This is a genomic window from Nocardioides szechwanensis, from assembly GCF_900103935.1.
GTDB lineage: Bacteria > Actinomycetota > Actinomycetes > Propionibacteriales > Nocardioidaceae > Nocardioides > Nocardioides szechwanensis.
This window is the reverse complement of record NZ_FNIC01000010.1, coordinates 55,762-104,010: the sequence shown is the minus strand read 5'-3', so window position 1 is coordinate 104,010 and position 48,249 is coordinate 55,762. Positions and strand designations below refer to the sequence as shown.

Sequence of the window (48,249 nt, the reverse complement as noted above, 5' to 3'; positions counted from 1 at the left end):
ATCGTGGAGTCGACCGAGACGTTCCACTCCACGGCGCCAGCAGCGTCGGCTTCAGCGACCAGACGAGCGTGGATCTTGTCCCAGGTTCCGTCCGTGCTGAACCGCTTGTGACGCTTCCAGATCGTCTGCCACGGCCCGAAGGACTCCGGCAGGTCCCGCCACGCCACCCCGGTCCGGAGCCGGTAGACGATGCCTTCGATCACCTGCCGGTGATCGCGGAACGGCCGTCCCCGCTGCCCGTCAGAGGAGGGCATCAGAGGCTCGACCCGAGCCCATTGAGCGTCAGTCAGCACAGCAGAACGCGACATGAGTCAACAATCCCGGACCGACCCCGCTGTCTTTAGGAGACACGCCCTAGGGGTCTGCCCCGCCTGCTCGCTCAGTCGGACAACGTCACGATCGACAGCGGCACGCCCGCCACGGGGTGAGCCGCATCCGCCCGCGCGTCGGCGTCCGGCAGCAGGTCGCCGCACACGTGGCGGCCATCGTTGCTGGACAGGATCCGCCCGTCGTCGTTGACGACGGCGAGGCGCCGGTCAGCCGCGCACAGAGCCGGGAGCAGTCGCTGCTCGGCGCTCTTGACCGCGATGTCGGCGCCGGCGACCCCCAGGAATCGGTCACCGACCATGACGGGCGAGCTGAACGTCAGCGTGTACTCCTCGGTGCACACGTAGTCGACGTAGGGGCCGGTGACGTGGGGACGGCCGGTCGTGCTCGGCACGAGGTACCACGGCAGGGACTCGTAGTCGTAGAACCCCATGGCCTGCGGCTCGGAGTGCGTGACCAGGCGCTGGACGCGGCCGTCTGGGTCGCGGGCGAACCACTCGAGCCACCACCGTGCGTCCTCGAGCAGACCCACGGCCGCGACGAACCCGGCGCCCTGGACCGGCTGGTCCAGGTCGGCCAGCACGGGCGCGACGACCGGCTCCACCACGGCGAGGTCCGACCGGCGGGGGGCCGGTTGTGCGGCCAGGACCGGCTGGACGGCCGCGACGATGCGGTCGACGAGGTCCAGCGCGTGGCTGACGACGTCCTCGACCGCGTACCGGACCCGCTCGACGTCGGGAGGGGTCTGCGGGCTCATGTCAGGTCCTCGTTGAGTCGGTAGTCGATCAGGCGCGCGGTGGAGTCGGCCACCCGCTGCTCGGCAGCCTCGCGAGCGGCCCGGGGGTCGCGCTCGGCGATGGCGGCCACCACCGCGCGGCAGCTGCGGACCATCTGGGCATGGCTGGAGTCGTCACCGAACGCGATCCACAGCAGGGTGCCGAACTCGGCCTGGAGCCGCACCTCCTCGTGGTAGAGCTGGGGCGACTGGGCGGCTGCCGCGACCTCGATATGGAAGTGCCCGTCTGCGCGGCGCCGGGCGTCGGCGGTGTCCGCGGCGGCCAGCGCGTCGGCGACTCGGCCCAGCCGGACGAGGTCGTCCGGGCTGGAGCGCCGGGCGGCCAGCGCCGAGCTGGCCCCGCTGATGGCGGCGTACACGTCACCGAGGTCCCGCAGCTCGCTGAGGGCGAGCCCGTCGAGCCGCCGCCGGGCCAGCCGGTTGACGCCGTCCTCGGGGGCGCGCACAAAGCTGCCGCCGCCGCGCCCGCGCCGGGTCTCGATCAGGCCCTCCGCGCGCAGCACGGAAAGCGCCTCGCGCACGGTGACGGTCGAGACGCCGAAGATGCTGGCCAGGTCCATCTCGCCCGGCAGCTGCTCGGCGTCGGGGAGCAATCCGAGCGCGATCGCGTCCATGAGGCGGCACACGACCAGCTCGGAGCGGCTCATCGACTCCAGCGGCGAGAACACCGCCGCCGAGGCCCGCCCGTAGAACGGCACGGCCACGTGGGACTCCTGTCGCGTTACGTGTGGATGACGATTGCCGACCATCCTTGCGCAAGCCCTTGCGTCTTGAACTCTGAACTCATATGTTAACGCGTCATTCACATGGACTGGAAGAAGGGCCCTGCCAGATGTCACTCCCGACCGGCGCGGACGCGTCGACCGTGGCCACCTCCGGCGACGCCGCCGCGACCGCAGCGATCTCCTTGCGCGGCCTGCGCAAGCAGTTCGGGGACGTGGCCGCGGTGGACGGCGTCGACCTGGACATCGCGGACGGCGAGTTCTTCTCGATGCTCGGCCCCTCCGGCTCGGGCAAGACCACGGTGCTGCGGCTGATCGCCGGCTTCGAGACCGCCACCGCCGGCACCGTGTGGCTCGGCGGCACCGACGTCACCCGGGCCGCGCCGTTCGAGCGCGACGTCCACACCGTCTTCCAGGACTACGCGCTCTTCCCCCACATGAGCGTCCTGGACAACGTGGCCTACGGCCTGCGGGTGCGCGGCATCGGCAGAAAGGATCGCCGCGGCCGGGCCGAGCAGGCTCTCGACACGGTGCGCCTCGGCCAGCTCGGCGGCCGGCGCCCCCACCAGCTCTCCGGTGGGCAGCGCCAGCGGGTCGCCCTGGCCCGCGCCATCGTGCTGGAGCCCCGGGTGCTGCTGCTCGACGAGCCACTCGGCGCGCTCGACCTCAAGCTGCGCGAGCAGATGCAGGTCGAGCTCAAGCAGCTGCAGCGCGACCTCGGCATCACCTTCGTCTTCGTCACCCACGACCAGGAGGAGGCGCTAACGCTGAGCGACCGGATCGCGGTCTTCGACGCCGGCCGCATCCAGCAGCTCGGCACGCCACGGGAGATCTACGAGACCCCCGGCTCGGCCTACGTCGCCGGGTTCGTCGGCACCACCAACCTCTTCGACGCTGCGACCTCGCAGCGCCTCCTCGGGGTCCGCGCCGAGCACGCGGTGCGCCCCGAGCGGCTCCGGATCACACCTACCTCCGCCGAGCCGACCACCGCCGACGAGATCCGGCTGGACGCGGTCGTGGTGGAGACGATCTACCTCGGGACCGGAAACCGGGTGCACCTGCGCACCGACGACGGGCTCGAGCTGGTGGCCCTCGAGCAGTACACGGGGTCCCTCGACTCCGCCGCGCACCGTGGCGACGCCGTCACCGTGCGGTTCGCGCGCGCCGACGTCGTCCCTCTGGCCGCCGCCCCCTGAGCAACCACCCACGCACCACACACCCAACGAGGAATCGGAGATCACGATGAAACCCACCCATTGGCGCGGCCGCGTCACCATGGCCTGCCTGTCCGTGCTCGCGGTCTCCGTGCTGGCCGGCTGCGGCAGCGACGAGGACAAGGAGACCGACGCCGTCGAGGAGCTCGGCGAGATGGAGGGTCAGGTCTCCATCCTGGCGTGGCCGGGCTACGTCGAGGACGGCAGCAACGACCCGAAGGTCGACTGGGTCACCGCGTTCGAGAAGGACACCGGCTGCGAGGTGACCAGCAAGGTCTACGGCACCTCGGACGAGGCGCTCAACCTCGCCAAGACCGGCGACTACGACGTCATCGCCGCCTCCGGCGACCTGTCGCTGCGGCTGATCGCGTCCGACGAGGCGCAGGAGGTCAACACCGACCTGGTCCCCAACTACGAGAACGTCTTCGACTTCCTCAAGGACAGCGAGTGGAACACCGTCGACGGGGTCAACTACGGCGTCCCGCACGGCTACGGCGCCAACCTGCTGATGTACAACGAGAAGAACTTCGACTCCGCACCCACGTCCTGGGGTGCCGTCTTCGACACCGAGGAGCTCGAGCGCAACAAAGGCAAGGTGACGGCGTACGACTCGCCCATCTACATCGCAGACGCGGCGCTCTACCTCATGAAGACCCAGCCCGACCTGGGCATCGAGAACCCCTACGCCCTCGACGAGGAGCAGCTCGACGCCGCCGTGGCCCTGCTCAAGGAGCAGCGGAAGTACGTCGGCGAGTACTGGTCGGACTACCTCAAGGAGATTCAGGCGTTCGAGACCGGCGACTCGGTGGTGGGCACCACCTGGCAGGTCATCAAGAACAACATCAAGAACGCCGACGTCCAGGTCACGCTGCCGACCGAGGGAGCGACCGCGTGGAACGACACGTGGATGCTGTCGTCGCAGTCGGAGAACCCCAACTGCGCCTACGCATGGATGGACTACATCCTGACCCCGAAGGCCAACGCCCAGGCCACCGAGTACTTCGGCGAGGCGCCCAACAGCCCCGCAGCCTGCGAGGAGACCGCGGACCCGAACCACTGCGAGACCTTCCACGCCGGTGACGAGGAGTACGCCGAGCAGCTGTGGTTCTGGCGCACCCCGATCAAGGAGTGCCTGGACGGCCGCACCGACGTCGAGTGCACCGACTACGCGCAGTGGACCCAGGCATGGACGGAGATCAAGGGCTGACCATGGCCACCTCCACCCCCGCCGCCGACGGCCGGACCGGCCGTACCACCGACCCCGCTCTGCGGGCGCCGGTGGCCCGGCCGGGCTCCCGGCTGCTGCACCGCCTGGTGTGGCTGCGTCTCGGCCTCCTGCTCTCGGCCCCGCTCGCGTGGATGCTGCTCATCTACGTCGTCGCGCTGGCTGCGCTGCTGATCACGTCGCTGTGGTCGGTGGACAGCCTGAGCAGCGAGATCGACCGCACGTGGACCCTCGACAACTTCCGGACCCTGGTGGAGAACCAGGTGTACCGGGACGTCACGGTCCGCACCATCGGCGTCGCGCTGGCGGTGACGGTGATCGACGTGGCGATCGCACTGCCGATCGCCTTCTACATGGCCAAGGTGGCCTCCCCCCGGCTGCGGCGGATGCTGGTGGTCGCCGTACTCACCCCGCTGTGGGCCAGCTACCTGGTCAAGGTGTTCGCCTGGCGCGTGGTGCTCTCCGAGGGCGGCCCGGCCGAGTGGTCGGGTCTCGGGTCGCCGGGCTACGGACTGACCGCGGTCGTGATCACCCAGGCCTACATCTGGCTGCCCTACGTGATCCTGCCGGTCTTCGCCGCGCTGGAGCGGGTCCCGGACTCGCTGCTCGAGGCGGCCGGCGACCTCGGCGCCAACAGCGGAATGGTGCTGCGCTCCGTCGTCCTGCCGCTGCTCGTCCCGGGCATCCTGGCGGGGGGCATCTTCGCGTTCTCGCTGACCATGGGCGACTACATCACCGTCAACATCGTCGGCGGGGCCAACCAGATGCTCGGCAACCTCGTCTTCGTCAACGCCGGTGCCGCCAACAACCTGCCGCTCGCCGCGGCGATCGCCATGATCCCGATCGTGGTGATGGTCGTGCTGCTCGCCGCGATCCGTCGTACCGGCGCCCTGGAGAACCTCTGATGAACCTCAGCCGCACCGCGCGCCGCATGCTGGCGGGACTCACCTTCGGCGTGCTGGCACTGATCTATGTGCCACTCCTGGTGGTCGTCGCCAACTCGGTCAACCCCAGCCAGTCGATGACCTGGCCCCTGGACGGCGTCACCTTCGAGTGGTGGCGTCGGGCCGCGGACAGCGTCGGTGCGCGCGATGCCCTCGTCACCAGCCTCCAGGTCGCGGCCGCGGCCACCGCGATCGCCCTCCTCCTTGGGACCCTGCTCGCGCTGGCCCTCCAGAGGTACTCCTTCTTCGGCAAGCACTCCGTGAACCTGCTGGTGATCCTCCCGATCGCGTTGCCCGGAGTCGTCACGGGCATCGCGCTGAGCAACGGCTTCCGCACGATCCTCGGCGTCGACCTGTCGATCTGGACCATCATCATCGCCCACGCGACCTTCTGCATCGTCACCGTCTCCAACAACGTGCAGGCCAGGCTGCGGCGCATGGGCACCAGCCTCGAGGAGGCCTCCGCGGACCTCGGCGCCGGCGTGCTGACGACGTTCCGCCTGGTGACCCTGCCGCAGATGCGCTCGGCACTTCTGGCCGGTGGCATGCTGGCCTTCGCCCTGAGCTTCGACGAGATCATCGTGACCACGTTCACCGCCGGCAACGGCGCCAACACGCTGCCGATCTGGATCCTCAACAACATGTTCCGCCCCAACCAGGCCCCGGTGGTCAACGTCGTGGCCGTCGTGCTGATCATCTTTTCCACCATTCCCGTCTGGCTCGCCCAGCGTCTGTCCTCCGACGTCGAGGCCGTGCGCTGAACCCGACCGCCTCCCCCTGCTGACAGGAGCACCCCATGACCGAGTACGCCGTGCTGAACCCCGCAACCGGAGACCTCGTGGCGACCTTCCCGAGCGCCGACGACGCCGCGGTCTCCGCCGCCGTCGACGCCGCCGCCTCGGCATACACGACCTGGGGGCGGACGTCGTCGGTGGCGGATCGCGCCGCGCTGCTGCACGAGGTCGCCAGGCTCCACCGCGAGCGGACCCCCGAGCTCGCGGCGGCCATGGTCGAGGAGATGGGCAAGCCGCTCGAGGACGCCGAGGGCGAGGTGGACTTCGCGGCCGACATCTTCGACTACTACGCGGACAACGCCTCCGCGTTCCTCGCCGACGAGCCGATCGAGCTCGTGGGCGGAGAGGGCACCGCCCTGGTCCGGCGCAGCCCCCTCGGCGTGCTGCTCGGGATCATGCCGTGGAACTTCCCCGCCTACCAGGTCGCGCGGTTCGCCGCGCCCAACCTGGCCACGGGCAACACCATCGTGCTGAAGCACGCGCCGCAGTGCCCGCGCTCCGCCGCCCTGCTGGAGCGGCTCTTCCTGGACGCGGGGTTCCCTCGTGGCGCCTACGTGAACGTCTACGCGAGCCACGAGCAGGTCGAGCGCATCATCGCCGACCCCCGCGTGCAGGGCGTCTCGCTTACCGGCTCCGAACGTGCCGGCGCAGCCGTCGCGGAGATCGCGGGCCGCCACCTCAAGAAGGTCGTGCTCGAGCTCGGGGGGTCCGACCCCTTCGTCGTTCTGGGCTCCTCCGACATGGACGCGACCGTGGAGGCCGCGGTCGCAGCCCGGATGGAGAACACCGGCCAGGCCTGCAACGCCGGCAAGCGCTTCATCGTCCTCGACGAGCTCTACGACGAGTTCACCGCCCGGTTCACCCAGGCCCTGCTGACGGCGTCACCCGGCTCCCCGCTCGTCTCCGAGAGCGCCGCCGCACACCTCGCCGAGCAGGTCGACTCTGCGGTGGCCAGCGGCGCGTCCCTGGCGTGCGCCGGCGAGCGCAACGGCGCCTTCCACCCGAGCGGCGTGCTGACCGGGGTCGCGGCCGACAACCCGGCGTACCGCCAAGAGCTCTTCGGCCCGGTCGCGATGGTCTTCCGCGCCGCCGACGAGGACGACGCCGTGCGCCTCGCCAACGACACGCCTTACGGCCTCGGCTCCTACGTCTTCACCGACGACGCCGAGCAGGCCCAGCGGGTGGCTGACCAGATCGACGCGGGCATGGTCTACGTCAACGGCGTCGGGCTCGACGCGGCCGAGACGCCGTTCGGCGGCGTCAAGCGGTCCGGGTTCGGCCGTGAGCTCGGGCGCTACGGCATCGAGGAGTTCGTCAACAAGAAGCTCATCCGCACTGCCGGCTGACCCGCCTCGCGCTAGGACCGAGACAGAGACCCTGCCCTGCGCATCGGCAGGGCAGGGTCTCGAAGTCTTGCGCGCCTGTAGGGATTCGAACCCCAAACCTTCTGATCCGTAGTCAGATGCTCTATCCGTTGAGCTACAGGCGCATGTCCGCACCGAGGCGAGGACTCGAAGAGACTATCCGACACCTAGGAGCGGCACGAAATCAGGATCAGGATGAGTCGCGCAGCTCGGCGAGGAGTCCCTCGGTGTCGGTCCAGACGGAGGTGAGGATCTGCCGGCCGGCGGCGAGGAGTTCGGTGACGTGAGGGGTGTTGAGGCTGTAGACCACGGCGGTGCCGCTGCGCGAGGAGGTCACCAGGCCGGAGCGCCGTAGGACCCCCAGCTGCTGGGACAGGCTGGAGGGCTCGATCCCGAGGTCGGAGAGCAACTCGCGCACCAGCTTGGGGCGTTCGGCGAGGAGCTCGAGGACCCGGACGCGGACCGGGTGGCCGAGCGTGCGGAAGAGATCGGCCTTGGCCTGGTAGAGAGGCACCGGACTCATATGGGACCCTCCTTCCCAATGCGTCTCATGGAGTGTGCAGACTACATGAGTTGCAGAACTCTTCAAGTAGCATGACCGCGAGTCCCCCGGCGGACGGGCGAGAAGCCCGGCGTCACAAACGGCAGTTCCACGAGAGGGAGCCACGCAGAATGGCAGATGTTGAGGCGGCCCTGGAGGCTGCCGGACTGAAGAACCCCCATGTCCTCGAGTACGTCCGCTTCTACGCGGACCTCACCGGCGCCGAGCGCGTCGAGGTGGTCAGCGCAGAGGACGACGCACGGCTGATCCAGGAGGCGCTGGACGCCGGCGAGCTCGAGCCTGCCGGCGAGGGCCGCTACTACTCCCGGAGCTACCACAAGGACACCGCGCGCTCCGAGGAGCGCACGATCGTGGCGACCAACGACCCCAAGGACAAGGGCGTCTACAACAACTGGCGCCCCGCCTCGGAGATGAAGCCGCTCCTGCACGACCGGATGCGTGGCGCCTTCGAGGGCAAGACGATGTACGTCATCCCCTACCTGATGTCCCCTCCGGGCAACGAGCTGGCTCCCTGGGCCACCGGCGTCCAGGTCACCGACACCCGCACCGTCGTGCTGCACATGATCCGGATGTCGCGCGTGGGCCCGGAGTTCCTCGAGGACCTCGACGACCCGAGCCAGTTCGTGCGCGCGGTCCACGTCACCGGCGACCTGGAGCACCTCGGCCAGGGCACCCCCGAGGACCAGCGCTACTTCGTGACCGTGGCCGACGAGCGGACCATCCTCCACTTCGGCTCGTCGTACGGCGGCAACGCGCTGCTCGGCAAGATCGCGCACGGCCTGCGCCAGGGCGCCTACGACGGCTGGGCCTCCAAGAAGTTCCTCGCCGAGCAGTACATGCTCATCGGGATCCACGACAAGGAGACCGGCACCGACTACCACATCTGCGGCGGCTTCCCGAGTGCCTCGGGCAAGACCAACCTCGCGATGATGCTGGCCCCCGACGCGCTCGGTGAGCGCTACCACGTGTCGTTCTACGGCGACGACATCGCCTGGCTGTGGGTCGACGAGTCCACCGGCCGGCTGATGGGCATGAACCCCGAGTACGGCGTGTTCGGCGTCGCCAAGGACACCAACGAGGGCACCAACCCGACCGCCTTGGCCTCCATCGCCGAGGGGACGCAGGCGATCTTCACCAACATCGCCTACAACCCGCAGACGCGCGAGGTCTGGTGGGAGGGCCGCACCAAGCAGCCGCCCGCCAACACCGCCGGCTGGCTCGACTGGACGGGCTCTCCGATCGCCGACCGCGAGCGCGGCGAGGCCGAGCTGCCGTGGGCACACCCCAACAGCCGGTTCACGACGACGCTCGACAACGTCCCCAACATCGCCACCGACTACAACGCCGCCTCCGGCGTGCCGATCGACGCCATCATCTTCGGTGGCCGCACCCGCGACCGCGAGCCGCTGATCCGCGCCATCCACGACCTCGCCGAGGGCGTCTACGACGGCCTGACGCTGGGTGCCGAGGCGACCTTCGCCGCCGAGGGCAAGGAGGGCGTGCTCCGCTACGACCCGATGTCCAACCGCCCGTTCATGGCGTACGGCGAGGGCGACTACGCGCAGCACTACCTCGACATCGTGGGGGCGGCGACCGACCAGCCGATCTTCGCGCACGTCAACTGGTTCCAGCGCGACCCGGACGACGGTCACTTCCTGTGGCCCGGCTACCGCGACAACCTGCGCCCGCTGCTGTGGCTGCTCCAGCTGCGCAACGGCGAGGTCAAGGGTCGTCAGACCGCGGTCGGCATCATCCCGACCGAGGAGGAGCTCAACCTCGAGGGCGTCGACATCTCGGCCGAGGACCTGAAGACCATCCTGAGCATCAACAAGCCCCGCTGGCAGCAGGAGATGGCGCACCGCGAGGAGCACCTCGCGCTGTTCGACAACATGCCCGAGGCGATCTGGGAGGCCCACCGCCGGGTCGCCGAGGCGCTCGAGCAAGAGTCGGACTGACCTCAGGCAGAGCTCGACCGATCTGCTCCACGACGGCCCGGATCCCCCACCAGGGGGGTCCGGGCCGTCGCCGTTGTGCTTGGCACGTTCCAATATGCGGTCGCGACGAGCCGGGTTAGCCTCGCCCCACCCATCTCGTCGGGCAATGGCGCCGGACGACCTCCACCGCATTCCGCTTCGCCGCGAGAGGGACCAGGTATGACAGCCGACACTCAGGCTCGGACCGAGAACGACCAGGCGCAGACCCAGCCCACCACCCACCGGGGGATCCTGGACTTCGTCGCCGACGTGGCTGCGCTGACGCAGCCCGACCGCATCTACTGGTGCACCGGCTCCGACGAGGAGTGGACCGAGCTCACCGAGGCACTGGTCTCGACCGGCACGTTCACCCGGCTCAACCCGGCGATCAAGCCCAACTCCTTCTACGCCGCCTCCGACCCGATCGACGTCGCGCGCGTCGAGGACCGCACCTACATCTGCTCGGTCGACGAGAAGGACTGCGGACCCACCAACAATTGGATGGCGCCCGAGGAGATGAAGGGCATCATGCGCGGCCTCTACGAGGGGTGCATGAAGGGCCGCACGATGTACGTGATCCCCTTCGTGATGGGCCACCTCGAGGCCGAGCGGCCGATGTTCGGCATCGAGGTCACCGACTCGGCGTACGTCACCGCCTCGATGCGGGTCATGGCCCGCATGGGCAGCAACGTGCTGCGCCGCATGGAGGAGCTGGACGCCAGCTTCGTCAAGGCCGTGCACTCCGTGGGCCACCCGCTCGCCGAGGGCCAGGCCGACGTCAAGTGGCCCTGCAACGACACCAAGTACATCGTGCAGTTCCCCGAGGAGCGCACGATCTGGTCCTACGGCTCCGGCTACGGCGGCAACGCCCTGCTCGGCAAGAAGTGCTACGCGCTGCGCATCGCCTCGGTGATGGCCCGCGACGAGGGCTGGCTGGCCGAGCACATGCTGATCCTCAAGCTCAGCAGCCCCGAGGGTGTCGTCAAGTACGTCGCCGCGGCGTTCCCGAGCGCCTGCGGCAAGACCAACCTGGCGATGCTCGCCCCCACCGTGCCCGGCTGGAAGGTCGAGACCCTGGGCGACGACATCGCCTGGATGCGGATCGGCGAGGACGGCCGGCTGTGGGCGGTCAACCCGGAGTACGGCCTGTTCGGCGTCGCCCCGGGCACCAACGAGCACACCAACCCCAACGCGATGCGCACCATCAACAAGGGCAACTCGGTCTTCACCAACGTCGCCCTCACCGAGGACGGCGACATCTGGTGGGAGGGCCTGGAGAACACCCCCGCCAAGGCCACGTCGTGGAAGGGCGAGCCCTGGACCCCCGACAGCACGGAGCTGTCGAGCCACCCCAACAGCCGCTACTGCACGCCGATCAAGCAGTGCGACATCCTCGCTCCCGAGTACGACGACCCGCGCGGCGTCCCGATCGACGCGATCCTCTTCGGCGGTCGCCGCAAGACCACCGTGCCGCTCGTCTTCGAGGCCCGTGACTGGACCCACGGCACGTTCCTGGGTGCCACCCTGTCCAGCGAGACGACCGCGGCCGCGGTCGGCCAGGTCGGCGTCGTGCGCCGCGACCCGATGGCGATGCTGCCGTTCATCGGCTACAACGCCGGCGACTACTTCGGCCACTGGATCAACATCGGCAAGGACAACGACGCCGCCAAGCTGCCGCGGATCTTCTACGTCAACTGGTTCCGCAGGGCCAAGAACGATGATGGCAGCGACGGCGGCTTCCTGTGGCCCGGCTTCGGCGAGAACAGCCGCGTCCTCAAGTGGATCGTCGAGCGCATCGACGGCCAGGCCGCCGCGGTGGAGACCGCGATCGGCCACGTGCCGGCGCCGGGCTCCCTCGACGTCGACGGGCTGGACCTGTCCGCGGAGGCCCTCGAGGCCGCGCTGACGGTCGACCCGGAGGAGTGGAAGGCCGAGATCCCGCAGATCCAGGAGTGGTTCGAGAAGTTCGGCGATGACCTCCCGGCCGTCCTGTGGACCGAGCTCGACGCCCTGAAGGCGCGCCTCGGGGTCTGACCCGTCTCACCTCACGCACGAGGGCCCCGTCCACCTGGGCGGGGCCCTCGTGGTCTGTGGAATCATGCAAGGTCTCGGGTCTTGGTGGGAGACCGGAAGGGGAGGTTCGTGGACGGGTACGGTCCCGACGAGCGCGCGCTGTTCGAGTCCGGCTCGGCAGTGCTGTTCGAGTCGATCGTCAGTCAGGGCGGCATCACCGCCGACGACGCCCGGATCGCGCCCGAAGCCCCCGAACGGCCGGCCTTCGACCTGCTCGTCGACCTCGGCCTGGTCCAGCTCGACAAGGAGTCGGGCACCTGGGTCCCGGAGGACCCCAGCAGCGTGCAGTCACGCGTCGTCTCGCCGCTGAGCCAGGAGGGCGCCAAGCTCCTCGAGGAGTCCTCCCACTGGGCCCGCGTCTTCGGCGGCCTGTCCCAGTCGTGGAGGCGCTCCCCGATGGCGTCGGCGCGCGGCCCGTTTACGCACATCCACGACGAGGCGATCGGCCCCTTCCTCACCGGCCTGGTCTCCGAGTGCGAGGAGGAGATGCTCACCGCGCAGCCCCAGACCGGGCGCGACGCCCAGTCGCTCGCCGCCGCGGCGCTGCGCGACACCCAGATGCTGGAGCGCGGCACCAAGATGCGCACCCTCTACCAGCACAGCGCCCGCCGCAGCTCGATCACCCACAAGTACGTCGCTGCCGTCACCGCCCGCGGGGCCGAGGTGCGCACCCTGGACGAGTTCTTCAACCGGATGATCGTCTTCGACCGGCGGATCGCGGTGATCCCGGGCCGCGAGGACCTCCGGGTGGCGATCGCCATCCGCGAGCCGTCGGTGGTGGCCTACCTGGTCGACATCTTCGAGCGCACGTGGGAGCGGGCGCGCCCCTTCACCAACCGCGAGACCTCGATGATGAAGGACATCGCCGCCGAGCAGCGGGCGATGACGATCCGGATGCTGATCGAGGGCCACTCCGACCCCGTGAGCGCCAAGCGGCTCGGGGTCAGCCCGCGCACCTACGCCGGCTACGTGGCCGACCTCAAGGAGGAGTACGAGTCCGAGACTCGCTTCCAGCTGGGCTACACGATGGGCCAGCAGGGCGTCTCGGGCACCGAGGACGGCGACTGAGCGCTCACAGCGGCGGATCAGCGGCGGATCAGGAGCGGGTCACGCTCTGGCCGAACGACGCACAGTGTGCTGAAATGCGAGGAGGGCGGTGACTCGAGTCTGGATCGAGTCACCGCCCTCACTCTTCTGAGACCGGCCGGGGGGAGTGGCGCGAGGGCCCAACAAGTGGGGGGACAGTTGGGTCCGGGTCTCAAGCTCTAGGGGTGTGAGGCCAGGTCAGCGGGCGACGCGGCAGTAGCCGCCGCAGCCCCAGCTGCTGTCCTTTGCCTGGGCAGGCGCCGAAACTCCGAGGAGACCCAGCGAGAGGGCCGTTGCGGCGACCGTGATGCCGATCTTGCGAGCGATGTTCATGGGGAGTCCCACCTTCTGTAGTAGGGCCCACGGAATGGCCCGTGCTCAGAGTCTGGTCGCTGGGACCGATGCAGCGTGAGGGTTACGTTGCTTCATATATGTGCATTGCAGAATCCTGCAATGCAGGTCTGTGCAATGCGGCGGCTCCCGGGCCGGCCCTCGAGGCGGGCGGCGGCACGGGTGTGCGGGTACGACGAGGACCTTCCGTCGATGACGAAAGGTACCCGACGCTGGCGGAGGCGGAGGGATTTGAACCCTCGATGGGGTTGTAGCCCCAAACCCGCTTAGCAGGCGGGCGCCATAGACCGGACTAGGCGACGCCTCCTCCGCAATACCCGGCGTGCCGGGACAGCCCGCACAGGCTACAAGGGCTCGCGGGCGCAGGACCAATCACCCCGGGGTCCTAGAGCGGGCGCAGCCCCTGACCGCGGTCGAGGTGGGCTCTCAGCTCGTGGACGAACTGCTCCCGGTCGACCTCCAGCGCCTCCACCGGGATGGTGGTGGTCCGCCCGTCGTGCAGGCGCAGCACCACGCACGGGATGTCGCGCGGCGAGGCGGTGACGACGTCCTCGACCTCGCTCCACTGGGCCCATTTCACGCCTGCGCCGCGGATCATCCCGACCTCGTAGCCGTCCTGGTCCAGGCGTACGACGTAGGCCTTGCCGCGCAGCCACGCGCTCACCCCGGCGAGGCCGAGCAGCCCGGCCACCAGGAGGACCACCAGCACGTCGGGCGCGACCTCGGTGACGGCGACGACCGCCGTGGCCACGAAGACGACGAGGGCGAAGGCGACCAGGTAGGCACCGACGAAGCGGGCGACGAGGGGGCGCGACAGCCGATAGTCGGACGCATCGGTGGGGGTCATGGGGATGATTGAACAAGACACCGAAATCGAGGGCCAATCGGCCTTGTCGCGAGGCGTTCGGGGAGTCATGCTCGAATCCCCGCACCGGGACTCCCGGGAGGTTGGCATGACCACCACATCAGGCATGACCACAGGCATGACGACCGCGCTGCGCGCCCTCGAGGCCGCGCTCGACGCGCCCCTCCTCGACGGGATCGCGCTCGGCAACTGGCGCTGGGTGGTGCGACAGCGGATGGGCGTCGTCCGCGACGCCCTGATCGGGCTCACCAACACCCCCGACGACGGCTGGCTGGCCGCCCGCGGCGGCACGGCGTTCCGCGAGCGCAACGCGCTGCTCGCCCGGCTGGGCGGGCTCGGGCCGGCGGTGCTCGAGAGCGCGGAGCTCGAGCCGGTGCGCCAGGAGCTCAGGCGGCTGCTGATCGACATCGGGCGCCACGTCCAGCGGATCCACGACATGGTCTACGACGACGTCGAGCTCGAGCTCGGCGGCTCCGAGTAGGCGCGACCCGGCACCCGCCTAGACTGCGTCGTCGTACGCCGTCCTGCACCGTGGCGTGCACGGAGGGGTGCCGGAGTGGCCGATCGGAACCGCCTTGAAAGCGGTCGCTGGCAGAGATGTCAGCCGCGGGTTCGAATCCCGCCCCCTCTGCCAGGAGCCCTGCCGGGTCAGGCGTCGGGCGTGAGCTCGATCAGGAGGTCGCCCTCCTGGACGACGTCGCCGGGGGCGACCCGGACCGCCTTCACGGTGCCGGCGACCTCGACGAGCACGGGGATCTCCATCTTCATCGACTCCAGGAGTACGACGATGTCCCCCGGCACGACGGTGTCGCCTGCGGCCACCGGCAGGGACAGCACGTTGGCCACCATCTCGGCGAGGATCTCGGTCACCTGTTCACGGGCCATGCTCGGCACGCTAGCCGTTACTGGCAGGTAGTCCGCATCAGAGCAGCGCGCTGGTGCGGGCCGGCTCGGGGCGCACGGCGGTGGCCTCCTCGTCGCGGCGGCTGCGACGGCCCCGCGAACCGGTCGGGGAGCCGGTCACGGCCAGGTCGACCCGGATCACCACGAGACCGATCAGCAGGCCCACGACCAGGCCGTAGAGCACCGACAGGCTGCTCTCGCGCAGGGTGATCGCCGGGTTGGCCAGCGAGTTGGCGACCGCGGAGGTGGCGGCGACGCCGAACGCGCAGACCCACCAGCCCTGGCGCCGGCGCGCCCGCATGTGGCAGCCCCAGACCAGGGCGGGGATCCCCAGGACGGTCTCGATCGGCCGCGGGAAGGCGCCGATGTTGGACCGGCTCCACCGCACGACGTCGAGCAGGGACTCGACCAGCCCGGGGGTGCCGTAGCGCCGCAGCAGCTCGGCGTACAGCAGCGTGAAGGCCAGCACCACCATGCCGATCACGACGACCGCGACCCCGCGACGGCCCAGGCCGTGCAGGCCGGCGCCGAGCCGGTAGACGACCGCGAACGCGCCGACCAGGGCCAGGCCGAAGGTGGCGTACTCGAAGCCCACGACGGTGATCGCCGGCTCGAAGCCGACCGTGGCCAGGGCGCCGATCGCCGCGATCACCAGCGCGATCACGGACTCGCGCACGGCGTGCACGAAGCGCACCGCAGGCACCGTCGCCATCACGCCGAGCACGGCGGAGACCACGCAGGTCATCACGGCGGCGCCGGTGCGCAGGTAGTCCTCGTCGCTGACCAGGACGACCACGCCGAGCACGGCCGCGAGCGTGCCGTAGACCACCGGCCGGCCGCCCGTGCGCGCGGCGAGCGCCCACGAGTAGGCACTGGCGACCGCCACCGCACCCGCGCCGGGCAGCCAGTCAGGACCCAGCGACACGATCCCGGCGACCAGGGCGGCGAGCCCGAGCAGCACGAGCACGGCGAAACCGGCGATCGGGAGCCGGCTGCGCCCGAGGGTCTCGAAGGCCTCCCGCGAGACCCGCCGCGGAGCCGGCCGGGCGCGGGGCGCGCGACGTCGTGCGGAGGACCTGGACACGGGGAAAGAGGCTACAGACGGCGGTTAGCCAGCGAGGGGTTGGTACGGCGGGCCTCGTCGAGGACGTCCCGGCGCAGCGTGGCGGTGAGGACCGCCGGGCCGTCCTCCGCCTCGGCGAGCACGTCGCCCATCGGGTCGACGACCAGCGAGTGACCCGTATAGCGCGGCCCCGGCTGCCCGGCAGCGGCCACGAAGACGGTGTTCTCGATCGCGCGGGCCCGGACCAGGGTGCGCCAGTGGTCGACCTTGCGCGGGCCGGCGACCCAGGCAGCGGGGACGACGATCACCTCGGCGCCCCGGTCGACCAGCGCCCGGGCCAGCTCGGGGAACCGCAGGTCGTAGCAGGTCATCAGCCCCACCGAGAAGCCCGCGACGTCGACGAGCACCGGCTCGGTCTCGCCGGCCGTGAGCCGGTCGGACTCGCGGTAGCCGAAGGAGTCGTACAGGTGGATCTTCCGGTACGACGCCGTGGCGGCGCCCCGGACGAGCAGGGTGTTCCACGGGCGCTCCGGGTCGGCGCTCGTCTCGAACATCCCCGCGACCAGCGTGGTGCCGCGCAGCTCGGCCACCCGCGCGAGCTCGCGGTCGAACGGCCCGTCGAGCGGTTCGGCGTACGGCCCCACGTCGGAGCCGGCGTCGCCGAAGTCACGGGCGAAGGCCTCCGGGAGGACCACCAGGTCCGTGCCGGCGGGTGTCGCGGCCTCCAGGCGGGCCCGGTTGCCGGCCGGGTCGAGACCCGCGGCCTCCTGGACGAGCGCGATCCGGAGCTCGTTGCTGGTGGGGGTCACCACACCAGCCTGCCACCCACCCGCCAGTGGTGTCATGGCGGTGACAGACTCGCCCCGTGGACGTCGAACCCGGCCTGAGCGCCTTCAGCGCCGTGATCCTGGCGGGCGGCCGCGCCGCCCGGCTCGACGGCGTCGACAAGGCCTCGGTCGAGGTGCGCGGACGGACCCTGCTGGCCCATGCGGTCGACGCCCTGATCGACGCCACCGAGATCGTCGTGGTCGGCGAGCCGGTGCACACCGAGCGGCCGGTCACGTTCACCCTCGAGAGCCCGCGGTACGGCGGACCGGTGGCCGCGCTGCTCACCGGGCGCGACGCGCTGCTGCGTACGACGCCGTGCCTCGCCGTGCTCGCGGTGGACATGCCGCGGGTCGACGCCCGCACGTTCCGCCGCCTGCTCGAGGCGACGCCGGGCCACGACGGCGCGGTGCTGGTCGACCCCGACGGCCGGCGCCAGCTCGCCCTGGTCGTCGACGTGGCGCGGCTCGACGCGGTGCGGCCCGACCACGAGGGGCAGCACGACCTGGCGCTCCACGCGCTGCTCGCGGAGCTCGACCTGGTCGACGTGGAGTCGCGCGGCGAGGAGCACCGCGACGTGGACACCTGGGCCGACCTGCGCGACCTGGGCTGATCTCCCGGCCGAAGTCACAGCCCGGATTGGCGCAGATCGCCGGTATGGGGTTGCGGCTACGGCCCGTGACTGGCCAGTCTGTGGGGGTGAACCTCCACGACTGGATCGACGAGCTCTGCGATGTCCTCGACCTCGAGGCGGAAGTGGACGAGGGACTGCTCAAGGACCTCACCCGGATCGCGGCCGAGAACGTCGAGCACGCCGCCGGGCCGGTGACCACCTACCTGCTCGGCTTCGCGGCCGGCTCCAAGGACGCCGACCCCGAGCAGGTCGAGCAGCTCGCCGCCCTGGCCCAGACGCTGGCGGAGGGCTGGGACCGACCCGCGGGCTTCCGGGACCCGGTCGACATCGACGACCCGGTGCCCGACGACAGCGCGGTCGACCACACGGGCGAGAGCCTCGAGGACTTCGAGGATGTCGAAAAGGCCGAGGACCCCGACGACGTCGAGGACTGACAGACTGCGCGGATGCGTGCCGTGATCGCCGCCGGAGCCGGTGGCCCCGAGGTCCTGTCCGTCTCCGACGTGCCCGACGTCGAGCCGGGCCCGGGCGAGGTCGCGATCACCGTCGCCGCCACCGCCGTCAACCGCGCCGACCTCCTCCAGCGCCAGGGTTTCTACCCGCCGCCGCCCGGCGCCTCCGACGTGATCGGCCTCGAGTGCAGCGGCACCATCGCGGCGCTCGGCGCCGAGGTCGACGGCTGGGAGGTCGGCGACGAGGTGTGTGCGCTCCTCGCGGGAGGCGGCTACGCGTCGCGGGTCGTCGTACCGGCCGGCCAGGTGATGCCGGTGCCCGACGGGGTCGACCTGGTGACCGCGGCCGCGATCCCCGAGGTGGCCGCCACCGTGTGGTCCAACGTGTTCATGGTCGCGGGCCTCCAGCCCACCGAGAGCCTGCTGGTGCACGGCGGCGCCGGCGGCATCGGCACCTTCGCGATCCAGCTCGCCTCGCAGCTCGGGGCGCGCGTCTTCACCACCGGGGGTACGTCGGACAAGCTCGCCGCCTGCGCGGCTCTCGGCGCGGACGTGACCATCAACTACCGCGACGAGGACTTCGTCCAGGTGGTCCGCGACCGCACAGACGGGGCCGGGGTCGACGTCATCCTCGACAACATGGGCGCGAAGTACCTCGGCCGCAACGTCGAGGCACTCGCCCTCCAGGGCCGCCTGGTGATCATCGGGATGCAGGGCGGCACCAAGGGCGAGCTCGACATCAGCGCGCTGCTGCGCAAGCGCGGCGCGGTCATCGCCACGTCGCTGCGCTCGCGGCCGGTCGCCGAGAAGGCCGCGATCTGCGCCTCGCTGGTCGAGCACGTGTGGCCGCTGGTCGCCGAGGGCCTGGTGCGGCCCGTCGTACACAGCACGATGCCGCTCGAGGACGTCGCCGCCGCCCACGCGCTCATGGAGTCCGGCGAGCACCTGGGCAAGATCGTCCTCACCGTCTGATCGCCCGTTCGGAGCGCCGCATAGGGTGGAGCGCATGAGCGAGCAGCCCGAAGAGCAGGAGCAGCAGGTCGTCATCGTGGGGCCTGACGGCAAGCCGATCGGCACGGTGCCCGCCTCCGCCCTGACCCAGTCCGGCGCGGACGGCACCCACGGCGACGACGGCGAGGGCGACGACGAGGTCCAGGAGCGCGCGCTCACCGACCTGGTCGAGCAGCCGGCCAAGGTGATGCGGATCGGCAGCATGATCCGCCAGCTGCTCGAGGAGGTGAAGGCCGCCCCGCTCGACGAGGCGAGCCGCAACCGGCTCAAGGAGATCCACCAGTCCTCGATCAAGGAGCTGGAGGCCGGCCTGGCCCCCGAGCTCGTCGAGGAGCTCGACCGGCTGACACTGCCGTTCAGCGAGGACGCGACGCCGTCCGAGGGCGAGCTCCGCATCGCCCAGGCCCAGCTCGTCGGCTGGCTCGAGGGGCTCTTCCACGGCATCCAGACCGCGATGTACGCCCAGCAGATGGCCGCACGCGCCCAGTTCGAGCAGATGCGCCGCGCGCTGCCCGCCGGGATGGGCGGCGGGCCCCCGTCGGCCGACGCCGGTCAGCAGCCTGACGACGACCACCGCCCCGGTGGCTCGGGCGGGATGTACCTCTAGGAGCTCAGTTGCGGCGCGAGTTGAGCCGGCGTACGAGCACCAGGCCGAGCAGCCCGATCAGCACTAGTGCGAGCCCGGGCGCCGCGGCCCGGCCCAGCGTCGTGGGCTCGGAGGTGTCGACGTCGGTGAGCACGGCCGAAGGTTGTTCCGGAGCCACCGCAGGGTCGCCGTTGCCGAGCACGCCCTCGACCTGGGTGACCAGCGCTGCGGTCTCGAGGCGGGTGCCGGAGCAGCCGTCGTCGACCCACGGGGCCACGGTGTCGCCGGGCGCGGCGGCCTGCACGATGAAGACGTAGCGGGAGCCGGTCTTGAGCTGGCCGAGGCCGCACGTGGCCTGGGTGCGCGGGGTGGTGCGCACGACCTGGTCGGGCCCGTCGAGCGTGCCCTTGTAGAAGCGGTCGGCGGTCACGGCGTTGGTGATGACGGCCTCCGCCGCCTGCCCCGCCTGACCGGTCGGCTCGGTCACCGTCACCTCGCCCACGGTGCCGGTGAAGACGGCGTCGGACGCCTTGATGCTCTCCATGATCGTGGTCGGCGTGGAGCAGGTGCAGGCCGCCTGGGCGGGCGTGGCACCGATCGTCACGAACGACGCCGCCACGAAGGCGGCGACCAGGAGGCGGCGTACGACGGCTGACACGGGGTCCATCTCAACAGATGGGGGGTGGCGGGGGCCAGTTGACGGAGAACACGTCGGCCAGGACCCGGGCGACACCGTGGTCGTCGTTGGCGGGCGCCACGTGGTCGGCGAGGGCGAGGACGTCGGGGTGCGCGTTGGCCATGGCGTACGACGTACCGGCCCAGCCGAGCATCGCCAGGTCGTTGGGCATGTCGCCGAACGCGATGACGTCCGCAGCGTCGACCCCGAGCCCAGCGGCGACCCGGGCCAGGGTCGCTGCCTTGGTGATGCCCGGGGCGCTGATCTCCACGAGATGGTCGACCGACCAGGTCGCGACCGCGTTGTCGCCGACCGCGGAGACCACGGCCTCACGGAAGATGTGCGGGTCCGCCTCGAGGTCCTGCACGAGCAGCTTGACCGCCGTCGTGTCCCAGAGGTCGGCCAGGGCGCCCCGCAGGGCACCGTCGGCGCGGTGGATGTCGACGAAGCGCTCGTCCTGCCGGAGCCCGTCGACGCGCTCGATGGCGAAGCCCGCCGTCGGCACCGCCCGGGCGATCGCCTCGACCAGGCGCAGCCCCGCCTCCCGGTCGATGCCGACCACCTCGCGGACCTCGCGGCGGGTGACGTCGTAGAGGATCGCGCCGTTGGAGACCACGGCGAGACCGTGCGCCCCGACCATCGACCAGAGCTCGTCCATCCAGCGCAGCGGCCGGGCGGTGACGAAGACGACGGGGATGCCGCGGCGGTCGAGCTCGGCGAGGACCCGTGCGGACTCCGGGGACACGGTCTCGTCGGAGCGGACCAGGGTGCCGTCGAGGTCGGTCGCGACGAGGCGCGGCAGCCCGCTCACGGCGTCAGTCACGGGGCCGGGTGGACGGGCAACGGCCGGGCCATGACGAGGTTGCCGTCCTCGTCGCTTCCGCGCAGCTCGGTGAAGCCGCACTTCGCGAGGACCCGCACACTGGCCCGGTTGCCGGGCTCGACGCTGGCCCGGAGCCGGACGCCGAGCCGGTCGGTCTCCGCGGTCAGGGCACGCAGGGCCTCGGTCGCGACCCCGGAGCCGCGGGCGGCCTCGACGAGTCCGTAGCCCACCTGGGTCTCGCCGTCGTCCGGCGGCCCGAAGCAGCCGATGCCACCGACCGCCAGGCGCCCGAGCACGATGTGCCGGGGGCCCCAGGTGTCGTCCTCGCGCACCATGGTCGCCGCGTCGAGGTCGTCGGGGCGCGGGTAGTCGGGGTGCCAGCGGTCCTGGTGGCGCCCGGCCAGCATGTCGGCGGCGTCGGCCATCGTGACCGGCACGAGGCGCAGCCGGTCGGTGCTGATCAGGGCCGGGAGCCGGCTCACCCGAACCAGCGGTCGAGCTCGATGGCGGCGCCGTCCTCGTAGACCGACTCGGTGACCGCGTCGGCGACGTCGATGACGTCCTGGACGGCCTGGCCCATCGCGACCCCGCGACCGGCCCACTGCAGCATCTCGATGTCGTTGCGGCCGTCGCCGATGGCGAGCACGTCGTGCTTGGTGAGACCGAGGTTGTCCGTGACGTGCTCGAGCCCGGACGCCTTGGAGACGCCGACCGGCGAGAGGTCGAGCCACGCCGTCCAGCCCACGACGTAGTTGGTGCCGTGGAGCCCGAGCTTGGCCGCGAGCGCGACGAACTCCTCGGCGGTGGCCGCCGGGTCGCGGATGATCACGCGGCTGACCGGGCCCTTCACGAGGTCCTCGACGTCGGTCAGGATCATGTCGCCGGAGAGCTCACCGACCGGGAAGTGCTTGCTCACGCGGTAGCCGACCCCGCGCTCCTCGACCGCGACCAGCGCCTCGGGGTGGTGCTCCAGGACGGCGGCGACCGCCGAGGAGGCGTCGAAGGTCACCTCGTGCACCACCTCGAGCGGCGGGTGCCGGAAGACCACGGCGCCGTTGCTGGCCACGACCCAGACCCGGTCGTCGTCCCCGTCGATGAGCTGGCCGCGGAGGTCGAGCATCTCGGCGATGGGCGTCATGCCGTGCGGCGAGCGGCCCGAGGCGAGCACCACGTGGGCACCCGCGTCGAGGACGCGGTGGACGGCGTCGTAGACGGACTGCTCGATCGTCTCGTACGTCGTACCGGCACCCTCGACCCACTTGAGCAGGGTTCCGTCGATGTCGAGGGCGACCAGCTTGGGCGTCCAGCTCGAGGCTTCGCTCACGGGGCGACCGGCACCAGGACCTCGCGCCCACCGAGCCAGGGCTGGAGCGCCTTAGGCACGCGCACCGAGCCGTCGGCCTGCTGGTGGGTCTCGAGGATCGCCACGATCGCGCGGGTCATGGCGCACAGGGTGCCGTTGAGCGTGGCGATCGGCCGGATGTCGTTGCCGAACCGGCCGCGGGTGTCGAGCCGCCGGGTCTGGAACTCCGTGCAGTTGGAGGTCGAGGTGAGCTCGCGGTACTTGCCCTGGGTGGGGATCCACGCCTCGCAGTCGAACTTGCGCTGCGCGGACAGACCGAGGTCGCCGGCGGCCACGTCGATCACGCGGTAGGCCAGCTCGAGCTTGTCGAGGAACGCCTTCTCGATGTCGAGCAGCCGCTGGTGCTCGGCGTAGGAGTCCTCGGTGGTCGTGTAGACGAACATCTCCACCTTGTCGAACCAGTGGACCCGGATGATCCCCTTGGTGTCCTTGCCGTGCGAGCCTGCCTCCTTGCGGAAGCAGGGGCTGAACGCGGCGTAGCGGCGCGGCAACGACTCGCCGTCCAGGATCTCGTCGGAGTGGTAGGCCGCCATCGGGACCTCGGAGGTCCCCACGAGGTACATGTCCTGGCCCTCGATGCGATAGACGTCGTCCGCGGCCTGGCCGAGGAAGCCGGTGCCGTCCATCGCGCGCGGCTTGACCATCGACGGCGCGATCACCTGGGTGAAGCCGAAGGCGCGGGCGGTCTCGTTGGCGAGGTTGATCAGGGCGAACTCCAGCTCGGCGCCCACACCGGTGAGGAAGTAGAAGCGCGAGCCCGACACCTTGGCGCCGCGGTCGAGGTCGATCGCGCCGAGGATCCGGCCGAGCTCGACGTGGTCGCGCGGCTCGAAGTCGAACTCCGCCGGGGTGCCGATGGTCTCGAGCACGACGAAGTCGTCCTCACCCCCGGCCGGGACCTCGTCGGCGGCCAGGTTGGGGATGGAGAGCAGCGCCTGCTGCCACTCCTCCTCGGCCGCCGTCTGGGCGGCCTCGGCCTCCTTGACCTCGGCCGAGAGGGTCTTGGTCTGCGCGAGCAGCGCCTGCTTCTCGTCACCTTGTGCCTGGGGGATGAGCTTGCCGAGGCTCTTCTGCTCGCCGCGCTTGGCCTCGAAGGTCGCGATCGCCGCGCGGCGGGCCTTGTCGGCCGCGAGGGCCCGGTCGACGACGTCGTCGGACAGCCCACGCTTGGCCTGGGCGGCTCGTACGCGGTCTGGGTCGTCTCGGAGGATGCGCGGGTCGATCATGACCTCAGGCTATCCGGGTGGCTCGACGCCGATCATCCCAGTTAGGGCCGGTGTGATCGGGTCGCCCATACTTGGCGCCGTGCTCGACCGTTCCCGCGTCTCCGTCCTCGCCTGGAGTGCCCTCTGTCTCGGCGGCGTCGCGCTGCTGGCGCTCGCGGTGCTGCAGGGCTGGGGGCCGCTGGCGGACTTCGACGACCGCGGCAACGCCGCGCGCACGTGGGCGGTCGACGACAACGGCCTGAGGCGGGTGCTGCGCGGCATCGAGCTGGCCTTCTCCACGCCCGCCATGACGGCGTACGCCGCGGTCCTCACGATCGCGATGCTGGTCAAGGGGCACCGCCGGGCGGCGTTCTACACCGTGGGCGTGACGGCCACGACCGCACTGGCGACCACGCTGATCAAGCTCGCGGTGGCCCGGGACCGTCCGGAGTGGCAGGAGTCCGAGTGGCTGCTGTCCAACAACGCGTTCCCCTCGGGCCACGCGTCGTCGGTCGCGGCACTGGGCGGCGTCGTCATCGTGCTGGTGCTGATGCTCGTACGACGGTCGAGCGTGCGCCGCCTGGCCTACGTCGTGGTGCTGCTCGTCGTGCTCGTGGTGTCCGCCGACCGGGTCCTGCTCGGGCGTCACTTCCCCACCGACGTGGTCGCGGGGACGCTGCTGGGCGCGGGGTTCGTGCTGCTCGGGCTGGCGCTCTACAGCCCGCTGCCCCGCAGCCACGCGGCGCGGATCGAGCCGCTCGCGGAGTCGATGCCGTCGGGCCGCAAGCTGTCCGTCGTACTCAACCCGAGCAAGGTCGAGGACGTCGGCCAGTTCCAGTCGATCGTCAACGCGATGGCCAGCGAGGCCGGCTGGTCGAAGCCGAGCTGGCACCTGACGACCGTCGAGGACTCCGGCACCGGCCAGGCCGAGCAGGCCTCCGTCGAGGGCGCCGGCCTGGTGATCGTGTGCGGCGGCGACGGCACCGTGCGCGAGGTGTGCGCCGAGCTCGCCGGCACCGGCATCCCGGTCGGGATCGTGCCCGCCGGCACCGGCAACCTGCTGGCCCGCAACCTCGACATCCCGCTCTACATCCGCGCCGCCATCGACATCGCGCTCACCGGCCAGGACCGGGCGATCGACATGGTGGCGGTGTCCGGCGACGGGTTCGAGGACAGCCACTTCATGGTCATGGCCGGCATGGGCTTCGACGCCGCGATCATGGAGGGCGTCAATGAGGACCTCAAGAAGCGCGTCGGCTGGCTGGCCTACTTCGTGGCCGGGATGAAGTCCCTGATGTTCCCGGCGGTGCGCGTCGACATCTCCGTCGACGGCGGCGAGTACACCCGCCACCGCGCCCGCACGGTGGTCGTCGGCAACGTCGGCTTCCTCCAGGCCGGCATGCCGCTGCTGCCCGACGCCACCATCGACGACGGCGTGCTCGACGTCGTGATCCTGCACCCGCGCAACTTCTTCTCCTGGATCCCGCTGGTCTTCCGGGTCCTGTCCAAGGGCGCCCGCACCGACGACACGATCAACCGGATGACCGGCCACACGATCTCGCTGCGCGCCCACACCAGCACCCCCCGCCAGCTCGACGGCGACTCCATCGGCCCCGGCAAGGAGCTCCACATGGAGTGCATCCACGGCCGTCTGCTGGTGCGCGTCCCCCGCTGACCGTGGAAGGACTTCGTCCTTCCAGTGGGAGTACTCGCTGCGCTCGTACATCCCGGTTCGTGACCCCTGAATGAGGTTGACCCGCCCGAAAGTTTCGGGCGGGTCAACGGTTAACTGGGTGCCATGAGCGCACACCCCGAGCCCCTGGCCGCGTGGCACCGGATCGCGGAGTCCCGCGACCCCGCCGGGTTGGACGCCCTGCTCGCCGACGACGTCGTGTTCCGCTCGCCGGCGGTGCACAAGCCCCAGGAGGGCAAGGCGCTGACGACGGCCTACCTCGCTGCGGCGATCGTCGTACTCGGCCCGACGCTGCGCTACGTCGAGGAGTGGTGGTCGGAGTCGAGCGCGGTGCTGGAGTTCGAGGCCGAGCTCGACGTCAAGACGGTGCACGGCGTCGACATGCTGCGCTGGGGACCGGACGGACGTCTCACGTCGTTCACCGTGATGGTCCGCCCGATCCGGGGCCTCGAGGCGGTCATCGCCGCCATGGCCGCCGAGCTCACCCGCTGACCCGTCGCAAAGTTTGTGACGGGTCAGCGTGGGCGGGCGTGCGCGATCGCCTCGTCCTCCTCGGGCGAGAGCGGCTGCTCGGCGGACCACGCGGCGACGTTCTTGGCGTAGCTGCGGGCGTCGGAACGCCCGTGGATCGAGGTGAGTACGACGCCGTTGCCGCCGTCGTCCAGCAGCGCCAGCGACCAGGACAGGTGACCACCCATGTCGGCGAACGCGTCGTACCTCACGACCGCGACGTGGCGCAGCGAGCCGCGGGCCTCGGCGCGCAGCGCCGCCACCTCCTGGCGCAGGCCGTGGACGTCCTCGGGGAGCGCCTCGGCGTCGACCGCCCGGCGGGCCGCGCCGAGCCGGCGCAGCAGCGTGACGGAGACGGCCAACGCGGCCAGCGCGACCACGAGGCTGAGCAGCGCGAGGTAGACCACGCGCCCGACCCTAAACTGCGGGGGTGACATCCCCTCGACGCATCGCCTACCAGGGCGAGCCCGGCGCCAACTCCCACCAGGTGTGCCGTCAGCACTACCCCGACTGGGACACGCTGCCGTGCGCCTCCTTCGAGGACGTCTTCGCCGCGGTCGAGGCAGGCGAGGCCGACCTGGCGATGATCCCGATCGACAACTCCATCGCCGGGCGGGTGGCCGACATCCACCACTTCCTGCCCGACTCGGGGCTGCACATCATCGCCGAGCACTTCCTGCGCATCCGCTTCCACCTGCTGGGCGTTCCGGGCGCGACCCTCGACCAGGTCAAGACCGTGCACAGCCACGTGCACGCCCTCGGGCAGTGCCGCAAGGTGATCCGCGAGCACGGCCTGGTGCCCGTCATCTCGGGCGACACCGCGGGCGCCGCGCGCGAGGTCGCCGAGGCCGCCGACCCGACCCAGGCCGCGATCTCGCCGCCGCTGGCCGCCGAGATCTACGGCCTGGAGATCCTCGCCGAGGACATCGAGGACGAGGACCACAACACCACCCGCTTCGTGGTGCTCTCCCGCGAGCTCGTGGAGGCAGCCGCGGGCAACGGCCCGGTGGTCACCAGCTTCATCTTCAACGTCCGCAACCTGCCGGCCGCGCTCTACAAGGCGCTCGGGGGGTTCGCGACCAACGGCGTCAACATGACCAAGCTCGAGAGCTACATGGTGGGCGGGCACTTCTCGGCCACCCAGTTCCTCGCCGAGGTCGACGGCCACCCCGACGACGTCGGCCTGGCCCATGCGCTCGAGGAGCTCCAGTTCTTCACCACCGACGTCAAGATTCTCGGTGTCTACCCTGCCGACGCGTTCCGCTCCTGAGCGAGCCGAGGTGACGTCGGCGTTGCCCAGCCGCCACACTGGGTACCGGAACCACGCGACCCCCACGCGCAAGGACCCCAGATGACAGCGCTACAGCGCCAGACCCACAGCCAGGTGCAGCACCTCACGGCCGACGACGTCGAGCAGATCGGGCGCGAGCTCGACCTGATCCGGCAGGACGTCCTCGACACCCGCGGTGCCCGCGACGCGGCGTACATCCGACGCGTGATCGCCGTGCAGCGACGCCTCGAGCTCGCCAGCCGCGTGATCCTGCTCGCCGGGCGCTTCCCGCCCGCGTGGGTGGCCGGCACGGCCGCCCTGAGCCTGGCCAAGATCCTTGACAACATGGAGATCGGCCACAACGTCCTGCATGGCCAGTGGGACTGGATGCGCGACCCGACGATCCACTCGTCGACCTGGGACTGGGACCACGCGTCGCCGCCGGCGCAGTGGAAGCGGGCGCACAACGAGACCCACCACACCTACACGAACATCCTCGGCCAGGACAACGACCTCGGCTACGGCATCATGCGCGTCGACGAGGACCAGGAGTGGCAGCCCCGCTACCTCGTGCAGCCGCTGTGGAACTTCTTCAACGCCTGCATCTTCGAGTACGGCATCGCGATGTACGACATCGAGTTCGGCGAGCACCTGCGCGAGGGCAAGGGGATCACGCCCGAGCTGCGCTCGAGGATCCGCGAGGCCGCGGCCAAGGCGTCGAAGGGGATCACCAAGGACTACGTCCTGCACCCGATGCTGGCCGGGCCGGGCGGCTGGTTCGCCACCCTCACCGCCAACGCGACCGCCAACTTCGTGCGCAACGTGTGGAGCCACTCGATCATCATGTGCGGCCACTTCCCCGAGGGCGTCGAGACCTTCGAGCAGGGTGAGCTGCCCCAGAACGAGACCCGCGGCGAGTGGTACCTCCGCCAGATGCTCGGCTCGGCCAACATCTCCGGCCCGCCGCTGATGCACCTGATGTCGGGCAACCTCTCGCACCAGATCGAGCACCACCTGTTCCCCGACCTGCCGAGCAACCGCTACTCCGAGATCGCGCCCCGGGTGCGCCAGCTCTTCGAGCGCTACGGGCTCAGCTACAACGCGCGGCCGCTCCCCCAGCAGGTCGCCAGTGCCTGGCACCGAGTCTTCCGTCTGTCGCTGCCCAACGACTGGCTCGCCGAGACCAACCGGCGCAACGTGCCGGCGCAGCTCAAGTCGCTGTGGCGCCAGTCGCGCCGGTCGCGGGGGGCCGTCGGTCCCGGCCTCCGCCGCGCGCTGGCCCTCGCCTGACCCCCGTGACCGGGGCCGAGCCGTACGCCGGGGTCGCCGACGCCGCCTGGCGCTGGGTCCTCGGCCAGGTGCGCTGGGACGACGGCCCGTGGGTGCCCACGTCCGTGCCGTGGCGGGACGACACCGGCCCGCCGGCCGACCGGGACAGTCTGCACAGCGGTGTGGGCGGCCTCGCCCACGCGCTGGCCGAGATCCGGCTCGCGCGACCGTGGACCGCCGAGGAGAGCGAGCTGGCCGCGGGCATCGGCGAGCGGCTGCGCGCGAGGCTGGCCACCACGACCGACGCGACCTGGTTCGACGGGCTCGCCGGCGACGTCGGCGTCTTCCTCGCGCTCGGGACCGACGGGGCCGACGGGGCCGACGGGGCCGAGCCGGCGCTGGCGCGGCTCGCGGAGCTGGCCACCGCCGACGGCTGGCCGCAGGCGGTCACGGAGCCGCCCAGGTTCCTGCCCGGCGCCCGCATCAACGACGCGACGCTCGGCACGGCGGGGGTCCTGCTGGCCGCGGTCGCGGGCATCCGCCACCGCGTCCCGGGTGCCCCGCACGTTGCCGCGCACGCTGCCGACGTACTCCTGGCGGAGGCGGAGCCGGCCGACGGCGGGCTGCGCTGGCGGTTCGTGCCCGAGCGGTTCCGGACGACGCCGGCGACCGAGATGCCCAACTGGTCGCACGGGACGGCCGGGATCGCCGCGGCCCTGGCCCTCGCCGGCGCCGAGCTGGACCGCAGCGACCTCGTCGACGCGGGCGCGTCCGGCGCCGCGCACCTGCTGGCCCTCGCGCAGCAGAGTGGTGAGGGGCTGGTGGTGCCGCGCTACGCACCGGACCCGCTCCCCGGCGAGGAGCCCTGGTCGTTCGGCTGGTGCCACGGCGCGGCCGGCACCTCGCAGCTCTTCGCGGCCCTCCAGCACGCCGGGGTGGATCAGGTCGCCGGCGAGGCACCGTCGCACTGGCGGCGGCGCTTCCTCGCGAGCGTGGTCTCGTCGGGGGTGCCCGACCGGATGCGCCCCGGGTTCTGGGACAACGACGGACGCTGCTGCGGCACCGCCGGGGTCGGCGACGTCTTCCTGGACGCGTGGGAGTCCGGGGGCGACGAGCGCGACCTGGCCTTCGCACGCCGCCTCGGCGACGCCCTGGTCGAGCGTGCCGTCGTGGACGACCACGGCGCCCGGTGGCGCTTCGTCGCGCACCAGGCGGAGGAGCCGCTCCTCCCTCCCGGCGTCGGCTGGATGCAGGGCACGGCCGGCATCGCGGCGTACCTGTCCCGCCTCGCCCGCCTGGCCACCACCCGATGACCTGACACTCCGGCCGGGGGCCGAGAATGGGCGCATGGACCTCGCCGCGGCCGCCCTGACCTTCGGGGCGATCTTCCTGGTCGAGCTGCCGGACAAGACGTTCCTGGCGACGCTCGTGCTGGCCACGAAGTACCGCCCGATCCTGGTCTGGATCGGCGTCGGTCTCGCGTTCGCCGTCCAGACCGGCGTCGCCGTCGCGCTGGGGCAGGCCGCCTCGCTGCTCCCGCCCGACGTGGTCAAGAGCGCGGCCGTGGTGCTGTTCCTCGCCGGCGCGGCGATCCTGGTCCGCGAGGGCCGCAGCCACCAGGAGGACAGCGGCGAGGAGTTCGCCGAGAAGGCCAAGCCCGTGCACGGCTTCAGGGCCGTGCTCGCCTCCTTCCTGGTGCTGTTCGCGGCCGAGTGGGGCGACCTCAGCCAGCTGCTGACGCTGTCGCTGGTGGCCAAGTACGAAGCGCCGTTCAGCGTGTACGTCGGAGCCCTCGGCGCCCTGCTCTGCGTCAGCGGGCTGGCCGTGATCGTGGGCCGGAGCCTGCTGCGGGTGATCTCGATCCACGTGCTGCACTACCTGGGCGCGACCGTGTGCCTGGCGCTCGCCGGACTCACGCTCTGGGAGCTCGTCTCCTGAGAATGGGCTCTAGGGTGGCCCCATGACTGCGACCCACGGCGCCGACAGCGAGGTCGGCCGGCTGCGGACCGTGATGCTGCACCGGCCCGGACTCGAGCTCAAGCGCCTCACCCCGCGCAACAACGACAAGCTGCTCTTCGACGGCATCCCGTGGGTCGCCCGGGCCCAGGAGGAGCACGACGCGTTCGCCGAGGCCCTGCGGGCCCGCGACGTCGAGGTGCTCTACCTCACCGACCTGCTGACCGAGACCCTCGAGACGCCCGAGGCCCGCGACATCGCGATCGCTACCGCGCTGGCCGACCTCGACCTCGGCGACACGATGCGCGGCTACCTCGACGGTTTCCTGCACGCCGCCCCGCCGGCCGAGCTCACCGGCTACCTCACCGCCGGCATCCGCAACGACGAGGTCCGCGGCGGGTTCGGCCTGGTCACCTCGCTGCTGGCCCACGACGACTTCCTGGTCGACCCGCTGCCCAACCTGCTCTTCACCCGCGACTCGTCGGTGTGGGTCCACGACCGGATCGCGATCACGTCGCTGGCGATGCCCGCACGCAAGCGCGAGTCCCAGCTGACCGAGCTGATCTACAGCCTGCACCCGCGCTTCGCCGACTCGCCGCGCATCCACGGCCACCACTTCGAGCACGTCGAGGGCGGCGACGTACTGCTGCTGGCGCCGCGCGTCATCGCGGTCGGCGTCGGCGAGCGCACCACCCCGGCCGGGGTCGAGCGGCTTGCCCGCCAGGTCTTCGAGGCGTCGCTGGCCGACACCGTGCTCGCGGTCCCGATCGCGCAGGAGCGCGCCACGATGCACCTCGACACGGTCTGCACGATGGTCGACGTCGACAAGGTGGTGATGTACCCCAACGTCGCGCACAACCTGACGGCGTACGCCGTGACGCACGACGGGCGCACCGACGACGGCACCCTGATCCTGCACGTGGCCGACGCGGAGCCGTTCCTCGTCGCAGCCGCCCGGGCCATGGGCATCGACACGCTGCACCAGATCGACACCGGCCTCGACCCCGTCACCGCCGAGCGGGAGCAGTGGGACGACGGCAACAACACCCTGGCGCTGGCGCCGCGGGTGGCGGTCGCCTACGAGCGCAACGACGAGACCAACGCCCGGCTCGAGGACGCCGGCATCGAGGTGGTCCGGATCGCCGGCTCCGAGCTCGGCTCCGGCCGCGGCGGCCCGCGCTGCATGAGCTGCCCGATCTCGCGCGACCCACTGGTCTGAACCACCTGGGCCGGGTCCGGCCGATCGTTGACACGGTCGGACGGCGGTGGCAAAACTCGAAGACTCGAAAGGCCCGCGAGCACCGCCACCCCCCAGCGCGTTGCCGGGCTCTCTCGGTAGGAGTCGACCATGCTTCGTCGCCACCTCTCGTTCGCCAACGTCACCGCCGTACTCGCCCTGCTGCTCGCCACTGCCGGCACCAGCTATGCCATGACGCTCCCCCGCAACAGCGTGGGCACCCAACAGATCAAGCCCAGCGGGGTGACCGCCACCGACATCAAGACCAACGCCGTCCGCTCACCCGACGTCAAGGACGGGACGCTGCGCGCGGCCGACCTCCAGCCGGGCCTGCTCAACCCCGCGGCCACCGTGCAGACCACCGTCGCCCTCGCTGACCTCGCCGACGGCGCCAAGGCGTCCTACGACGCCTTCTGCCCGGCCGGACAGCAGGCCATCGGCGGAGGCGGCCGCGGCGACGACGGCAACTCCGAGGAGACCTCGGTGACGTCCTCCCGGCCGGCCGTCAGCTCCACCAACGTCGAGCCCCCCGCCGCCGGCGCGGGCTTCACCGGCTGGCGGATCACGGTCACCAACCTGGCCGGTGGCGTGGCAGCCGGCATCCGGCCGCAGGTGTGGGTGATCTGTACCGACGCCCCGTGACTGAGGGCCCGTGACCTGGGCCCGTGACGCACGGCACCGCCGTCTGACCCCCGACCCGCTGGACACTGCCGAGCGGGTCGGGGAGGATCGCCCGCGGGGAGGGCCCCACTGCGAAAGGTCGCGCATGACTTCGTTCTTTGACTCGTTCAGTCCGCAGGAGGTCGCGCGGATCAGCGCGCGAGGCCGGCACGTCACCCTGCCGGCCGGCTGGTCGCCGATCTGGGAGCGCACCCCTGCCGACAAGGCCTACATCCTGCTCGACGGCACCGTCTCCGTACGCCGCCACGGCGAGGAGATCGCCCAGCTCGGCCCCGGCGACATCATGGGCGAGCAGGCGATCGTCGACCACAAGCTCCGCAACGCCTCGATCGTGGCGCTCACGCCGCTCGAGGTCATCCACTTCACCGACGACACGGTCCGCGAGCTGTGCGAGGAGATGCCGTCGTTCAAGGCCGCGCTCGAAGAGGTGGCCAAGTCGCGCCTGGGGTGAGCGGGCCCGACGGTCCCGACGGCCACGACCGGCCGGTCGTGGCCGACCTGGCCGGTGCGCTGGAGGTCGTCGAGACCTACCTGCTCGGCGAGGCCCCGACGTTGACCCGGGTCCAGGTCGCCGAGCAGGCCGGCGTACCGCTCGAGGTGGCCTCCGAGCTGTGGCGGCTGCTGGGGTTTCCGACGCAGAGCGACGACGACGTGGCGTTCACGCCGCTCGACGTGGAGGCGCTGCGTGACACGCGCGCGCTCATCGACCTGGGCATTCTGGGACCGGAGCGGCAGGCGGCGCTCGTGCGCACCTGGGGCCGCAGCTATGCGCGGCTCGCGGAGTGGCAGACCACGCTGCTGGCCGACCTGGCCCTGGAGAGCGGGGCCGGCGCCGCCGAGACCCTGGCGCAGCTCACCGACGAGGTGCTGCCGCGCGTCGACGCGCTGCAGTCCTACGTGTGGCGTCGGCACCTGGTCGGCGCCGGCAGCCGGCTGCTCGCCGTGGAGGCGCCGGGCTCACCGGTCTCGCGGCTGGCGGTGGTGTTCGTCGACATCGTCGGCTACACCTCGCGGAGCAAGACCATGTCGGAGTCCGACCTCGTCGAGTGGCTGGAGTACTTCGAGAGCGAGACCCTGGGCCTGGTCGTCGACCACGGCGGCCGGATCATCAAGAACATCGGCGACGAGGTGCTGCTGGTCGCCGACGACGTCTTCTCCGCGGTCGAGATCGCCCTGATGATGACCACCCGCGGCCGCGATGACGATGACGCCTTCCCCTCCGTGCGCGCCGGCATCGCGTACGGCGACGTGGTCAGCCGGCTCGGCGACGTGTTCGGGCCCACGGTCAACGTGGCGGCGCGGCTGACGTCCGTCGCCCGGCCGGGCACCGTGGTCGTCGACCGCGGCGCCTACGAGGCGCTGAGCGGACGCGTGCACGACGAGAGCGATGACAGCCCCGACAGTGAGGCGGGCACCGACAGCGGAGCGCCGTACACGTTCCGGCGGATGCGCCGGATGTCGGTGAAGGGCTACCCGCGGCTCAACGCGTGGGCGCTGCGACCGAACGGCACCGTCAGCGGCCCTAGCGGATCGTGACCTGACGGTTGGCGAGGCCGGAGCGTGCGGCCCGCTGCTCGGTGGTGAGGTCGGAGGTGTCGGCGAGGGCCTCCGCGAGGTCCTTGGCGAACGCCGCGGCCGGCTCCTCGAGCGCCTCGGCGCCGGTGCCCAGCGGCAGGTCCCAGACGGGGGCGAGCAGGCCGTGGGCGCGGAACATGCCGACCAGGCGGGCGCCCGGGGCGATGACGTCCTGGCCGGCCGAGTGCAGCCGGGCGAGCGCGTCGAGCAGCTGGTCCTCGGGCTCAGGCATCACCCAGCGCAGGTGCTCCTTGGTGCCGACGTCGGTCCAGTACGCCGCGTCGACCGACGTCAGCCGGGCGGTGGGCGTGGAGGCCTGGTTGGCCTGCTCCAGGGCCGCCTCGGTGCCGCTGGTGTCGTCGACGTCGGCCAGCCAGAAGTCGAACCCGTCGTGGACGGTGACGTCGAGCGACGTACCGGAGACCAGGTCCTGGAGCCGCGGACCCTGCCCCGGTGACTCGGTGAGCCCGACGATGCCCGGCTCCGACTCGAGCGCCTTGGCGAGGACCGCGGCGAGGTCGCGCGACGGGTCGCCGAAGTTGTGCTGGACCTGGAGGCCGAGCCACACCTGGCCGCTCTCGCGCGACATCGCGGGCGCGGCCATGGGGAGCAGGGTGCACAGCTGGACCAGCCGGTCGCCGGCCGTCTTCACGGTCAGCGGCGCGGTGGCGGCCGGCACCAGCTCGCGCATCGCGACGATGTCGCACTCCGACGGCAGGCCCTCGAAGGGGCGGGCGACGTAGACGTCGTTGCCGCCGCCGGGGGCGCCGTGGCACGCCTTGTAGCGTTTGCCCGAGCCACAGGGGCAGGGCTGGCGAGGGGCGACCTCGGTGGCGGTGGTGTTCTCACGTCGGATGCTGCGGTTGCGCTTGGCCATGGGGGCGAACCTATCTTTCCAACAACTCCAGCAGGAAGGCCGGGCGGTCGGTGATGACCGCCTTGACGCCCAGGCTGCGGCACAGCTCGAGGTCGGCGGGCGTGTTGACGGTCCAGACGTGGATGTCGTGCCCGCTGCGCGCGATGCGCTGCGCGAAGCGCGGGTGCTCGCGCAGCTCGTCGATGCCGGGTCCCACGACCCAGTCCTCGCCGATGACCCGGCGCAGCATCGCCCAGCTCGCCGTGTGCTCGACGAGCTGGACCAGCCGCACGCCCGGCGCCATCTTCTCGACGCGCTGGAGCGCCGTGAACGAGAAGCTCATCACCCGCACCGGCGACCCCGGCTGGTCCCAGCCGAAGTCACGCAGCATCTCGACGAGCCGCTTCTCCACGAGACCGCCGTACCTCGTCGGGTGCTTGGTCTCGATCGCCACCTCGACCGGTCGCTCGTAGTCGGCCACCGTCTCCAGAAGCTTGCGCAGGGTGAGGACGCGGTCGAGCTCGTCGTCGCGGTCGGGGGCCTCGTCGTCGAGCTCGGACCAGGGGTTCTTCCACGACGCGAAGTCGAGCTCCGACAGGTCGGCGAGGTCGAGCGTGGAGACGACGCCGCGCCGGCTCGCCGTACGTCGGAGGCTGCGGTCGTGCACGCAGACCAGGTGCCCGTCGGCCGTCAGCCGCACGTCGCACTCGAGGGCCTCGGCCCCGGCGTCGAGCGCGGCGAGATAGGCGCCGAGGGTGTGCTCGGCGTTCTCGTGGCTCGCGCCCCGGTGAGCGACGACCTGCGGCCTCATGCGGACAGTCTTGCGTGTCAGGCCCTCTGGCGCTGCTCGACGAGGCCGACGAGGTTGCCCTCGGTGTCGCGGACGAACGCCTGCCACTCATCGGTGCCACCTGGGCCGAGGGTGTCGTCGTCGTGGCCGAAGATGACGTGCGGCTCGGCCTCGACGGGTGCTCCGTTGGCGCGCAGCCGGGCGACGGTGGCGTCGATGTCGGCGACGTGGAGGTAGAGCAGCGCGCCGGGGGCGCCCTTGTCGAGCAGCAGCCGGACCCCGTCGAGGTCGAAGAACACCAGGCCCGGCGGGTCGTACGACGCCGTCGCTGCCGGTGGTCGGCACTGTCGAGGCACCCGCGGCGGTGCTGGTCCGGCCGGACGGGCACGTGGCGTGGGTGGGCGACGGGACGGACGCGGGTCTCGTCGATGCGCTGACCCGGTGGTTCGGTGCGTGACTACCGGGATCGCAGGAACTTCCCGAAGTGGGGGACGGTGAAGGCCACGCTGCCGCGCTCGGCGGAGTAGACGAGCCCCTTCTTGATCAGGCCGTCGCGGGCGGGTGAGAGCGACTGCGGCTTGCGAGCGAGGTGGCGGGCGACGTCGGCGGTGGCGACGAAGCCGTCGCCGAGGTCGGCCATGGCGGTCATGTAGTCGCGCTCGGCGGGGGTGGCGCGGTCGTAGCGGGCGCCGAAGAAGCCGATCGCCAGCTCCGACTCGGCCTCGGGCGCGGCCTCGAGTACGTCGGCGGCGGTGATCGGCGAGCCGACGGCGGCGTCCCAGGTGACCTTGCCGTAGGCCTGGACGAAGTAGGGGTAGCCGTCGGTCAGCCGGTAGAGCTCGTCGAGCGCGGCGTCCTCGAAGGTGACGCCCTCGGTGCCGGCGGGGACCCGCCAGGCCCGGTCGGCCATCTCGCGCGGCAGCCGGTCGACCGAGACGTAGCGGAACAGCCGCTCGGCGTACGACTTGGAGGCCGCCAGCGCCACCGGGAGGTGCGGCAGGCCGGCGCCGACCACCACCAGGGGCGCGCCCTGTTGGCTGATCTCGTGGCAGGCGCCGCAGATGGCGGCGAGCTCCTCGGTCGCGATGTCCTGCATCTCGTCGACGAACAGACCGAGCCCGACGCCCAGGTCACCGGCGAGGGAGGCGACGTCGGTGAACAACTCCACCAGGTCGAGCTCCAGGTCGCCGGAGTCGGCGCGGCCCTTGGCGGCCACGGCGTCGACGGGCGGGGTCCACTTCATGCCCTTGCGGTCGGGCAGCGTCGTACGCAGCGCGAACGCCTTGAGTACGCCGGCCACCTCGTCGACCCGGTCGGGGTCGCGGTGGCGGTGGGCGACCTCGCGAACGGCGGCGTGCACGGCCTGGGCCACGGGGATCCGGATGCTCTGGTCGGGGCGGGCCTCGATCTTGCCGGTCCCCCACGCCCGCTTGACCGCCTGACCGCGCAGGGCGTTGAGGAGCACGGTCTTGCCGACCCCGCGCAGCCCCGACAGGACCATGCTGCGCTCGGGTCGGCCCGCCGCGACCCGCTCGAGAGTGATGTCGAACTGGTCGAGCTCGCGGTCACGCCCGGCCAGCTCGGGCGGACGCTGCCCGGCCCCGGGCGCGTAGGGGTTGCGGATCGGGTCCATGACAGGACCGTATCGACCCGTCTAGCGAAAACCGTAGACCCCTGTATCCACCGCGAGTCGGCGCCTGTGCACGCCCGGAATGCGCCGAGTCGGCGTGAATGCAGTGCACGAGCGCCGACTCGGCGTCGTACAGGGGGTTCAGGCGCCGTTGGCGTAGAGCGGCCGGGTCTCGGAGTAGGCCTGGTCGAGGGCGTCGCGCAGGGTGCCGATCAGCTGGGGCACCTCGTCGACGGCCAGCCGGAAGGAGCCGGTGCAGATGTTGTCGCGCCACAGGGACAGCACGACCATGCCGGCGTCCTGGTGCCAGGAGACCCGCAGCGCGCGGTCACGACCCCGGGCGTCGAGGAAGATCGACCCCGTCTCGGGGAGCGGGCGGGCGGCGGGCATGCCCCATCATGCTCTGCGGCTGGTGGGTCTGTCATCGGTTCGCGACAACGTCGGCGGCGCGGCGAATCTCAGCAGATGGTGAGATCGCCGTCGTTCCGGGGGATTGCAACTCGCCGGAACGACGGGAAAGGGTCCGGAACCTCGCCCGCTCGGGTCCTAGAATCACCGGGTGCCCGAGCTGCCCGAGGTGGAAGCGTTGGCCCTGGACCTCAGGGGTCGGCTCGACGGGCGCGCCATCACCAGGATCCACGTCGCGGCGTTCAGCGCCCTCAAGACCTACGACCCGCCGCTCAGCGCGCTCGAGGGCACGCTGGTCGACGACGTCACGCGACACGGCAAGTTCCTCGACATCGAGGCCTCGGGTCTGCACCTGGTGTTCCACCTCGCCCGCGCGGGCTGGATCCGCTGGCGCGACGAGGTCCCGGCGCTGCCGCCCAAGCCCAGCAACAAGTCGCCACTCGCGGTCCGGGTCGTGCTCGACGACGACACCGGGCTCGACGTCACCGAGGCCGGCACCAAGAAGTCGCTGGCCATGTACGTCGTGCGCTCGCCCCCCGACGTACCCGGCATCGCCCGGCTCGGGCCGGACCCGCTCGCCGACGAGTTCACCATCGACGTGCTGCGCGCCATCCTCGAGAGCGAGGGGCGCAAGCAGCTCAAGGGCGTGCTCCGCCACCAGGGCACCATCGCGGGCATCGGCAACGCCTACTCCGACGAGCTGCTCCACGCGGCGAAGATGTCGCCGTTCAAGCCGGCCAACAGCCTCGACGACGCGGAGCTCGAGACGCTCTACGCGGCGATCCGCGGGGTGCTGGGCGACGCCGTCGACCGCTCCCGCGGCCTGGCGGCCAGCGAGCTCAAGAGCGAGAAGAAGTCCAACCTGGCCGTCCACGGCCAGACCGGCAAGGCCTGCCCGGTGTGCGGCGACATCGTGCGCGAGGTGTCGTTCGCCGACTCCAGCCTTCAGTACTGCCCGACCTGCCAGACCGGCGGCAAGCCGCTGGCCGACCGCCGCATGAGTAGGTTGTTGAAGTGACCGGCATCCCCACCGTCTCCATCGACGGCGTCCCCGACCCCCTGCCCGAAGGGCTGGCCGTGCTCGACGTGCGCGAGCCGGTCGAGTGGGCCCACGGCCACATCGCGGGCGCGGTCCACGTGCCGCTGATGGACCTGCCGCAGCGGCTCGCCGACCTGCCCCGCGACCAGACGCTGGTCGTCTGCAAGGTGGGCGGCCGGTCCGGGCAGGCCGTGGGCTACCTCGCCCAGCAGGGCTTCGACGTGGTCAACCTCGACGGCGGGATGCTCGACTGGGCGGCCGCCGGGCGGCCGATGGTCAGCGAGACCGGGCAGACACCACAGGTCGTCTGACTCGCAGAGGGCTCGCCGGCGCCACCTGCGGCGCCGGCGGCCTCCGCTACCGCTGGACTACTCGGGCGCGGAGCCGAGGTCGGTGCAGGTCTCACCGACGTACTCGCTGAAGGCGTCGACCTTCTTCTCGTCGTCACCGCTGAAGTCTTCGCCCGCCTTGTCCAGCTCCTCGGCGGTCGCGTCGTCGTCGATGTCGGCGATCGACTCGATGATGAGCTCGAAGCCCTCGCGGGCCTCGTCGGAGATGTCCTCAGGGGTGCCGACCTCCTCGAAGTCGGCGAAGGCCTCCTTGACGGCCTTGATCTGGTCTTCCGTCGGGGACTCACCGTCAGCGCCGACCGAGGTCTCGCCGATCTTGGTGATGGCGGCGCAGAAGTCCTTGGTGGAGGCGTCCGTCGGAGCGCCTCCGCAGGCGGTCGCGGTGCCGGCGACGAGGACCAGGCTGGCAGCGAGCAGGGGCAGCTTCATTCGGTGGTCTCCTCAGTGAAGGTGGATGGACGCAGTATCTACCCAGCCGTGACCCGTGCACGCCTCTCGACGCGCGTCGATGTCCGGCGTCTCGCGGACTACTCGGTCGAGTCGGTGCTGGGCGCCTCGGGCGTGGACCCGGAGTCGGCGCAGGTGTCCTCGACGTACTGGTCGAAGGCCTCGGACTTGGCGTCGTCCTCCTCGGAGAAGCCCTCACCGGCCTTCTCCAGGTCCTCGGCCGACGCGTCGTCGGGCACGTCGGCGATCTCGGCGGCGATCAGCTCGAGGCCGTCGCGCGCCTCGTCCGAGACGTCCTCGGGCAGGCCCTGGTCGGCGAGCTCCTCGACGGCGTCCTTGACCCCGCGGACCTGGTCCTCGGTCGGCTCCTCCGGGTTGACCTCGGCGTAGGCCTCCTGGACCTTGGTGATGGCGTCGCAGAACTCCGAGGTCGAGACCGTGTCGTCGGAGACCTCTCCGTCGTCACCACAGGCGGTCATGGTCCCGCCGAGCAGCACGAGCGAGGCGGTGAGCAGGGCGAGCTTCATGGGAGGTCTCCTGGAGTGAGGGGACCCCCATTCATTCACGTCGACGGGCCCCGCGCGAGGCCGGGAGCCTCGGGGACCCCCAGCAGGTTGGGCAGCCGGCGCAGGTAGTCGCTGCGCGAGATCGTGGTGACGCCGAGGGTGCTCAGGTGCGGCGTGACCCACTGCGTGTCGACCAGCCGCTCCCCCGCGCGGTCGTCACTCAGCAGGTCGACCAGCCCGACGAGGGCCACCTTGGAGGCGTCGCGGGCGCGGTGGAACATCGACTCCCCGGCGAACAGGCCGCCCAGCGAGACGCCGTACAGGCCACCCTCCAGCTGCCCGTCGCGCCAGGCCTCCACGGAGTGCACCCAGCCCAGCTCGTGGAGCCGGAGGTAGGCGTCGCGGATCTCGCGGTTGATCCAGCCGGACGGTCGCGTGGGGTCGGCGCACGCGTCGATCACCTCGGCCACGGCGGTGTCGACGCGGATCTCGAAGCCGCGCATGGCGCGCCGCAGCGACCGCGAGACGACCAGCCGGTCGAGGGGCAGCACCCCGCGCTCGACCGGGCAGAACCAGTACGGCGGGTCGCCGGCCCCGTCGCCCGGCATCGGGAAGACGCCGTGGCGGTAGGCGGCCAGCAGGGTGCCCGGCTCGAAGTCCGCGCCGATCCCGACCAGGTCATCGGTGGGGTCGAACCGGGCGGGGTCGCCGAACACCCAGCGGGTCGGTGGCGGCTCGATCGGCACGGTCACGACCGTAGCCGTTGGTGGCGCCCTCCTAAGATCGACCCATGGGTGTCACGGGAAGCGTCGGTAAGCAGCTCGCGCCTCGGCTCGCAGGGATCGCGCCGGGCCTGACCGCGTCGTTCGTGCGCGAGGCGCTCCACCGCGCCATCAAGGGCGTCGGGCCGCTGCCTCCCGCCGCCAGCGCGGCCGACAAGCAGCTGGCCGAGCAGCACGGCAACGTCGACAAGGCCGTCCACGAGGTGATCGAGAACCACGTGCGCTACGCCGGCGCCCAGGGCTTCGTGACCAACATCGGCGGCCTGGTGACCGCCGCGGTCACCATCCCCACCAACATCACCGGCCTCGCGCTCATCCAGACCCGGATGATCGCCGGCATCGTGCACCTGCGCGGCTACGACCTCGACGACCCCCGGGTGCGCAACGCGATCCTGGTGACCGTCCTCGGCGAGGACTCCGTCGCGAAGATGGTCAAGAAGCGCAAGCTCCCCGCGCCGCCGATGGCGCTGGCCACGGCACCGCTCCACGACGCCAGCCTCGACGCGATCATCTCCACCGAGGTCGCCTCCGACCTGATCACCAAGGTCGCCGGCAAGCGGCTGGCGATCACCGTCGGCCGACGGGTGCCCGTCGTCGGCGGGCTGGTCGGCATGGGCGCCGACGGCTACCTCACCTGGAAGATCGGCCGCTACGCCGACCGCGAGTTCCTGCCCCGCGCTGCTCGATAGGCCTTGAGCGCGCCGCGGCCGACGCGCGAGGCCTGGAGACGGCGTACGAGCTTGGCGCGCAGCCGGTAGGTCGGGCGCAGGTAGGAGCGCTCCAGGTCCCGGTGGGCCTGCGCGAGCTCGCCGCTGACGCGCGCCGCCTCCTGCTGGAGCCGGCCGTTCTCGAGCAGCAGCGCCTTGATCGCGTCGACCGCGGCGCCGGCCACCTGGGCCTCGGACGGCCGGTCGGGGTCGGCCCAGTCGGCCTCGGGCGGCGGGCCGCCGAGCAGGTCGTCGAGGTCGCCCACGACGTCGTAGCCGCGGTCGCGGATCTCGGTCACCCAGGCGTCCTCGAGGTCACGGACCCAGGGGTGTACGTCGGGCGGGAGCCGCAGGCGCGGGGAGCCGGTGCGCTGCGAGAGCGTCTGGTGGGCGAGGAGCTCACGCACCAACGGGCGGTAGTCGGCCGGCGGCAGCTGCCGGTTGGCGGCCCGGTTGATCCGGCGGATGAGCGCGGTCTCGGGCACGCCGAGCGACGGGTTGACCCGCTCGGCCTCGAGGTCGAGGTCGAGGCCGTCGAGCCCGAAGGCCTGGCTGAAGCGCTTCCAGAGCAGCTCGCGCGCGCCACCCGGCGGCGGCACCGTCACCAGGTGGATCCGCTCGGGCGGCAGGTCGTGGCCCCAGCGGTTGAGGATGTCGGGGATCTCCTGCACGCTCCAGAACCAGCTCGAGATCCGGCTCTCCCGCGCGGGGTTCTGGACCTGCCGCAGGAACTTCGCGTAGCTGATCGAGCTGCGGTGCTTGACGTTCTCCTGCCACTCCGCCGGGATCTGGCGGACCAGGTCGCGCACCGACAACACCACGTGGACCTCGGTGCCGTCGCCGTGGCCCAGCGACTCCAGCGCGCGCCCCACCTGCGAGCGCGACGCGGCCGCGAGGATCTCGTGGCTGATCACCGACGTGCCGCGGTGGGCGCGGACCTGCTCGGCGAGCCGGTCCCACGCGCCGATCGCCTCGGTCTCGAGGCCGCCCCAGGGCAGCCGCATCAGGTCGAGCGCCGCAAGGAAGTGGGCGTCGAAGCGGTCGGCGGGGTAGAGGATGCCGGCCGCGTGAAGGGTGCGCCGGTTGCGGAACAGCACGTCCTGGAGGTACGACGTGCCGGTCTTGGGGGTGCCGACGTGCAGCAGGACCCGCCTGGTCGGGGCCCCGGTCATTGGCAGGGTCATCGCGCCTCCTCCCCACGGCTAGAGCCGAGCAGCAACCGGACCGCCAGGGCGAGCACCCCGGCGTCGGACGGCCCGGTGGATGCCGCTGCCGGCGCGACAGGGCGGGGCAGCAGGGCATCCGGGTCGCCATGGACAGGGTAGCCAGCGCGCAGCAGCCGGTCGCGCATGCGGGCGGCCCGGTCGGTGACCCAGGCGGAGTGCTCGTCGGGCACCGCGAGCGGGGCACCGGGAACGCCGACGAGCCGCGGCAGCAGGGTGCCGCGCAGCAGCTCGGCGCGGCGGTCGGGCAGCACCAGCAGGCCGAGGACGCCGGCCACGCGGCGCGCCAGGTCGACGGCGTCGCCCGCGAGCAGGGGCGGGGCCGGCAGCGACCGTCGTACCCCCACGAGACGGGGCAGCGCGGCGGGGTCGAGGACGACCCGGACCTGGCCGGGCCCGACCCGGCGGGCCCAGGTGGCGGCGGCCCGCTCGAGGTCGACGCGCGGCGGCACCCGGGTGCCGGCGGTGAACGGGTCGAGCCACTCCCGCCACGGCGGGCAGCCGTCGTCGAACGCGCGCGACGTCCAGGCGTCGGCGAGCATGGTGGACAGGTCGCGGCCCAGGACGAGTACGACGGACCCGCGCCCACCCGGGGGCCGGCCGCGGCCGATGAGCGCCTCACGCACGGGGTCGGCCAGCCACGGGTCGCCGACCAGGCGGTAGCGGGTGCGCCAGGGGCGCACGTAGCGGGCCGGCCGGGGCTCGGGGGTGCCGGCCGCGACCAGGTCCTCGGCGATCAGGGTGGTCGCGACCCGGGTGAGCTCGTCCTCGGGCAGGTCGGCGGGGTCGACCGGTCGCGGTCCGAACCGCGACTCCTCGGCGGCGCCGACCAGCTCGAGGTCGGCGGTGCCGCGGCCGGGGGCGCTGGCGCCCAGGACCCGCTCGACCAGCTCGGGAGTCGCCCGTCCGGCCAGGTGCAGCCGGCGCAGCAGCTCCAGCTGCTGGGCGCCGGGCAGGTGGGCGCCGCCCTGGACGCCCGCGCCGGTCCACTCGTGCCACGGCGTGGTGCCGCCCTCGCGCAGGTGGGCGACCCAGCCCCACGCGCGCCGCTCGCCGTCGACGGTCATCACCGGTCGACCACTACTCGCGCATCCGCTTCGCGTGGGTGCGCACCTTGTTCAGCAGCTGCTGGTCGGGGTCGGGGCGCCGCGCGGCCTCGCGGGTCATCGCGGACAGCGCGTCCATCGCCACCCGCAGCTGCTGCTTGGTCGAGACCTTGTCGGGGTCGACATAGCTCTCCCCCTCGGCCGGCGGCAGCGGGCGGAGGTCGGTGACGTCGCCGACGACGTCGACGCCGCTCTGCTCGACCCAGTCCACCCAGCGCGCGGTCTCGGCCTCGGCCCACGGCTGGAGCCGCGGCGGCATCCGCACGGGCTGGGACACGCGGCCGACCAGCTCGTTCTGGGCGAGCATCTCGCGGATCAGCTCGTCGTACGTCGCCTCGCGGCGGGTGCTTCGGTCCATCCGCCGGTTGAGCTTGCGGATCACCTGCGTCTCCGCGACGCCGAGCGACTGGTTGAGCCGGTCGCTGTCGCGCGGCGCCCACGCCGGGTCGATGCCCAGGACCGTGCAGAAGCGCTGCCACAGCAGGTCGCCGGGGGCGCCCTTCGGCGGCACGGTGACGACGTGGACGTGCGCGGGGTCGAGCCCGGCGCCCCAGGCGCCGAGCACCGTCGGCAGGTCGAACGCGCGGTAGAACCACGGCCGGCCGTGCTCGACGCGGCCCAGGAAGCGGCGGTAGCTCCACTTGCGCCCCTGCTTGACGCTCTCCTGCCACGCCGCCGGGATCTGCCGCGCGAGGTCGCGCGCGCTGTAGACGATGTGCACCTCGCTGTCGGCCAGGTCGCGCTTGGCCCGCACGATCGCGTCGGCGGTCGCGGGCGCCAGGATCTCGTGGCTGATCACGACGGTGCCGCTCTTGCGCCGGGTGCGCCGCATCAGCGACTCCCAGCTGCCCTTGGCGTGGCCGACCGGCCCGCCCCAGTCCTGGTCGAGCAGGTCGAGCGCGGCCCGGAAGTGGAACAGCCCCGGGCTCACCATCGGCGAGCGCGACGGGAAGTGCACGTCGTGCTCGGCCAGCGAGCGCGTGTTGAGGGTGAGCCGGTCCTGGAGGTACGTCGTGCCGGTCTTGGGTGCGCCGACGTGCAGGTAGACGCGGCGCTTGGGACTCACGTGGGTGATTCTGCCGCACCCGGGCTCAGCGCCCGCACCACCGCCGACGGACTCGGCCGGCCGAGCACCCCGGCCATCCACGCGCTGGTCTCGACGAGCCGCCCGAGGTCGACGCCGTGCTCGATCCCGAGCCCGGTGAGCAGCCAGACGAGGTCCTCGGTCGCGAGGTTGCCGGTCGCGCTCTTGGCGTAGGGGCACCCGCCCAGCCCGCCGGCGCTGGCGTCGTACGTCGTGATGCCGGCCTGGAGCCCGGCATAGGCGTTGGCGAGGGCCTGGCCGTAGGTGTCGTGGAAGTGCAGCGCCAGCTGGTCGGTGGTCATCCCGGCCGCGACGAACGCCTCGACCAGGCCGGTGATCTGGTTGGCGGTGCCGACGCCGATGGTGTCGCCGAGGCTGAGCTGGCTGGCGCCGAGGTCGAAGAGCCGCTTGCCGACGCCGACCACCTGGTCCACGGGCACGGCGCCCTCCCAGGGGTCGCCGAAGCACATCGACACGTAGGCGCGGACGTCGAGCCCGGCGTCGCGGGCGCGGCGCACCGTCGGCTCGAACATGGCGAACTGCTCGTCGAGGCTGCGGTTGAGGTTCTTCTGCGCGAACGTCTCGGTGGCGGAGCCGAAGATCGCGACGTGGCGCAGCCCGAGCTCGAGCGCGCGGTCGAGGCCGCGCTCGTTGGGCACGAGCACCGGCAGGTCGCGCCCCTCGTCGCCGAGCATGGTCATCAGCTCGGCGGCGTCGGCGAGCTGCGGCACCCACTTGGGGTGGACGAAGCTGGTGGCCTCGACGACCGGCAGCCCGGCGGCGACGAGGCGGCGTACGAACTCGGCCTTGGCATCGGTCGGGACCAGGCCCTTCTCGTTCTGGAGCCCGTCACGCGGGCCGACCTCGTAGATCGTGACCTTCGCAGGGAGCCCGGTCATGCCTCCTCCTGCTCGACGACGAACAGCCGGGCGCCGAGGGCGACCTGCTGGCCGGTGGTCGCGCCGACGGCGGTGACGGTCCCGGCGAACGGCGCCTTGAGCGTCAGCTCCATCTTCATGGCCTCCATCATGCCGAGCACGTCGCCCTCGGCCACCTGCTGTCCCTGCGTCACCCGGACGTCCAGGACGGTGCCGGGCATCGGGGCGAGCAGGATGCCGTCGCCCGCGTCGACCGCGTCGACGAAGCGGTCGGGCGGGGTGAGGACGTGGCGCTGGCCGCGGAACGACACCTCGACGACGTCGGGCTGCACGTTGACGACCGCCCGCACGCGGTGGCCGTCGACGACCGCGTCGAGCACGTGGTCGGCCGCGCTGACCATCACGAACGGGACCCCGTCGACGGTGCCGGCGGAGCGGTCGACCACCACGAGCCGGTCGAGGTCGACCAGCGTCGGCGCGGGCGGGCCGCCGAGCCGGAACCCGTCGGCCTGGAAGGGATGGCCGCCGTGGGTGACGCTGTCGGACGCGGAGAGCATCGCGGAGACCCAGGCGGCCATCATCCGCGGCACCTCGGGTGCCGGCGCCGGGACCTCGGCCCCGATGTCGACGTGGTCGAGCCAGGCGGTGTCGATGGTGGCGTCGCGGAACTCGTCGCTGGCCACCAGCGCCCGCAGGAAGCCGGTGTTGGTGGTGAGGCCGAGCACCGCGGTGTCGTCGAGGGCCGCGAGTAGCGCGAGCCGGGCGGACTCGCGGTCGGGCCCGTGCGCGATCACCTTGCCGAGCATCGGGTCGTACGACGTACTGACGACCTGGCCGCTCTCCAGGGCGTGGTCGACGCGGACGGTGGTCGAGGTGCGCGCCTCGCCGGTGGGCCAGCGGACGATGCTCGCGGTGCCGGCCTGCGGCAGGAAGCCGCCGAAGGAGTCCTCGGCGTAGACCCGGGCCTCGATCGCGTGGCCGGTGAGGGTGAGGTCGTCCTGCGTGACCGGCAGGGGCTCGCCCGCGGCGACGCGGAGCTGGAGCTCGACCAGGTCGACACCGGTGACGAGCTCGGTCACGGGGTGCTCGACCTGGAGGCGGGTGTTCATCTCCAGGAAGTAGGCCTCGCCCGTGTCGCTGTCGAGCAGGAACTCCACGGTGCCAGCGTTCTCGTAGCCGACGTGCCTGGCCAGGGCCACCGCGCTCGACGTGACGAGCGCGCGCACCTCCGGCGTGATCGTCGGGGCCGGCGCCTCCTCGAGCACCTTCTGGTGGCGGCGCTGGGTCGAGCAGTCGCGCTCGAACAGGTGGACCACGTTGCCGTGGGCGTCGGCGAGCACCTGGACCTCGATGTGCCGACCGTGCTCGACGTACTTCTCCACGAGCATGGTGTCGTCACCGAACGCCGAGAGCGCCTCGCGCTTGGCGGCCGCGACCGCCTCGTCCATCTCCTCGGCATTGCGCACGATCCGCATGCCCTTGCCGCCGCCACCGGCGGCGGCCTTGACCAGCACGGGGTACGCCGCGTCGGTGCCGGTCGGCACGACCGGGACGCCGGCGGCGACCGCGATCTCGCGGGCGGCGTCCTTGCGGCCCATCTGCTCCATGACGGAGGCGGACGGGCCGACCAGCTTGATGCCGGCGGCCTCGAGCGCGGTGGCGAACGCGGCGCGTTCGGAGAGGAAGCCGTAGCCGGGGTGGACGGCGTCGGCACCGACCGTCTTGGCGGCGGCGACCACCGCGTCGATGTCGAGGTAGCTGCCGACCCGGACCGCGTCGTCGGCGGCCTGCACGTGGGGCGCGGCGTGGTCGAGGTCGGTGAACAGCGCGACCGTGCGGATGCCCATGGCGCGGGCGGTGCGCATGACGCGCACGGCGATCTCGCCGCGGTTGGCGATCAGGAGGGTCTTCATCTCATTCACATCCGGAAGATGCCGTAGGAGGGCTCCGGGATCGGCGCGCGGGCGGCCGCGGCCAGCCCCATGCCGAGCACCCGGCGGGTGTCGGCGGGGTCGATCACGCCGTCGTCCCAGAGCCGGGCGGTGGAGTAGTAGGGCGAGCCCTGGGTCTCGTACTGCTCGCGGATCGGCTCCTTGAACTCCTCGTCGTCGGGCCGGCCGGCGACGGTGGCGAGGACCGAGGCGGCCTGCTCGCCGCCCATGACCGAGATCCGCGCGTTGGGCCACATCCACAGGAAGCGCGGGTCGTAGGCACGCCCGCACATGCCGTAGTTGCCGGCGCCGAACGAGCCGCCGATGACGACCGTGAACTTCGGGACCACCGAGCAGGCGACCGCCGTGACCAGCTTGGCGCCGTCGCGGGCGATGCCCTTGTTCTCGTACTCGCGGCCGACCATGAAACCGGTGATGTTCTGGAGGAAGACCAGCGGGATGCCGCGCTGGTTGCACAGCTCGA

At 71.7% G+C, this 48,249-nt stretch carries 56 protein-coding genes and 3 tRNA genes (1 of these 59 only partly in view); 28 read left to right on the top strand and 31 right to left on the bottom strand.

Going from position 1 to position 48,249, the window contains the following annotated elements; all coding sequences use genetic code 11:
* From BLR90_RS19215 to BLR90_RS19205, 3 genes are all read right to left on the bottom strand, one after another.
* A partial coding sequence (locus BLR90_RS19215; protein ID WP_143016272.1) for an IS5 family transposase occupies positions 1-308 on the bottom strand: 308 nt, incomplete at its 3' end.
* A gap of 71 nt (positions 309-379) precedes the next feature.
* Entirely contained in the window at positions 380-1,084 is a 705-nt protein-coding gene (locus tag BLR90_RS19210) for a cache domain-containing protein (RefSeq protein WP_091026845.1), read from the bottom strand.
* Positions 1,081-1,827, bottom strand: a complete 747-nt coding sequence (locus BLR90_RS19205) for a FadR/GntR family transcriptional regulator (RefSeq protein ID WP_218029459.1) — start codon at positions 1,825-1,827, stop codon at positions 1,081-1,083. Before BLR90_RS19205 ends, BLR90_RS19210 begins: the two co-directional genes overlap by 4 nt.
* Positions 1,828-1,955: 128 nt before the next feature.
* Here BLR90_RS19205 and BLR90_RS19200 point away from each other — a divergent pair, with 128 nt between their 5' ends.
* From BLR90_RS19200 to BLR90_RS19180, 5 genes are read left to right on the top strand one after another with little or no spacing between them, the layout of a single operon-like run.
* The gene (locus tag BLR90_RS19200; RefSeq protein ID WP_091026843.1) at positions 1,956-3,041 is read left to right on the top strand and encodes an ABC transporter ATP-binding protein; all 1,086 of its coding nucleotides are present in this window, start codon (positions 1,956-1,958) and stop codon (positions 3,039-3,041) included.
* Positions 3,042-3,087: 46 nt separating this feature from the next.
* Positions 3,088-4,266, top strand: a complete 1,179-nt coding sequence (locus BLR90_RS19195) for an extracellular solute-binding protein (protein WP_091026842.1) — start codon at positions 3,088-3,090, stop codon at positions 4,264-4,266.
* A gap of 2 nt (positions 4,267-4,268) precedes the next feature.
* Entirely contained in the window at positions 4,269-5,189 is a 921-nt protein-coding gene (locus BLR90_RS19190; protein WP_091026841.1) for an ABC transporter permease, read from the top strand.
* The gene (locus BLR90_RS19185; protein WP_091026840.1) at positions 5,189-5,989 is read left to right on the top strand and encodes an ABC transporter permease; all 801 of its coding nucleotides are present in this window, start codon (positions 5,189-5,191) and stop codon (positions 5,987-5,989) included. The genes BLR90_RS19190 and BLR90_RS19185 overlap by 1 nt, the downstream gene beginning before the upstream one ends.
* 35 nt (positions 5,990-6,024) lie before the next feature.
* Entirely contained in the window at positions 6,025-7,368 is a 1,344-nt protein-coding gene (locus tag BLR90_RS19180) for an NAD-dependent succinate-semialdehyde dehydrogenase (protein WP_091026839.1), read from the top strand.
* 70 nt (positions 7,369-7,438) lie between these two features.
* On the opposite strand, the gene BLR90_RS19175 is transcribed toward BLR90_RS19180, so the two are convergent.
* A tRNA-Arg gene (locus BLR90_RS19175) sits at positions 7,439-7,511 on the bottom strand.
* A gap of 65 nt (positions 7,512-7,576) precedes the next feature.
* Positions 7,577-7,909 carry an ArsR/SmtB family transcription factor gene (locus BLR90_RS19170; protein WP_091026838.1) on the bottom strand — a complete coding sequence of 111 codons (333 nt, stop codon included), beginning with the start codon at positions 7,907-7,909 and terminating at the stop codon, positions 7,577-7,579.
* 149 nt (positions 7,910-8,058) lie between these two features.
* On the opposite strand from BLR90_RS19170, the gene BLR90_RS19165 reads away from it, so the two are divergent.
* From BLR90_RS19165 to BLR90_RS19155, 3 genes are all read left to right on the top strand, one after another.
* Complete coding sequence (locus BLR90_RS19165) at positions 8,059-9,903, top strand: phosphoenolpyruvate carboxykinase (GTP) (protein ID WP_091026837.1); 1,845 nt, start codon at positions 8,059-8,061, stop codon at positions 9,901-9,903.
* 198 nt (positions 9,904-10,101) lie between these two features.
* The gene (locus BLR90_RS19160) at positions 10,102-11,955 is read left to right on the top strand and encodes a phosphoenolpyruvate carboxykinase (GTP) (protein ID WP_091026836.1); all 1,854 of its coding nucleotides are present in this window, start codon (positions 10,102-10,104) and stop codon (positions 11,953-11,955) included.
* Between the two features lie 108 nt (positions 11,956-12,063).
* Entirely contained in the window at positions 12,064-13,062 is a 999-nt protein-coding gene (locus BLR90_RS19155; protein ID WP_091026835.1) for a phospholipase D-like domain-containing protein, read from the top strand.
* A 216-nt stretch (positions 13,063-13,278) separates the two neighbouring features.
* Here BLR90_RS19155 and BLR90_RS21705 read toward each other — a convergent pair whose 3' ends face one another.
* The 3 genes from BLR90_RS21705 to BLR90_RS19145 form a co-directional block, all read right to left on the bottom strand.
* Positions 13,279-13,413 carry a hypothetical protein gene (locus tag BLR90_RS21705; protein ID WP_281245432.1) on the bottom strand — a complete coding sequence of 45 codons (135 nt, stop codon included), beginning with the start codon at positions 13,411-13,413 and terminating at the stop codon, positions 13,279-13,281.
* Between the two features lie 231 nt (positions 13,414-13,644).
* Positions 13,645-13,738: transfer RNA gene (locus BLR90_RS19150), tRNA-Ser, on the bottom strand.
* Between the two features lie 78 nt (positions 13,739-13,816).
* Positions 13,817-14,278 (bottom strand): hypothetical protein, encoded by a 462-nt coding sequence (locus tag BLR90_RS19145; protein ID WP_091026834.1) that lies wholly within the window; start codon positions 14,276-14,278, stop codon positions 13,817-13,819.
* Between the two features lie 106 nt (positions 14,279-14,384).
* On the opposite strand from BLR90_RS19145, the gene BLR90_RS19140 reads away from it, so the two are divergent.
* Positions 14,385-14,777, top strand: a complete 393-nt coding sequence (locus BLR90_RS19140) for a hypothetical protein (RefSeq protein ID WP_091026833.1) — start codon at positions 14,385-14,387, stop codon at positions 14,775-14,777.
* Between the two features lie 61 nt (positions 14,778-14,838).
* Positions 14,839-14,930: transfer RNA gene (locus BLR90_RS19135), tRNA-Ser, on the top strand.
* 14 nt (positions 14,931-14,944) lie between these two features.
* On the opposite strand, the gene BLR90_RS19130 is transcribed toward BLR90_RS19135, so the two are convergent.
* The 3 genes from BLR90_RS19130 to BLR90_RS19120 are packed head-to-tail and all read right to left on the bottom strand — an operon-like array spanning position 14,945 to position 17,071.
* Positions 14,945-15,181 (bottom strand): biotin/lipoyl-binding carrier protein, encoded by a 237-nt coding sequence (locus BLR90_RS19130; RefSeq protein WP_091026832.1) that lies wholly within the window; start codon positions 15,179-15,181, stop codon positions 14,945-14,947.
* Positions 15,182-15,218: 37 nt separating this feature from the next.
* Positions 15,219-16,283, bottom strand: a complete 1,065-nt coding sequence (locus BLR90_RS19125) for a hypothetical protein (RefSeq protein WP_143016271.1) — start codon at positions 16,281-16,283, stop codon at positions 15,219-15,221.
* An 11-nt stretch (positions 16,284-16,294) separates the two neighbouring features.
* The gene (locus tag BLR90_RS19120; protein ID WP_246813541.1) at positions 16,295-17,071 is read right to left on the bottom strand and encodes a carbon-nitrogen hydrolase family protein; all 777 of its coding nucleotides are present in this window, start codon (positions 17,069-17,071) and stop codon (positions 16,295-16,297) included.
* Positions 17,072-17,127: 56 nt separating this feature from the next.
* On the opposite strand from BLR90_RS19120, the gene mobA reads away from it, so the two are divergent.
* The 4 genes from mobA to BLR90_RS19100 all read left to right on the top strand — a co-directional run bounded on the left by mobA (position 17,128) and on the right by BLR90_RS19100 (position 19,791).
* Positions 17,128-17,700: a molybdenum cofactor guanylyltransferase gene (gene mobA / locus BLR90_RS19115; RefSeq protein WP_091026830.1), complete on the top strand. Its 573-nt coding sequence runs from the start codon at positions 17,128-17,130 to the stop codon at positions 17,698-17,700.
* A gap of 86 nt (positions 17,701-17,786) precedes the next feature.
* Positions 17,787-18,155, top strand: a complete 369-nt coding sequence (locus BLR90_RS19110) for a DUF6457 domain-containing protein (protein WP_091026829.1) — start codon at positions 17,787-17,789, stop codon at positions 18,153-18,155.
* Between the two features lie 12 nt (positions 18,156-18,167).
* Positions 18,168-19,145 carry an NAD(P)H-quinone oxidoreductase gene (locus BLR90_RS19105; RefSeq protein ID WP_091026828.1) on the top strand — a complete coding sequence of 326 codons (978 nt, stop codon included), beginning with the start codon at positions 18,168-18,170 and terminating at the stop codon, positions 19,143-19,145.
* Positions 19,146-19,179: 34 nt separating this feature from the next.
* Positions 19,180-19,791 (top strand): bacterial proteasome activator family protein, encoded by a 612-nt coding sequence (locus tag BLR90_RS19100; RefSeq protein WP_091026827.1) that lies wholly within the window; start codon positions 19,180-19,182, stop codon positions 19,789-19,791.
* A gap of 4 nt (positions 19,792-19,795) precedes the next feature.
* On the opposite strand, the gene BLR90_RS19095 is transcribed toward BLR90_RS19100, so the two are convergent.
* Genes BLR90_RS19095 through serS form a run of 5 tightly spaced genes read right to left on the bottom strand, consistent with a single transcriptional unit; the run spans position 19,796 to position 23,858 of the window.
* Positions 19,796-20,437 carry a hypothetical protein gene (locus BLR90_RS19095; protein ID WP_091026826.1) on the bottom strand — a complete coding sequence of 214 codons (642 nt, stop codon included), beginning with the start codon at positions 20,435-20,437 and terminating at the stop codon, positions 19,796-19,798.
* Position 20,438: 1 nt separating this feature from the next.
* Positions 20,439-21,269 (bottom strand): HAD family hydrolase, encoded by an 831-nt coding sequence (locus tag BLR90_RS19090; protein ID WP_245715410.1) that lies wholly within the window; start codon positions 21,267-21,269, stop codon positions 20,439-20,441.
* Positions 21,266-21,751, bottom strand: a complete 486-nt coding sequence (locus BLR90_RS19085) for a GNAT family N-acetyltransferase (protein ID WP_245715409.1) — start codon at positions 21,749-21,751, stop codon at positions 21,266-21,268. The genes BLR90_RS19090 and BLR90_RS19085 overlap by 4 nt, the downstream gene beginning before the upstream one ends.
* Entirely contained in the window at positions 21,748-22,593 is an 846-nt protein-coding gene (locus BLR90_RS19080; RefSeq protein ID WP_091026825.1) for an HAD family hydrolase, read from the bottom strand. The genes BLR90_RS19085 and BLR90_RS19080 overlap by 4 nt, the downstream gene beginning before the upstream one ends.
* Positions 22,590-23,858, bottom strand: a complete 1,269-nt coding sequence (serS, locus tag BLR90_RS19075) for a serine--tRNA ligase (RefSeq protein WP_091026824.1) — start codon at positions 23,856-23,858, stop codon at positions 22,590-22,592. The genes BLR90_RS19080 and serS overlap by 4 nt, the downstream gene beginning before the upstream one ends.
* 79 nt (positions 23,859-23,937) lie before the next feature.
* On the opposite strand from serS, the gene BLR90_RS19070 reads away from it, so the two are divergent.
* A complete protein-coding gene (locus BLR90_RS19070) occupies positions 23,938-25,512 on the top strand; it encodes a bifunctional phosphatase PAP2/diacylglycerol kinase family protein (protein WP_245715408.1) in 1,575 nt (524 codons plus the stop codon).
* A 123-nt stretch (positions 25,513-25,635) separates the two neighbouring features.
* Positions 25,636-26,022, top strand: coding sequence for a nuclear transport factor 2 family protein (locus BLR90_RS19065; protein WP_091026822.1), 387 nt, complete (start codon positions 25,636-25,638; stop codon positions 26,020-26,022).
* Between the two features lie 23 nt (positions 26,023-26,045).
* Here the strand turns inward: BLR90_RS19065 and BLR90_RS19060 are convergent, their stop codons facing one another.
* Positions 26,046-26,447, bottom strand: a complete 402-nt coding sequence (locus BLR90_RS19060) for a DUF4446 family protein (RefSeq protein WP_245715407.1) — start codon at positions 26,445-26,447, stop codon at positions 26,046-26,048.
* 23 nt (positions 26,448-26,470) lie between these two features.
* Between BLR90_RS19060 and BLR90_RS19055 the strand changes: the two genes are divergently transcribed.
* From BLR90_RS19055 to BLR90_RS19020, 8 genes are all read left to right on the top strand, one after another.
* Positions 26,471-27,310, top strand: coding sequence for a prephenate dehydratase (locus BLR90_RS19055; protein ID WP_091026820.1), 840 nt, complete (start codon positions 26,471-26,473; stop codon positions 27,308-27,310).
* A gap of 81 nt (positions 27,311-27,391) precedes the next feature.
* Complete coding sequence (locus tag BLR90_RS19050; RefSeq protein ID WP_091026819.1) at positions 27,392-28,600, top strand: fatty acid desaturase family protein; 1,209 nt, start codon at positions 27,392-27,394, stop codon at positions 28,598-28,600.
* A gap of 5 nt (positions 28,601-28,605) precedes the next feature.
* A complete protein-coding gene (locus BLR90_RS19045) occupies positions 28,606-29,892 on the top strand; it encodes a lanthionine synthetase LanC family protein (RefSeq protein WP_170254380.1) in 1,287 nt (428 codons plus the stop codon).
* Between the two features lie 34 nt (positions 29,893-29,926).
* Positions 29,927-30,517 carry a TMEM165/GDT1 family protein gene (locus BLR90_RS19040; RefSeq protein WP_091026817.1) on the top strand — a complete coding sequence of 197 codons (591 nt, stop codon included), beginning with the start codon at positions 29,927-29,929 and terminating at the stop codon, positions 30,515-30,517.
* Positions 30,518-30,539: 22 nt separating this feature from the next.
* Positions 30,540-31,754: an arginine deiminase gene (locus BLR90_RS19035; protein WP_091026816.1), complete on the top strand. Its 1,215-nt coding sequence runs from the start codon at positions 30,540-30,542 to the stop codon at positions 31,752-31,754.
* A gap of 129 nt (positions 31,755-31,883) precedes the next feature.
* Complete coding sequence (locus tag BLR90_RS19030; protein WP_091026815.1) at positions 31,884-32,414, top strand: hypothetical protein; 531 nt, start codon at positions 31,884-31,886, stop codon at positions 32,412-32,414.
* A 124-nt stretch (positions 32,415-32,538) separates the two neighbouring features.
* Positions 32,539-32,904, top strand: coding sequence for a Crp/Fnr family transcriptional regulator (locus tag BLR90_RS19025; protein WP_091026814.1), 366 nt, complete (start codon positions 32,539-32,541; stop codon positions 32,902-32,904).
* Positions 32,901-33,989 (top strand): adenylate/guanylate cyclase domain-containing protein, encoded by a 1,089-nt coding sequence (locus tag BLR90_RS19020; RefSeq protein ID WP_245715406.1) that lies wholly within the window; start codon positions 32,901-32,903, stop codon positions 33,987-33,989. Before BLR90_RS19025 ends, BLR90_RS19020 begins: the two co-directional genes overlap by 4 nt.
* Here the strand turns inward: BLR90_RS19020 and BLR90_RS19015 are convergent.
* The 3 genes from BLR90_RS19015 to BLR90_RS19005 are packed head-to-tail and all read right to left on the bottom strand — an operon-like array spanning position 33,976 to position 36,030.
* Positions 33,976-34,905 carry a DUF5926 family protein gene (locus BLR90_RS19015; RefSeq protein ID WP_091026813.1) on the bottom strand — a complete coding sequence of 310 codons (930 nt, stop codon included), beginning with the start codon at positions 34,903-34,905 and terminating at the stop codon, positions 33,976-33,978. The two genes, BLR90_RS19020 and BLR90_RS19015, sit on opposite strands and share 14 nt — an antisense overlap.
* 10 nt (positions 34,906-34,915) lie before the next feature.
* Positions 34,916-35,695, bottom strand: coding sequence for a glycerophosphodiester phosphodiesterase family protein (locus BLR90_RS19010; RefSeq protein WP_091026812.1), 780 nt, complete (start codon positions 35,693-35,695; stop codon positions 34,916-34,918).
* Between the two features lie 17 nt (positions 35,696-35,712).
* Entirely contained in the window at positions 35,713-36,030 is a 318-nt protein-coding gene (locus BLR90_RS19005) for a VOC family protein (RefSeq protein WP_218029460.1), read from the bottom strand.
* Between BLR90_RS19005 and BLR90_RS21730 the strand changes: the two genes are divergently transcribed.
* Positions 36,009-36,131: an aromatic-ring hydroxylase C-terminal domain-containing protein gene (locus tag BLR90_RS21730; RefSeq protein ID WP_425433649.1), complete on the top strand. Its 123-nt coding sequence runs from the start codon at positions 36,009-36,011 to the stop codon at positions 36,129-36,131. The two genes, BLR90_RS19005 and BLR90_RS21730, sit on opposite strands and share 22 nt — an antisense overlap.
* Here the strand turns inward: BLR90_RS21730 and BLR90_RS19000 are convergent, their stop codons facing one another.
* Entirely contained in the window at positions 36,132-37,307 is a 1,176-nt protein-coding gene (locus BLR90_RS19000) for an ATP-binding protein (RefSeq protein WP_091026811.1), read from the bottom strand. It abuts the gene before it with no gap.
* A 138-nt stretch (positions 37,308-37,445) separates the two neighbouring features.
* On the bottom strand, positions 37,446-37,694 hold the full coding sequence (locus tag BLR90_RS18995; RefSeq protein WP_091026810.1) for a hypothetical protein: 249 nt from the start codon (positions 37,692-37,694) through the stop codon (positions 37,446-37,448).
* Positions 37,695-37,863: 169 nt separating this feature from the next.
* Between BLR90_RS18995 and BLR90_RS18990 the strand changes: the two genes are divergently transcribed.
* Both BLR90_RS18990 and BLR90_RS18985 read left to right on the top strand, forming a co-directional pair.
* A complete protein-coding gene (locus tag BLR90_RS18990; protein WP_091026809.1) occupies positions 37,864-38,730 on the top strand; it encodes an Fpg/Nei family DNA glycosylase in 867 nt (288 codons plus the stop codon).
* The gene (locus BLR90_RS18985) at positions 38,727-39,062 is read left to right on the top strand and encodes a rhodanese-like domain-containing protein (RefSeq protein ID WP_091026808.1); all 336 of its coding nucleotides are present in this window, start codon (positions 38,727-38,729) and stop codon (positions 39,060-39,062) included. The genes BLR90_RS18990 and BLR90_RS18985 overlap by 4 nt, the downstream gene beginning before the upstream one ends.
* A gap of 57 nt (positions 39,063-39,119) precedes the next feature.
* Here the strand turns inward: BLR90_RS18985 and BLR90_RS18980 are convergent, their stop codons facing one another.
* The 3 genes from BLR90_RS18980 to aat all read right to left on the bottom strand — a co-directional run bounded on the left by BLR90_RS18980 (position 39,120) and on the right by aat (position 40,800).
* Positions 39,120-39,530, bottom strand: coding sequence for a hypothetical protein (locus BLR90_RS18980; RefSeq protein ID WP_091026807.1), 411 nt, complete (start codon positions 39,528-39,530; stop codon positions 39,120-39,122).
* Positions 39,531-39,628: 98 nt separating this feature from the next.
* A complete protein-coding gene (locus tag BLR90_RS18975) occupies positions 39,629-40,075 on the bottom strand; it encodes a hypothetical protein (protein ID WP_091026806.1) in 447 nt (148 codons plus the stop codon).
* A 35-nt stretch (positions 40,076-40,110) separates the two neighbouring features.
* Positions 40,111-40,800 carry a leucyl/phenylalanyl-tRNA--protein transferase gene (gene aat / locus BLR90_RS18970; RefSeq protein WP_307725104.1) on the bottom strand — a complete coding sequence of 230 codons (690 nt, stop codon included), beginning with the start codon at positions 40,798-40,800 and terminating at the stop codon, positions 40,111-40,113.
* Positions 40,801-40,844: 44 nt separating this feature from the next.
* Here aat and BLR90_RS18965 point away from each other — a divergent pair, with 44 nt between their 5' ends.
* Positions 40,845-41,525, top strand: a complete 681-nt coding sequence (locus BLR90_RS18965) for an EcsC family protein (protein WP_091026805.1) — start codon at positions 40,845-40,847, stop codon at positions 41,523-41,525.
* Here BLR90_RS18965 and BLR90_RS18960 read toward each other — a convergent pair.
* The 6 genes in view from BLR90_RS18960 to BLR90_RS18935 are tightly spaced (at most 10 nt apart) and all read right to left on the bottom strand, a layout consistent with a single transcriptional unit that may run on beyond the window.
* Positions 41,486-42,727: a hypothetical protein gene (locus tag BLR90_RS18960; RefSeq protein WP_245715405.1), complete on the bottom strand. Its 1,242-nt coding sequence runs from the start codon at positions 42,725-42,727 to the stop codon at positions 41,486-41,488. The two genes, BLR90_RS18965 and BLR90_RS18960, sit on opposite strands and share 40 nt — an antisense overlap.
* Complete coding sequence (locus BLR90_RS18955; RefSeq protein ID WP_143016270.1) at positions 42,724-43,836, bottom strand: hypothetical protein; 1,113 nt, start codon at positions 43,834-43,836, stop codon at positions 42,724-42,726. The genes BLR90_RS18960 and BLR90_RS18955 overlap by 4 nt, the downstream gene beginning before the upstream one ends.
* 10 nt (positions 43,837-43,846) lie before the next feature.
* Complete coding sequence (locus BLR90_RS18950) at positions 43,847-44,938, bottom strand: hypothetical protein (RefSeq protein WP_091026802.1); 1,092 nt, start codon at positions 44,936-44,938, stop codon at positions 43,847-43,849.
* Positions 44,935-45,855: a hydroxymethylglutaryl-CoA lyase gene (locus tag BLR90_RS18945; protein WP_091026801.1), complete on the bottom strand. Its 921-nt coding sequence runs from the start codon at positions 45,853-45,855 to the stop codon at positions 44,935-44,937. The genes BLR90_RS18950 and BLR90_RS18945 overlap by 4 nt, the downstream gene beginning before the upstream one ends.
* Positions 45,852-47,747: an acetyl/propionyl/methylcrotonyl-CoA carboxylase subunit alpha gene (locus tag BLR90_RS18940; RefSeq protein WP_091026800.1), complete on the bottom strand. Its 1,896-nt coding sequence runs from the start codon at positions 47,745-47,747 to the stop codon at positions 45,852-45,854. The genes BLR90_RS18945 and BLR90_RS18940 overlap by 4 nt, the downstream gene beginning before the upstream one ends.
* Positions 47,748-47,752: 5 nt before the next feature.
* Positions 47,753-48,249, bottom strand: partial view of a carboxyl transferase domain-containing protein gene (locus BLR90_RS18935; RefSeq protein WP_091026799.1) — the end only. The gene runs 1,015 nt beyond the window's last position; the window shows 497 of its 1,512 coding nt (coding positions 1,016-1,512); the start codon falls outside the window, past its right edge; the stop codon is at positions 47,753-47,755.

Bases quoted from the DNA above. Each gene is read 5' to 3' on its own strand.
- BLR90_RS19015 (WP_091026813.1), bottom strand. From the start codon at position 34,905: ATGGCCAAGCGCAACCGCAGCATCCGACGTGAGAACACCACCGCCACC.
- BLR90_RS19030 (WP_091026815.1), top strand. From the start codon at position 31,884: ATGCTTCGTCGCCACCTCTCGTTCGCCAACGTCACCGCCGTACTCGCC.
- BLR90_RS18965 (WP_091026805.1), top strand. From the start codon at position 40,845: ATGGGTGTCACGGGAAGCGTCGGTAAGCAGCTCGCGCCTCGGCTCGCA.
- BLR90_RS19190 (WP_091026841.1), top strand. From the start codon at position 4,269: ATGGCCACCTCCACCCCCGCCGCCGACGGCCGGACCGGCCGTACCACC.
- serS (WP_091026824.1), bottom strand. From the start codon at position 23,858: ATGATCGACCCGCGCATCCTCCGAGACGACCCAGACCGCGTACGAGCC.
- BLR90_RS19040 (WP_091026817.1), top strand. From the start codon at position 29,927: ATGGACCTCGCCGCGGCCGCCCTGACCTTCGGGGCGATCTTCCTGGTC.
- BLR90_RS19065 (WP_091026822.1), top strand. From the start codon at position 25,636: ATGAGCGCACACCCCGAGCCCCTGGCCGCGTGGCACCGGATCGCGGAG.
- BLR90_RS19185 (WP_091026840.1), top strand. From the start codon at position 5,189: ATGAACCTCAGCCGCACCGCGCGCCGCATGCTGGCGGGACTCACCTTC.
- BLR90_RS19170 (WP_091026838.1), bottom strand. From the start codon at position 7,909: ATGAGTCCGGTGCCTCTCTACCAGGCCAAGGCCGATCTCTTCCGCACG.
- BLR90_RS19130 (WP_091026832.1), bottom strand. From the start codon at position 15,181: ATGGCCCGTGAACAGGTGACCGAGATCCTCGCCGAGATGGTGGCCAAC.
- BLR90_RS19165 (WP_091026837.1), top strand. From the start codon at position 8,059: ATGGCAGATGTTGAGGCGGCCCTGGAGGCTGCCGGACTGAAGAACCCC.
- BLR90_RS19100 (WP_091026827.1), top strand. From the start codon at position 19,180: ATGAGCGAGCAGCCCGAAGAGCAGGAGCAGCAGGTCGTCATCGTGGGG.
- BLR90_RS19095 (WP_091026826.1), bottom strand. From the start codon at position 20,437: ATGGACCCCGTGTCAGCCGTCGTACGCCGCCTCCTGGTCGCCGCCTTC.
- BLR90_RS18980 (WP_091026807.1), bottom strand. From the start codon at position 39,530: ATGAAGCTGCCCCTGCTCGCTGCCAGCCTGGTCCTCGTCGCCGGCACC.
- BLR90_RS21705 (WP_281245432.1), bottom strand. From the start codon at position 13,413: ATGAACATCGCTCGCAAGATCGGCATCACGGTCGCCGCAACGGCCCTC.
- BLR90_RS19105 (WP_091026828.1), top strand. From the start codon at position 18,168: ATGCGTGCCGTGATCGCCGCCGGAGCCGGTGGCCCCGAGGTCCTGTCC.
- BLR90_RS19160 (WP_091026836.1), top strand. From the start codon at position 10,102: ATGACAGCCGACACTCAGGCTCGGACCGAGAACGACCAGGCGCAGACC.
- BLR90_RS19200 (WP_091026843.1), top strand. From the start codon at position 1,956: ATGTCACTCCCGACCGGCGCGGACGCGTCGACCGTGGCCACCTCCGGC.
- BLR90_RS18975 (WP_091026806.1), bottom strand. From the start codon at position 40,075: ATGAAGCTCGCCCTGCTCACCGCCTCGCTCGTGCTGCTCGGCGGGACC.
- BLR90_RS19035 (WP_091026816.1), top strand. From the start codon at position 30,540: ATGACTGCGACCCACGGCGCCGACAGCGAGGTCGGCCGGCTGCGGACC.
- BLR90_RS18940 (WP_091026800.1), bottom strand. From the start codon at position 47,747: ATGAAGACCCTCCTGATCGCCAACCGCGGCGAGATCGCCGTGCGCGTC.
- BLR90_RS19050 (WP_091026819.1), top strand. From the start codon at position 27,392: ATGACAGCGCTACAGCGCCAGACCCACAGCCAGGTGCAGCACCTCACG.
- BLR90_RS19145 (WP_091026834.1), bottom strand. From the start codon at position 14,278: ATGACCCCCACCGATGCGTCCGACTATCGGCTGTCGCGCCCCCTCGTC.
- BLR90_RS18995 (WP_091026810.1), bottom strand. From the start codon at position 37,694: ATGCCCGCCGCCCGCCCGCTCCCCGAGACGGGGTCGATCTTCCTCGAC.
- BLR90_RS18945 (WP_091026801.1), bottom strand. From the start codon at position 45,855: ATGACCGGGCTCCCTGCGAAGGTCACGATCTACGAGGTCGGCCCGCGT.
- BLR90_RS18960 (WP_245715405.1), bottom strand. From the start codon at position 42,727: ATGACCCTGCCAATGACCGGGGCCCCGACCAGGCGGGTCCTGCTGCAC.
- BLR90_RS19025 (WP_091026814.1), top strand. From the start codon at position 32,539: ATGACTTCGTTCTTTGACTCGTTCAGTCCGCAGGAGGTCGCGCGGATC.
- BLR90_RS19210 (WP_091026845.1), bottom strand. From the start codon at position 1,084: ATGAGCCCGCAGACCCCTCCCGACGTCGAGCGGGTCCGGTACGCGGTC.
- BLR90_RS19000 (WP_091026811.1), bottom strand. From the start codon at position 37,307: ATGGACCCGATCCGCAACCCCTACGCGCCCGGGGCCGGGCAGCGTCCG.
- BLR90_RS19180 (WP_091026839.1), top strand. From the start codon at position 6,025: ATGACCGAGTACGCCGTGCTGAACCCCGCAACCGGAGACCTCGTGGCG.
- BLR90_RS19195 (WP_091026842.1), top strand. From the start codon at position 3,088: ATGAAACCCACCCATTGGCGCGGCCGCGTCACCATGGCCTGCCTGTCC.
- BLR90_RS19140 (WP_091026833.1), top strand. From the start codon at position 14,385: ATGACCACCACATCAGGCATGACCACAGGCATGACGACCGCGCTGCGC.
- BLR90_RS19010 (WP_091026812.1), bottom strand. From the start codon at position 35,695: ATGAGGCCGCAGGTCGTCGCTCACCGGGGCGCGAGCCACGAGAACGCC.